58 protein-coding genes and 1 tRNA gene (2 of these 59 cut by a window edge) are annotated in these 57,671 nt (G+C 42.0%); 55 read left to right on the forward strand and 4 right to left on the reverse strand.

Annotated elements, in window-relative coordinates; translation table 11 throughout:
• Both T356_RS19100 and T356_RS21315 read left to right on the forward strand, forming a co-directional pair.
• A protein-coding gene (locus T356_RS19100) for a phosphatase PAP2 family protein (RefSeq protein WP_051563349.1) crosses the window boundary here: on the forward strand, nt 1-573 show its 3' portion. Its footprint begins 84 nt before the window's first position; the window shows 573 of its 657 coding nt (coding positions 85-657); its start codon lies off the left edge, out of view; the stop codon is at nt 571-573.
• Nucleotides 574-701: 128 nt separating this feature from the next.
• On the forward strand, nt 702-1,205 hold the full coding sequence (locus T356_RS21315) for a DUF6465 family protein (RefSeq protein WP_051563350.1): 504 nt from the start codon (nt 702-704) through the stop codon (nt 1,203-1,205).
• 133 nt (nt 1,206-1,338) lie between these two features.
• On the opposite strand, the gene T356_RS0110225 is transcribed toward T356_RS21315, so the two are convergent.
• Entirely contained in the window at nt 1,339-2,136 is a 798-nt protein-coding gene (locus T356_RS0110225) for a hypothetical protein (protein WP_026514395.1), read from the reverse strand.
• Between the two features lie 1,350 nt (nt 2,137-3,486).
• Between T356_RS0110225 and T356_RS0110230 the strand changes: the two genes are divergently transcribed.
• The 13 genes from T356_RS0110230 (at nt 3,487) to thiI (ending at nt 16,357) form a co-directional block, all read left to right on the forward strand.
• Entirely contained in the window at nt 3,487-4,089 is a 603-nt protein-coding gene (locus tag T356_RS0110230; RefSeq protein ID WP_026514396.1) for a hypothetical protein, read from the forward strand.
• Between the two features lie 24 nt (nt 4,090-4,113).
• Complete coding sequence (locus tag T356_RS0110235) at nt 4,114-4,344, forward strand: helix-turn-helix domain-containing protein (RefSeq protein ID WP_026514397.1); 231 nt, start codon at nt 4,114-4,116, stop codon at nt 4,342-4,344.
• An 11-nt stretch (nt 4,345-4,355) separates the two neighbouring features.
• A complete protein-coding gene (locus T356_RS0110240) occupies nt 4,356-5,270 on the forward strand; it encodes an ABC transporter ATP-binding protein (protein ID WP_026514398.1) in 915 nt (304 codons plus the stop codon).
• Nucleotides 5,255-5,980 carry an ABC transporter permease gene (locus T356_RS0110245; protein WP_026514399.1) on the forward strand — a complete coding sequence of 242 codons (726 nt, stop codon included), beginning with the start codon at nt 5,255-5,257 and terminating at the stop codon, nt 5,978-5,980. Before T356_RS0110240 ends, T356_RS0110245 begins: the two co-directional genes overlap by 16 nt.
• Before the next feature lie 8 nt (nt 5,981-5,988).
• On the forward strand, nt 5,989-6,699 hold the full coding sequence (locus T356_RS0110250; protein WP_026514400.1) for an ABC transporter permease: 711 nt from the start codon (nt 5,989-5,991) through the stop codon (nt 6,697-6,699).
• A gap of 330 nt (nt 6,700-7,029) precedes the next feature.
• Nucleotides 7,030-8,064, forward strand: coding sequence for a heat-inducible transcriptional repressor HrcA (gene hrcA / locus T356_RS0110255; protein ID WP_026514401.1), 1,035 nt, complete (start codon nt 7,030-7,032; stop codon nt 8,062-8,064).
• A 41-nt stretch (nt 8,065-8,105) separates the two neighbouring features.
• A complete protein-coding gene (gene grpE / locus T356_RS0110260; RefSeq protein ID WP_051563352.1) occupies nt 8,106-8,786 on the forward strand; it encodes a nucleotide exchange factor GrpE in 681 nt (226 codons plus the stop codon).
• Between the two features lie 80 nt (nt 8,787-8,866).
• The gene (dnaK, locus tag T356_RS0110265; RefSeq protein ID WP_026514403.1) at nt 8,867-10,747 is read left to right on the forward strand and encodes a molecular chaperone DnaK; all 1,881 of its coding nucleotides are present in this window, start codon (nt 8,867-8,869) and stop codon (nt 10,745-10,747) included.
• A gap of 101 nt (nt 10,748-10,848) precedes the next feature.
• Entirely contained in the window at nt 10,849-12,033 is a 1,185-nt protein-coding gene (dnaJ, locus tag T356_RS0110270) for a molecular chaperone DnaJ (RefSeq protein WP_026514404.1), read from the forward strand.
• A gap of 145 nt (nt 12,034-12,178) precedes the next feature.
• Nucleotides 12,179-13,216: a 50S ribosomal protein L11 methyltransferase gene (gene prmA, locus T356_RS0110275; protein ID WP_026514405.1), complete on the forward strand. Its 1,038-nt coding sequence runs from the start codon at nt 12,179-12,181 to the stop codon at nt 13,214-13,216.
• Nucleotides 13,216-13,968 carry an RsmE family RNA methyltransferase gene (locus T356_RS0110280; RefSeq protein ID WP_026514406.1) on the forward strand — a complete coding sequence of 251 codons (753 nt, stop codon included), beginning with the start codon at nt 13,216-13,218 and terminating at the stop codon, nt 13,966-13,968. Before prmA ends, T356_RS0110280 begins: the two co-directional genes overlap by 1 nt.
• A 3-nt stretch (nt 13,969-13,971) precedes the next feature.
• The gene (locus T356_RS0110285; protein ID WP_026514407.1) at nt 13,972-15,129 is read left to right on the forward strand and encodes a cysteine desulfurase family protein; all 1,158 of its coding nucleotides are present in this window, start codon (nt 13,972-13,974) and stop codon (nt 15,127-15,129) included.
• A 25-nt stretch (nt 15,130-15,154) separates the two neighbouring features.
• Nucleotides 15,155-16,357: a tRNA uracil 4-sulfurtransferase ThiI gene (gene thiI / locus T356_RS0110290; RefSeq protein WP_026514408.1), complete on the forward strand. Its 1,203-nt coding sequence runs from the start codon at nt 15,155-15,157 to the stop codon at nt 16,355-16,357.
• 191 nt (nt 16,358-16,548) lie between these two features.
• On the opposite strand, the gene T356_RS0110295 is transcribed toward thiI, so the two are convergent.
• Nucleotides 16,549-16,779 (reverse strand): HPr family phosphocarrier protein, encoded by a 231-nt coding sequence (locus T356_RS0110295; protein ID WP_026514409.1) that lies wholly within the window; start codon nt 16,777-16,779, stop codon nt 16,549-16,551.
• A gap of 53 nt (nt 16,780-16,832) precedes the next feature.
• Here T356_RS0110295 and mtaB point away from each other — a divergent pair, with 53 nt between their 5' ends.
• The 13 genes from mtaB to T356_RS0110360 all read left to right on the forward strand — a co-directional run bounded on the left by mtaB (nt 16,833) and on the right by T356_RS0110360 (nt 28,618).
• Nucleotides 16,833-18,185, forward strand: coding sequence for a tRNA (N(6)-L-threonylcarbamoyladenosine(37)-C(2))-methylthiotransferase MtaB (mtaB, locus tag T356_RS19115; protein ID WP_035780960.1), 1,353 nt, complete (start codon nt 16,833-16,835; stop codon nt 18,183-18,185).
• Between the two features lie 107 nt (nt 18,186-18,292).
• On the forward strand, nt 18,293-18,568 hold the full coding sequence (locus tag T356_RS0110305; protein ID WP_026514410.1) for an IreB family regulatory phosphoprotein: 276 nt from the start codon (nt 18,293-18,295) through the stop codon (nt 18,566-18,568).
• Nucleotides 18,569-18,584: 16 nt separating this feature from the next.
• On the forward strand, nt 18,585-19,007 hold the full coding sequence (gene ruvX / locus T356_RS0110310) for a Holliday junction resolvase RuvX (protein ID WP_026514411.1): 423 nt from the start codon (nt 18,585-18,587) through the stop codon (nt 19,005-19,007).
• A 12-nt stretch (nt 19,008-19,019) separates the two neighbouring features.
• On the forward strand, nt 19,020-19,283 hold the full coding sequence (locus tag T356_RS0110315) for a DUF1292 domain-containing protein (protein ID WP_026514412.1): 264 nt from the start codon (nt 19,020-19,022) through the stop codon (nt 19,281-19,283).
• A gap of 58 nt (nt 19,284-19,341) precedes the next feature.
• Nucleotides 19,342-21,021: a ribonuclease J gene (locus tag T356_RS0110320; protein WP_026514413.1), complete on the forward strand. Its 1,680-nt coding sequence runs from the start codon at nt 19,342-19,344 to the stop codon at nt 21,019-21,021.
• Nucleotides 21,022-21,061: 40 nt separating this feature from the next.
• Nucleotides 21,062-21,601: an endolytic transglycosylase MltG gene (locus T356_RS20405; RefSeq protein WP_051563354.1), complete on the forward strand. Its 540-nt coding sequence runs from the start codon at nt 21,062-21,064 to the stop codon at nt 21,599-21,601.
• Nucleotides 21,598-22,239 carry an O-methyltransferase gene (locus T356_RS0110330; RefSeq protein WP_026514414.1) on the forward strand — a complete coding sequence of 214 codons (642 nt, stop codon included), beginning with the start codon at nt 21,598-21,600 and terminating at the stop codon, nt 22,237-22,239. The genes T356_RS20405 and T356_RS0110330 overlap by 4 nt, the downstream gene beginning before the upstream one ends.
• 87 nt (nt 22,240-22,326) lie before the next feature.
• Complete coding sequence (locus T356_RS0110335; RefSeq protein ID WP_026514415.1) at nt 22,327-23,568, forward strand: peptidase U32 family protein; 1,242 nt, start codon at nt 22,327-22,329, stop codon at nt 23,566-23,568.
• A 79-nt stretch (nt 23,569-23,647) separates the two neighbouring features.
• Complete coding sequence (locus T356_RS0110340) at nt 23,648-25,759, forward strand: glutamine synthetase III family protein (protein WP_026514416.1); 2,112 nt, start codon at nt 23,648-23,650, stop codon at nt 25,757-25,759.
• Between the two features lie 169 nt (nt 25,760-25,928).
• A tRNA-Gln gene (locus T356_RS0110345) sits at nt 25,929-26,001 on the forward strand.
• A 60-nt stretch (nt 26,002-26,061) separates the two neighbouring features.
• Nucleotides 26,062-26,793, forward strand: coding sequence for an acyl-[acyl-carrier-protein] thioesterase (locus T356_RS0110350; RefSeq protein WP_026514417.1), 732 nt, complete (start codon nt 26,062-26,064; stop codon nt 26,791-26,793).
• Nucleotides 26,794-26,827: 34 nt separating this feature from the next.
• Nucleotides 26,828-27,661: a CvfB family protein gene (locus T356_RS0110355; RefSeq protein ID WP_026514418.1), complete on the forward strand. Its 834-nt coding sequence runs from the start codon at nt 26,828-26,830 to the stop codon at nt 27,659-27,661.
• A 3-nt stretch (nt 27,662-27,664) separates the two neighbouring features.
• Nucleotides 27,665-28,618, forward strand: a complete 954-nt coding sequence (locus tag T356_RS0110360) for a CPBP family intramembrane glutamic endopeptidase (protein ID WP_026514419.1) — start codon at nt 27,665-27,667, stop codon at nt 28,616-28,618.
• 62 nt (nt 28,619-28,680) lie between these two features.
• Here the strand turns inward: T356_RS0110360 and T356_RS0110365 are convergent, their stop codons facing one another.
• Entirely contained in the window at nt 28,681-28,869 is a 189-nt protein-coding gene (locus T356_RS0110365) for a YjfB family protein (RefSeq protein ID WP_026514420.1), read from the reverse strand.
• A gap of 249 nt (nt 28,870-29,118) precedes the next feature.
• On the opposite strand from T356_RS0110365, the gene T356_RS0110370 reads away from it, so the two are divergent.
• The 8 genes from T356_RS0110370 (at nt 29,119) to T356_RS0110405 (ending at nt 36,608) form a co-directional block, all read left to right on the forward strand.
• Nucleotides 29,119-30,201 (forward strand): PucR family transcriptional regulator, encoded by a 1,083-nt coding sequence (locus T356_RS0110370; RefSeq protein WP_026514421.1) that lies wholly within the window; start codon nt 29,119-29,121, stop codon nt 30,199-30,201.
• Between the two features lie 102 nt (nt 30,202-30,303).
• Nucleotides 30,304-31,044, forward strand: coding sequence for a cell division ATP-binding protein FtsE (gene ftsE / locus T356_RS0110375; RefSeq protein WP_051563356.1), 741 nt, complete (start codon nt 30,304-30,306; stop codon nt 31,042-31,044).
• The gene (ftsX, locus tag T356_RS0110380) at nt 31,034-31,930 is read left to right on the forward strand and encodes a permease-like cell division protein FtsX (protein ID WP_026514423.1); all 897 of its coding nucleotides are present in this window, start codon (nt 31,034-31,036) and stop codon (nt 31,928-31,930) included. Before ftsE ends, ftsX begins: the two co-directional genes overlap by 11 nt.
• Nucleotides 31,931-31,959: 29 nt before the next feature.
• The gene (locus T356_RS0110385; protein WP_242846592.1) at nt 31,960-33,183 is read left to right on the forward strand and encodes a murein hydrolase activator EnvC family protein; all 1,224 of its coding nucleotides are present in this window, start codon (nt 31,960-31,962) and stop codon (nt 33,181-33,183) included.
• Between the two features lie 23 nt (nt 33,184-33,206).
• Nucleotides 33,207-34,484, forward strand: coding sequence for a S41 family peptidase (locus T356_RS0110390; protein ID WP_051563358.1), 1,278 nt, complete (start codon nt 33,207-33,209; stop codon nt 34,482-34,484).
• 119 nt (nt 34,485-34,603) lie between these two features.
• A complete protein-coding gene (locus tag T356_RS0110395) occupies nt 34,604-35,392 on the forward strand; it encodes a PP2C family protein-serine/threonine phosphatase (protein WP_026514426.1) in 789 nt (262 codons plus the stop codon).
• Nucleotides 35,389-36,375: a serine/threonine protein kinase gene (locus T356_RS19125; protein ID WP_051563360.1), complete on the forward strand. Its 987-nt coding sequence runs from the start codon at nt 35,389-35,391 to the stop codon at nt 36,373-36,375. Before T356_RS0110395 ends, T356_RS19125 begins: the two co-directional genes overlap by 4 nt.
• Complete coding sequence (locus tag T356_RS0110405) at nt 36,372-36,608, forward strand: hypothetical protein (protein ID WP_026514427.1); 237 nt, start codon at nt 36,372-36,374, stop codon at nt 36,606-36,608. The genes T356_RS19125 and T356_RS0110405 overlap by 4 nt, the downstream gene beginning before the upstream one ends.
• Before the next feature lie 62 nt (nt 36,609-36,670).
• Here T356_RS0110405 and T356_RS0110410 read toward each other — a convergent pair whose 3' ends face one another.
• Nucleotides 36,671-36,958 carry a helix-turn-helix domain-containing protein gene (locus T356_RS0110410; RefSeq protein WP_026514428.1) on the reverse strand — a complete coding sequence of 96 codons (288 nt, stop codon included), beginning with the start codon at nt 36,956-36,958 and terminating at the stop codon, nt 36,671-36,673.
• 256 nt (nt 36,959-37,214) lie between these two features.
• Here T356_RS0110410 and uvrB point away from each other — a divergent pair, with 256 nt between their 5' ends.
• The 19 genes from uvrB to T356_RS0110505 form a co-directional block, all read left to right on the forward strand.
• Entirely contained in the window at nt 37,215-39,206 is a 1,992-nt protein-coding gene (gene uvrB / locus T356_RS0110415; RefSeq protein ID WP_026514429.1) for an excinuclease ABC subunit UvrB, read from the forward strand.
• A 52-nt stretch (nt 39,207-39,258) separates the two neighbouring features.
• The gene (gene uvrA, locus T356_RS0110420; protein ID WP_051563414.1) at nt 39,259-42,135 is read left to right on the forward strand and encodes an excinuclease ABC subunit UvrA; all 2,877 of its coding nucleotides are present in this window, start codon (nt 39,259-39,261) and stop codon (nt 42,133-42,135) included.
• Nucleotides 42,136-42,424: 289 nt separating this feature from the next.
• Nucleotides 42,425-43,417: a rod shape-determining protein gene (locus T356_RS0110425; RefSeq protein ID WP_026514431.1), complete on the forward strand. Its 993-nt coding sequence runs from the start codon at nt 42,425-42,427 to the stop codon at nt 43,415-43,417.
• A gap of 68 nt (nt 43,418-43,485) precedes the next feature.
• A complete protein-coding gene (locus tag T356_RS0110430; RefSeq protein ID WP_026514432.1) occupies nt 43,486-44,316 on the forward strand; it encodes a flagellar hook-basal body protein in 831 nt (276 codons plus the stop codon).
• 90 nt (nt 44,317-44,406) lie between these two features.
• Nucleotides 44,407-45,237, forward strand: coding sequence for a flagellar hook-basal body protein (locus T356_RS0110435; protein WP_026514433.1), 831 nt, complete (start codon nt 44,407-44,409; stop codon nt 45,235-45,237).
• 16 nt (nt 45,238-45,253) lie between these two features.
• On the forward strand, nt 45,254-45,688 hold the full coding sequence (locus tag T356_RS20410; protein WP_051563361.1) for a hypothetical protein: 435 nt from the start codon (nt 45,254-45,256) through the stop codon (nt 45,686-45,688).
• A gap of 85 nt (nt 45,689-45,773) precedes the next feature.
• On the forward strand, nt 45,774-48,035 hold the full coding sequence (gene recD2 / locus T356_RS0110445; protein ID WP_026514434.1) for an SF1B family DNA helicase RecD2: 2,262 nt from the start codon (nt 45,774-45,776) through the stop codon (nt 48,033-48,035).
• Nucleotides 48,036-48,057: 22 nt separating this feature from the next.
• Nucleotides 48,058-48,786 (forward strand): ComF family protein, encoded by a 729-nt coding sequence (locus tag T356_RS0110450; RefSeq protein ID WP_197020904.1) that lies wholly within the window; start codon nt 48,058-48,060, stop codon nt 48,784-48,786.
• A gap of 20 nt (nt 48,787-48,806) precedes the next feature.
• Complete coding sequence (locus tag T356_RS0110455; RefSeq protein WP_026514436.1) at nt 48,807-49,214, forward strand: flagellar protein; 408 nt, start codon at nt 48,807-48,809, stop codon at nt 49,212-49,214.
• A 9-nt stretch (nt 49,215-49,223) separates the two neighbouring features.
• Nucleotides 49,224-49,619, forward strand: coding sequence for a hypothetical protein (locus tag T356_RS0110460; protein ID WP_026514437.1), 396 nt, complete (start codon nt 49,224-49,226; stop codon nt 49,617-49,619).
• Nucleotide 49,620: 1 nt separating this feature from the next.
• Nucleotides 49,621-50,562: a hypothetical protein gene (locus tag T356_RS0110465; protein ID WP_026514438.1), complete on the forward strand. Its 942-nt coding sequence runs from the start codon at nt 49,621-49,623 to the stop codon at nt 50,560-50,562.
• Nucleotides 50,563-50,579: 17 nt separating this feature from the next.
• Nucleotides 50,580-51,443 (forward strand): diadenylate cyclase CdaA, encoded by an 864-nt coding sequence (gene cdaA, locus T356_RS19135; RefSeq protein WP_035780965.1) that lies wholly within the window; start codon nt 50,580-50,582, stop codon nt 51,441-51,443.
• Nucleotides 51,440-52,717, forward strand: a complete 1,278-nt coding sequence (locus tag T356_RS0110475; RefSeq protein WP_026514439.1) for a CdaR family protein — start codon at nt 51,440-51,442, stop codon at nt 52,715-52,717. The genes cdaA and T356_RS0110475 overlap by 4 nt, the downstream gene beginning before the upstream one ends.
• Nucleotides 52,718-52,733: 16 nt before the next feature.
• Entirely contained in the window at nt 52,734-54,083 is a 1,350-nt protein-coding gene (gene glmM / locus T356_RS0110480) for a phosphoglucosamine mutase (RefSeq protein ID WP_026514440.1), read from the forward strand.
• A complete protein-coding gene (locus tag T356_RS0110485) occupies nt 54,084-54,347 on the forward strand; it encodes an HPr family phosphocarrier protein (RefSeq protein WP_026514441.1) in 264 nt (87 codons plus the stop codon). It begins immediately after the preceding gene.
• Nucleotides 54,348-54,404: 57 nt separating this feature from the next.
• Complete coding sequence (locus T356_RS0110490) at nt 54,405-55,571, forward strand: DUF3048 domain-containing protein (RefSeq protein ID WP_026514442.1); 1,167 nt, start codon at nt 54,405-54,407, stop codon at nt 55,569-55,571.
• A gap of 88 nt (nt 55,572-55,659) precedes the next feature.
• Nucleotides 55,660-56,535 carry a dTDP-4-dehydrorhamnose reductase gene (rfbD, locus tag T356_RS0110495; RefSeq protein ID WP_026514443.1) on the forward strand — a complete coding sequence of 292 codons (876 nt, stop codon included), beginning with the start codon at nt 55,660-55,662 and terminating at the stop codon, nt 56,533-56,535.
• Between the two features lie 28 nt (nt 56,536-56,563).
• Nucleotides 56,564-57,019, forward strand: coding sequence for a divergent PAP2 family protein (locus T356_RS0110500; RefSeq protein WP_026514444.1), 456 nt, complete (start codon nt 56,564-56,566; stop codon nt 57,017-57,019).
• Nucleotides 57,020-57,060: 41 nt separating this feature from the next.
• Nucleotides 57,061-57,671 carry the beginning of an LIC_10190 family membrane protein gene (locus tag T356_RS0110505; RefSeq protein ID WP_026514445.1) on the forward strand. It continues 1,198 nt past the right edge of the window, so the window shows 611 of its 1,809 coding nt (coding positions 1-611); its start codon is at nt 57,061-57,063; its stop codon lies beyond the right edge, outside the window.

Consider the following 57,671-nt stretch of genomic DNA (forward strand, 5'->3'; position numbering starts at 1 on the left):
AAACAGGCTATCGGTCCCGAGGGAACGAGCGTCGGTTTTTCGGCGATCAACAAAGTGGTGCTTGACCTTATTTCTTATAATCCCATGTGGGATAAAGTTACAGACATAATGCTTATGATAGCGATTCTTACAGCTGCGTATTTTGCCGTAACGGGACTTATGCAGGTTGTAAAAGAGAAAAGACGCATCATGGAAGTCGACAAAGAGATACTTATCATGGGCTTTTTGTATGTGATTCTTGTTATCATGTATGTTGTTTTTGACAAGATTCCGTTCAACTACAGACCGGTTCTTTTGCCCGATGAAACGGAGCTTGAGGCGTCATTTCCTTCTACACATGTACTTATGATCTGCACAATAATGGGAAGTGCGATCGCTGCTTGGAGAGAAAGATTATATGACGACGAGAACCTTGTGGCAATTCTTAGAACCTGCGCCTGTGTTGTAATGGCGATAGGTGTTGTCGGAAGAGTCTTGGCGGGAGTGCATTGGTTCAGTGACATATGCGGTGGTCTGCTTATTTCCGCTACTTTGATATCAGCATACAAAGCTACACTAGATAAAATGGGATGATATAAAGGGTAATAATTCGCAGGTGCGTTGACAACGCTGTTTAATGATAGTAAACTTAATTTCGTAATCACTTTATTGTTTTAACGAGTCACATAGATCGTTTGCGATTTTGAGGAGGATAACGAGAAATGGCAGAGATTAAGAAGGCGGAAGCAGTTGTAAAACCTGTTGCAACTATCAAGAATCCTACTTTTATTACAGAAGTTAAAACACCGGAATTAAAGGATACAACTGCCGAGACAAAGAAAGCACCGGCAAAGAAGACTACAGCTAAGAAAACTACAGCCAAGAAGGCTGCAAGTACAACAAAGAAAGCAACAGCTACAAAGACTGCTGCAAAGAAGACTACTACAAAGGCGACCACAACAAAGAAGGCTGCAACCAAGAAAACAACTGCAAAGAAGACTACAACAAGAAAAGCAGCTGCAAAGCCTAATGTTATGATCGAGATTCAGTATTCATACAAGCACATCTCAAACGACGAGCTTGTTCAGAAATCATTGGATAATTTCCAGTACGACCTCAAGGGCGATCCCACAAAGGTTAAGAAGCTCAGCATCTACGTTAAGCCTCAGGAAGATAAGGCTTACTATGTAGTTGATGACAAGATTTCAGGCGACATCGATATCTGATGAGAAGTGTGTGACAGCTGGGTATATGATAGTTATGTCTATAGCGGTCAAACTTATGAGGGTTGATGTATAGACAGTTCATAAGAAAAAGATTGAGAGGCAATGATCGGAGTGATTCGGTTGTTGCTTCTTTTTATTGCAAAAATTCTTTAATCATATTTTTGATTATATTTGAGCTTATAGCATTTTGAGAGGTTTCAAATGTCATGATCATGTTTTTGCCCGGGAAGAATCCGTTTTGATTGTACGCTTGAATCTTAGCTATATTTTTGTTGGAGTAAGCAATATTATCCATCATTCCGAAATGTTCCCATACTATCTCTTTTCTCTTATTTATATTAAGGCATGTAAAATCAGGGTATACCGTTCCTATACCTTTCAGATATAAAGGATATTCATAGCGATAAGGAACACCACATTGTTCTAAAGTATTGGCTATGATAAGTTCAGATTTGGAACGTACTTTGATACCTTTGCTTGAGTAAAATTCAGAATCATTAATAAATCCTGAGCTCTCGTAGGTAACAGATTCCCATTTTTTTACAAATATTTCTTCTGTATCAATAATAGGTGACACGAGTAGTTGTCTGGCTTTTGACATATGCGTATAGACTTTGTCGATTTCGGAAACATCGTATTTTTCAAGAAAATCAGCAAGTTCCTTTTTTAGATTATTGAGCTTAGTTACAACAGCATGTTCATATCCTTGTTGTGCAACGTTCCTGAGAATATTGAGTTCGTCGGCTTTTGCATATGTTCGTTTTCCTGAAACTCTGTCAACCCAATAATACTGATCATAACCGTTACTCTTGCTGACAGTAATTCCTTTATCGGGGATATTCTTTAGTTTAATTAGATTTTTATTGGATTTCGAGATAAGCTCGTCAAGTTCCTTTAGTTGTGCTTTCATATCTTCTTTTAAATCTTGCATAGTACCACCATTATTCTTTTTTTATTCATGTAAACACTGGTTATAAATTGGAAAATGCGACGATGAAATTATTGCCGCGTTGAAATATTAGAATCGGTTTGATGAAAACCGAAGAAGACTATAACTCGAAATATGACCTTATGTCAATGGGATTTGTTTATTTTAAATTACACTTTACGATTTCGCTATACGTAGGACCATTTTTGTGGGGATTTTTGTTTGCTCATTTTTATGAGTATGGTCTTATGAATATTGATTTGGGGATCCTTACGTGAGGCGAAGGGCAGAACTGAGCTTGTACACGTAGAGATAAGCGATTGTAGGAAAGGCTTTACGGGCATAGAACCCGGTAATTGACATATACACGTAGAGGTAAGCGAATTTAGGAGCCACTTTACGGGTGTAGAATTCCGAAAGGCGGTTCGTACACGTAGAAGTAAGTGATTTAGGAGCTGCTCTACGGGTATAGAATCTCGAAAAATGTTACGTACACGTAGAAGTGAGTGCATTTAGGAGCTGCTCTACGGGTACAGAATCCCGAAAAATGTTACGTACACGTAGAAGAGAGTGAATTTAGGAGCAGCTCTACGGGTATAGAATCTCGAAAAATGTCACGTACACGTAGAAGAGAGTGAATTTAGGAGCAGCTCTACGGTCACAGAATCCCGAAAAACGGCATGTACACGTAGAAGTAAATGAATGTGAGATGGATTTTACGGGTATAAAGTGTGTAAGAGAATCTGAGTAACGTAGGGGAGGTCGAAAGAGCCTATTTGTATCACAAAGCTTTTTCTTCGAAGATAAAGATATAACACGCTTTGTAATTGAACCACTTGAAACAGCGTGCTTTGCAATTGGGATTTGCCACAAATATCACAAATTCAACATTACCGCAAATTTTAGCTCTTGGATTTTAATTCATTAATTCATTATTAAGGCATATATTTTCAAGCTCATAATGGAGCGTTGCTTTTACCGTTACTTTTTTGCTGCTTTTTTCGATAAAAAATAAAACAAACAAGATAAATATTTAATGTTTATCATTAAAAAGTTATTGACAGGTATAAAACAGGATGCTATATTATACTCATGAACAGGAAATAACCGGACGCGGTGATGGAAAGTTCATAAATTCTCGAGAAAATGCAATCAAGATAATTTGAAGTTAGATACAAACGTGAACGCACATGAAGTTGTCAAAAGAGGTTAAAGAAAAAAGTTGCTTTCACAAACGAAATGAGAAAAATAAGTATGAACAAACAACAAGAATGAAAAACGGCCATGCGCTGGAATAAGACAACAAATAATAATTGAGCGCGAACATAGGGATTCGCAGATGGGAGATTAAAAATGAGAGAACAGGAAATTAAACTTGCTAATGTAAAGAAGAGCTGCAGTACAACAGGAAAAGTTGCAAAAGTACTTGGTGTTCTTATGGCTGTGATTGCTGTAGTGATGCTTGTTGGCGGTATAGTGATGCTTGCTTGTAAGAGCAATATCAATAGTAGTATAAAAACTGAAGAAGTGAGCGGAAAAGTAGTAGCACATGTATTCAGTGAGAACGGAACTGAACTTTTTAGTCTTGAGCAGGTTGAAGATATGGGAAAACATGGCATCTTAGGAATGTTTAACGTTGTGGGAATTCTTATGTATAAGGGTATGGCTGCGGAAGCATTTGCGGTAACTTTCTTTTCTACAGCTGTTACAATTGCTATCCTTGCCGGAATCTTCATCATAATAATGAAAGTATTTAAGCTCATTGAAAACAGTGATTCACCCTTCAATGGAGACGTTATGAAGAAACTCAAGACAGCATTTATCATAATTACCGTTTACACATTCTTTGCAGTAGGTCTCGGAGCTGCAGCCCTTGCAGGAGTTGTATTCTGGAGCATGTATTGCATCCTTGATTACGGCTATGTACTTCAGAAAGAATCAGATGAAACCTTATAATTTCGGGAATGCGAGGTGAACGATATGGGTAAAATTATACTTAGATTAGACCGCGTCATGGCTGACAGAAAAATGTCTCTAAACGAACTGTCCGCAAAAGTTGGCGTATCAAATGTAAATCTATCCAAGATAAAAACAGGAAAGATCAGCGCTATCAGATTTTCAACACTCGAAGCAATATGCGAAACCCTAAACTGCCAGCCGGGAGACATACTTGAGTATGATCCAAACGCGGCATCAGATGATAATGAATAAAAAGGAAAAATATGGAAATCACTATAGAGAACCTAACTAAAAGATTTGGAGATCAAATTGCGGTAAAAGATTTGTCTCTTAAGATTCCGGCAGGTAAGATATATGGTTTCATAGGCGCGAATGGTGCCGGTAAAACAACGACCATGAAGATGATGGTTGGACTTTTAAAGCCTGATTCAGGCGTCGTCAGATACAACGGAAAAGAAATGAAACATCTGGATAGCAGTATAATGCAGGATGTAGGCGTGTTTATCAGTAAACCCAATTATTATCCCAATCTGACGGCAAGAGAAAATCTTGCATATCTTCAGCGAATACTTGGAAAACCTGTTGAAGAGGCGGACAGAGTTCTTAAGCTTGTTGGGCTTGACGCTGTTGGTGACAAAAAAGTTTCTAAGTTTTCTTTTGGAATGAAGCAAAGACTTGGGCTTGCCATTTCCTTTCTGAATAATCCCAAGGTACTTATTCTTGATGAACCAACTAACGGACTTGATCCAAGAGGAATATTTGAGATAAGAGAGATGCTTGGAAATTTGGCGCATCAAAGCGGATGTACGATTTTTATCTCGAGCCACAATATTGCAGAGATTGAGAAGCTTTCAGATAGAATATGCATTATCGACAGAGGTAAAAAGATATTTGAAGGAAGCGTTGATGAACTTTATGAAACTGAAGGACTGGAATATTGTATAAGGACAAATGATTCTGAAAAAGCAGCGAAGCTTTTTGGCAAGATTGGACTGACATATGTAAGAAAAAATGATGCATTCTTTATGGAGATGGCAAAAGAAAAAATACCTGCATTGTTAAAACTTCTTATTGATGCAAATGTTGAAGTATATGAGGTGTCGCCAAACAACAGCCTTGAAAACATATATCTGGCGCTTACCGGAAAAGAAAGAGGTGGCGTATGCAGTGTCTTATAAGAGAAGAAATAAAAAAGATACAGGCTGACAAGTGCGTGCCATATGTGATAATCAGCTTTGCGGTGTTATGTAACTTGATGGTAGCGGTCTTATGTAAGTTTGATGTGACTAACGAGGATGTACTTGCATTATACGGAAAAAACGGAGTGAATCTATATTTTTTCATCGGTATAAATACGCTTGTCGGGCTCTTTTGCGCGATGTTTGTCGGATACATGATTTTGACAAAAGAATATATAAATGATACTTGGGATCTTCTGATGACAAAACTGTTTGACGGCAAGAAACTTGTTGTGGCCAAATTCATCGTATTTATGCTGTATCAGAGCATATACATACTTTTTTCTATTGTTTTATACATTCCGATTTCAAAGCTCTTAATTCGCGCAGATATAGATTTCAGAATGCTTGGAAGTGTTCTGGTCATAGTTTTCTTCATAAATGCATTCTGTTATATACTTCAATACTGTATTCAACTATATGTCAAAAATTTCCCCATAGCCGTTGTGTCAGGACTTCTGCTTGTCTACATTCTCGGACCGATCAGAGAAATCGTACATATTGCAAATTACATCGGAACGGTTGCCGGAACGTACGCATTTGAATCCGGAAATGTATATAATGCAAAGTTCCTTGCTACATCCGCATTACTGAATATTGCAATCGGCGCTTCTTTTGTATATATAAGCGGGAAAAAGTTCTACTCATAGGAGGGAACATGGATTATTTAAGATTTGAACTAAGAAAAATTAAAGGTTCCGGGATACTCGTAATCGGGGCGGTTCTGACAATCTTGTCTGTTTTGTTTCAAGGATATTTGGGACTCATGGTAAAAGAAATAACATGCGATATCATACATGTTACTGCGATGGATCTTTTTTCGACCCTTATTTTCCCTATATTTATATCAGTTGTGGTTTCGGAGAGCTTCTCTATAGAAGAGACAAATTGTGGAATCGCAAATTCTTATTTCACTAATATTTCAATAAATAAGATCTATACGATGAAACTTTTGACTGTCAGACTTATAAATCTTTTCTTTTTTACATTGGCAACTGCGATAACCATGATATTTGTTGCCCTAAAAGGCGGAAATCCCTTGCTTACACTGTTAAAAGAGTGGAAGTGGATTGTTCTCTCGGTGCTGACTATTTTTGCACTGATAAATATCGTCGGCTTGATAATAATATTGTTCAAAAGCCGCCTCTGCTCAATGCTGATATCAGTCATAGCGACCATCTTTGCCAGCAGCCTTAACCCGCTGGGAATTTCCTGGCTCAACCCTTGGTATGGTTTCGAACACGCCCTTTTCTACAGAGGACTTAGCCCTATTGCCATAACCTACATGATAATCCTTTTTGTACTAAGTGAATTTCTTATAAAAAAGAAAATCCAAGTAATTCCCAACCTTCTGGAAAACATGGTCTGATCATTATTTCAAATTATGTCCTTCAGGAATCTATACATTCTTGAACATGAAGTTCAAGAATGCATCAACCAAGCCAATTAAAATCGACTTCGTCGATGGGGCTTGGTTGACTCTTGAATCACTTTCTCACGAAATCCGCAGCAAGTCCCGGCGTCATGTAAGCCACCACTTTATACACTTTTTAGAAAAGGTATGTTGACATTAATGGCCCAGAGTGATAATTTATGATACAGAAGATGTTAGCACTCGAGTTAAGTGAGTGCTAATACATAAGAAAAACAGTTACCGTCCAATGAATTTAACCGGTGAATACATAGGAAGGTGGACACTTTGGAACTAGACGAAAGAAAAAGAAAAATACTTCATGCGATAGTCAGAAATTACCTTGAGACAGGCGAACCTGTAGGAAGCCGTACGATTTCCAAGTACACGGATCTTAATCTTAGCTCCGCTACAATAAGAAATGAAATGGCAGACCTTGAAGAGATGGGACTCATCATTCAGCCGCATACCTCGGCGGGACGTATTCCTTCAGATCAGGGTTACCGTGTCTATGTAGACGAGATGCTTCGTGACAAAGAGCAGGAAGTAGAGAATATGAAGGAGATGCTTCTTGATAAAGAAGAGAAGCTTGAGACACTCCTTAAGAAAGTTGCCAAGACACTTGCCGTTGATACCAACTACGCAACGATGATCTCGGCACCGCAGATCAGAAAGAACAAACTTAAATTCATACAGATATCAAAGGTCGATGAGGAACACCTTCTTGCGACCATAGTAATAGAAGGCAACGTTATCAAGAACAAGATAATAAACGTTGAGGAAATGCTTGATGACACCACGATGCTTAAGCTCAACATCTTGTTGAACACAAGATTGGACGGACTTGCGGTTGAGGATATCAACCTCGGACTTATAGCAGCCGTCAAACAGGAAGCAGGCATACACAGCGAGATTATTGGAAATGTCATCGATGCTGCGGCAGAGTCGATCACGGCTGACGATGACCTTCAGATATATACAAGCGGAACGATGAACATCTTCAAGTATCCCGAGCTTACCGACAGTGCGAAGGCGAGCGAGCTTATAAGCACATTTGAGGATGCCAAGGATCTTAACAGCATCGTTGAGAACACACTCTCGGCTGATGAAGAAGAGACAGGCATTCAGGTATATATAGGAAATGAAACTCCTGTACAGGCTATGAAGGATTGCAGCGTTGTTACCGCAACTTACGAACTTGGAGACGGAATGAAGGGCACGGTAGGAATAATCGGTCCCAAGCGAATGGACTACGACAAAGTTATTTCGACTCTTAAGAATATGAGATACGCTCTTGATGAGCTATATAAGAAAAAGAGTTAGTCCTGATGAGAATTATGAATATTTGAGGAGGCAAAGTTAAATTGAGCAGTACAGATAAGAAAAAAGTTCACGATAAACCTGCTAAGGAAGTAAACGAGCAGGAGAAGGAAGTTCTCGAAGAAATCATTGAAGAGCTTGAAGAGGAAGCTAAAGAGAAGAAGGAAGAAGCTACCAAAGAGGAAGCTGAAGCCGAGGTTGAAGATGCTTCCGGAGAGAATGACGAAGAAACTTCCGGGGAAAAGGCTGAAGATAAGAAGAAAGGTCTTTTCAAAAAAGATAAAAAGGATCCTCTTAAGGAAAAGATAGATGAACTCAACGACAGACTTATAAGACAGGTTGCAGAGTTCGACAACTTCAGAAAGAGAACTGACAAAGAGAAAGCTCAGATGTTTGAGCAGGGACAGGGAAGCATCCTTGAGAAACTTCTTCCTGTAATTGACAATTTTGAGCGAGGACTTCAGGCAGTTCCCGAAGCTGAGAAAGATGGAGCCTTTGCAGATGGTATGAACAAGATCTACAAACAGCTTATGAAGCAGATGGAAGATCTTGGAGTAACCCCAATTGAAGCTGTGGGAAAAGAATTCGATCCCAACTTCCACAACGCGGTTATGCAGGTGGAAAGCGAGGAATATGAATCCGGAATTGTTGCACAGGAACTTCAAAAGGGATATATGTTCCACGACACCGTGCTCAGACACAGCATGGTTGGTGTTACCCAGTGAGTGGTATAGATTTCAAATATCGACATCACTGATTTTTAAGACGTAAATGATTCAATTTTTATAACGGAGGAAAAGTAGAAATGAGTAAAATTATCGGTATCGACTTAGGTACAACAAATAGCTGCGTAGCAGTTATGGAAGGCGGAAAGCCTACTGTTATCGCTAATGCAGAGGGAGCCAGAACAACACCTTCAATCGTTGCTTTCACAAAGAACGGCGAGAGAATCGTAGGTGAGCCCGCTAAGCGTCAGGCAGTTACAAATGCAGACAATACAATCTCTTCAATCAAGAGAGATATGGGTACAGACAACGGTCGTACCATTGATGGAAAAAAGTACTCTCCTCAGCAGATTTCAGCTATGATCCTTCAGAAGCTTAAGGCTGATGCAGAGCAGTACCTCGGCGAAAAAGTATCAGAGGCGGTAATCACAGTTCCCGCATATTTCAATGACGCACAGCGTCAGGCTACAAAGGATGCAGGTAAGATCGCAGGTCTTGAGGTTAAGAGAATCATCAACGAGCCTACAGCAGCTGCACTTGCTTACGGACTTGATAATGAAAAAGAGCAGAAGATCATGGTTTATGACCTTGGTGGTGGTACATTCGACGTATCAATCATCGAGATCGGTGACGGTGTCATCGAAGTTCTTTCAACAAACGGTGATACACACCTTGGTGGTGATGACTTCGACCAGGCTATCATCAACTGGATGGTTCAGGACTTCAAGAGCAAAGAGGGCGTTGACCTTTCAGGCGACAAGATGGCTATGCAGAGACTTAAAGAAGCTGCAGAGAAGGCTAAGAAAGAGCTTTCTTCATCAACAACAACAAATATCAACCTTCCTTTCATTTCAGCAGGCGCTGATGGCCCTAAGCACTTCGATGTAGACCTTACAAGAGCTAAATTTGAAGAGCTTATCCATGACCTTGTTGAGAGAACAGCTATCCCTGTTCAGAACGCTATGAAAGATGCAGGTCTTACAAATTCAGATATCGGAAAAGTTCTCCTTGTAGGTGGATCAACTCGTGTTCCTTGCGTAGTTGAGAAAGTTAAACAGCTTACAGGCCAGGAGCCTTCAAAGAACCTTAACCCTGATGAGTGCGTAGCTATCGGTGCTTCTATCCAGGGTGGTAAGCTCGCAGGAGATGCAGGCGCAGGCGATATCCTTCTTCTTGACGTAACACCTCTTTCACTTTCAATCGAGACAATGGGTGGTGTTGCTACAAGACTTATCGAGCGTAACACAACTATTCCTACAAAGAAGAGCCAGGTATTCTCAACAGCAGCTGATAACCAGACAGCCGTTGATATCAACGTTCTTCAGGGTGAGAGACAGTTCGCTAAGGACAATAAGTCACTCGGACAGTTCAGACTTGACGGAATCCCTCCGGCAATGAGAGGTGTTCCTCAGATCGAAGTAACATTCGATATCGATGCAAACGGTATCGTTAACGTATCCGCTAAGGATCTTGGAACAGGAAAAGAGCAGCACATCACAATTACAGCAGGATCAAATATGTCTGATGAGGACATCGATAAGGCTGTTAAGGAGGCTCAGGAATATGAAGCACAGGACAAGAAGCGTAAAGAAGGAATTGATGCGCGTAACGATGCTGATTCATTTGTGTTCCAGACTGAGAAAGCTCTTCAGGAAGTTGGCGACAAGATAGATGCATCTCAGAAGCAGGTAGTTGAGGATGACATCAAGACTCTTAAGGAGACACTTGAGAGCACAAAGGATAAAGAGCTTTCAGACAGCGAGATCGATGCTCTTAAGAGCCAGAAAGAGAAGCTTATGACTGATGCTCAGGCACTCTTTGCTAAGATGTACGAAGGTGCTCAGGCAGCCGGTGCAGGCCCAGATATGGGTGCAGCAGGAGCAGGCCCTGACATGAGCGGTGCTTCAAACGCAGCTGATAACAATGATAACGTTGTAGACGGCGATTACAGAGAAGTATAATAAGGTTTACGATAAAGATTCTGATAGCCAGACGAATTCTCGCCTGGCTATTCGGAGCATTTTGAACCAGAGAGAAAATTTGATGATATTTGAGGAGTGTTATGGCAGAGCAAAAGCGTGACTATTATGAGGTTCTCGGAGTAAGTAAGAGTGCCTCTGATGAAGAGATTAAAAAAGCATATCGAGTACTTGCTAAAAAATATCATCCTGATATGAACCCCGGAGATTCAGCTGCTGCAGAGAAGTTCAAAGAAGCTTCCGAAGCGTATGCTGTACTCAGCGATCCCGAGAAGAAGAGACAGTACGATCAGTTTGGTCATGCTGCTTTTGAAGGTGGCGGATCCGGCGGATTTGGTGGATTTGATTTTAACGGTGCTGACTTCGGAGATATATTCGGAGACATATTCGGAGATTTCTTCGGAGGCGGAAGGTCACGCGGTGGCGCAAGAAGTGGTCCTTCTAAGGGAGCCAATCTGCGTGCCAGCGTAAGGATTACTTTCCTTGAAGCTGTATTTGGCTGTGAGAAAGAGCTTGAGCTTACAATAAAAGATCCCTGCCCGACTTGTCACGGAACAGGTGCCAAGCCCGGAACCACAGCACAGACATGTTCTAAGTGCGGAGGAAAAGGACAGATTGTATATACACAGCAGTCTTTCTTCGGCACGGTAAGAAATGTTCAGACATGTCCCGAGTGCGGCGGAACAGGTAAGGTTATCAAGGATAAGTGTACCGATTGCCACGGAACAGGATATATTGCAAGCAGGAAGAAGATTCAGGTTACTATTCCCGCAGGTATAGATAACGGACAGAGCGTAAGAATCCGCGATAAGGGTGAGCCAGGCGTGAACGGCGGACCGAGAGGAGATCTTCTTGTTGAAGTTATCGTCTCAGATCATCCTATCTTCCAGAGAGAGGGATACGACATCTATTCAATGGTGCCTGTATCATTTGCAATCGCAACTCTCGGAGGAACGGTTCTTATCGATACCGTAGACGGAAAAGTTGCTTATGATGTAAAGGCCGGAACTCAGACTGATACAAGAGTAAGACTTCGCGGCAAGGGTGTTCCTTCACTCAGAGATAAGTCAATTCGCGGTGACCACTATGTGACACTTGTTGTCCAGGTTCCCGAGAAGATCTCAAAAGAAGCGAAAGACATTCTTAAGAAATTTGATGAGCTCACAGGTGATTCACTTACAGCAGCCGAGCGAATGATGGATTCCAAGGACAAGGATCCCGGTGGAGACAATCCCGGCGGCAAGAAAAAGAAATCATTCTGGAAATAAATTTTGCTTATAAATTTTCCTTATGTTTTAAAGTATGGTATACTTCCGTAGTTAGAGATGGCTACGGAAGTATTTTTGTGATATAGGCGTATGCCATGAAGCAATTCGTATATCGCAAAATGTTTACAATAATAGGTGAAACAATATGAAATGGATGCGTTTTAGAGTCCGTACAAACGAAGAAGCGGAAGATATCATAATAAGTTACCTTGAGGATATAGGCCTTGAGGGAGCACAGATTGAAGACAATGTGCCTTTGACAGCTGCAGATAAAGAGCAGATGTTTATTGATGCACCGGAACTTGAGCCTGATAATGCGCAGACAGGTATTGAAGCGGGCGTTGCATATCTCAATTTCTTTTTGGAGATTGATGACGAAGATATGCTTACTGTTGAATGTCCCGATGAAAACGGAGAGTATGTCAAAGTTAAGAAAACTCCCGATGAGATGCTCGCAGAGCTCAAGGACAAACTTGCAGAGCTCAGATCTTTTTCAAATATCGGAGACGGAACTGTATCGGTTGATGTCACTGAAGATATTGACTGGATCAACAATTGGAAACAGTACTTCCATAAGTTTTATATAGATGATGTTCTTGTTATTCCTTCATGGGAGAAGGAGACCGATGAGGATAAAGAGAAAGCCGAGATGGTTCTTCATATCGATCCCGGAACGGCTTTCGGAACAGGAATGCATGAGACGACTCAGCTCTGTATCAGAATGCTGAGAAAATATATAACTCCTGAGACCGAACTTCTCGATGTCGGAACGGGAAGCGGAGTACTCTCAATTCTTTCTCTCATGTTCGGCGCTAAGCACGCTGTCGGAACAGACCTTGATAAATGTGCTGTACCAGCGGTAAAAGAGAATATGGAGAATAACAACATCAGTCCCGACAAGTTCGACATGATGATCGGAAATATCATAGACGATAAGGAAATACAGGATAAAGTCGGCTATGATAAGTATGATATCGTTGTTGCAAATATACTTGCAAACGTACTTGTTCCTCTTACACCCGTTATACTGAACCAGCTTAAGAGCGGCGGAATATATATTACATCGGGAATAATCAATACCAAAGAGGAAGAGGTCAAGAAAGCACATCTTGATGCGGGTCTTGAGATACTTGAGATTCACCATCAGGGAGACTGGGTTTCTATCACATCGAGGAAAAACTGATGTATCATTTTTTTGTTGAAAGCGCGCAGGTAAGTCCTGATCTTAAACGCGTTGACATAGTCGGAGCCGATTACAACCACATCGCGAATGTACTTAGGATGAAAGTGGGCGAGCAGTTTTCGGTAAGTATCAGAGAGGAAAACGACGGGCGCGAGCTTTTTTACGAGATCGAAGAGATCAATAAGACAAGTGTTGTCGGAAAGCTTTGCTTTGTCGAGGAAGTTGGAAATGAACTTCCGTCGAAGATCTATCTTTTCCAGGGGCTACCGAAGGTTGATAAAATGGAGCTCATCATTCAGAAGGCTGTTGAACTCGGAGCTTTTGAGATTATACCCATGTCTACAAAAAGGTGTATAGTTAAGCTTGATGCAAAAAAGGCTGAGTCAAAGGTAAAGAGATGGCGGGCAATCGCGGAGGCGGCAGCCAAGCAGAGTAAGAGAGCGGTCATCCCTGTTGTAAAAGAACCGATGACAATGAAGCAGGCAATAGAGTATGCAAAAGAGCTTGAAGTTAAGCTCATACCCTATGAACTTGCGGAGCATATAGACGAAACCAAGAAGATAATAGAGGGCATAAAACCCGGAGAGAACATTGCTGTGTTTATCGGACCTGAAGGCGGCTTTTCTGAAGAGGAAGTTGCGCTTGCCAAGGAAAACGGGGTTCTTCCGATAACACTCGGAAAGAGAATCTTAAGGACAGAAACAGCAGGTTTTACCATCATTTCATGGCTTATGTATCATTTAGAAGGATGAGAAATGGAAGCATATTTGGATAATTCGGCTACAACGAGAGCGTTTGATGAAGTTGCGGATCTTGTGGCCAAAGTAATGAAAGAAGAATACGGAAATCCCTCAAGTGTTCATCATATGGGACTTGTTTCGGGAGAGAGACTTGCACAGGCAAGGGAAACTATCGCGACAACGCTTAAAGTTGACAGCAACGAGATAGTTTTTACATCAGGCGGAACCGAGTCTGATAACTTCGCTATAATCGGTGCTGCGAGAGCCAATAAATGGCGCGGCAAGCACATCATAACAACATCAATCGAGCATCCTGCGGTACTTGTTACAATGGAGTACTTGCAGAAAGAGGGCTTTGAGATAACATATCTTCCCGTCGATCACGAGGGCAAGGTGAGCCTTGATGATCTTAAGAATGCGATGAGAGAAGATACCATTCTTGTTTCCATGATGTTTGTAAATAACGAGATTGGGACCATTGAGCCGGTTGCCAAAGCGGGAGAACTTATTAAAGCCATAAACAAAGATATTGTTTTCCATGTGGATGCGGTTCAGGCATACGGCAAGGTTCAGATTCGCCCGAGAGCAATGAACATAGACCTTATGTCCGTGAGTGGTCACAAGATACACGGGCCAAAGGGAGTAGGTTTTTTATATATCAAAAAAGGAACCAAGATCGTGCCGATATGCTACGGCGGAGGCCAGCAGAAGGGCATGAGATCCGGAACGGAGAATGTTCCCGGAATCGCAGGACTTGCCCTTGCAGCCAAGATGTGCCATGATGATTTTAAAAATCGCATCGAAAAGCTTTATGAACTTAAGAAATATCTCATTGACTCGCTTAATGAGAGAATTACGGATATAAAGATAAACGGACCTTCATGTGAGGAGGGAGCGCCGCACATCGTGAGCCTTTCGATAAAAGGTCTTGCGGCAGAGACGGTTCTTAATATGCTCAGCAGCAAAAAGATCTATGTCTCTGCGGGAAGTGCATGTTCATCAAACAATCCGCATGTGTCAGATACACTTGTTGCCGTCGGAGTAGAAAGAGAACTTCTCGAATCTACGATAAGGATAAGTATGTCACTTATGACAACCAAGGAGGAGATTGACTTCTTCCTTGATACATTGTGTTCTCAGGTTGAGAATATGAGAATGTTCTATCGTCACTGATGTCTATAGAAAAAGAGGAAAAGAAATGCAATATCATGCTTTTGTAATTAAATATGCCGAGATCGGGGTTAAAGGAAAAAACAGATATATCTTTGAGGAAGCGCTTGTTAAGCAGATTGAGAGAGTTCTTTCAAAATGTGACGGTGAGTTTGAGGTTTCAAGAGTTGCGGGAAGAATGTACATTGAGGCCAGGGACTTTGATTTTGATGAGACAGTCGGACAGCTCAAGACTGTATTCGGTGTTACGGGAATCTGCCCCGCAGTTTCGATTGAAAGAGACGGAGAGAACAATCTTCCCGATGTTGACGGAGTTGCAAAGGCAGTAATAGATTTCGTTGACGGAGTTTATCCTGTAAAGAACAAGACATTCAAAGTTAAAGTAAGAAGAGTGGATAAGAGCTATCCCATGGATTCAATGGAACTTGCGGCAGAACTCGGTGCAAGAATCCTTGATGCATACAGCGAGATGAAGGTTGATGTGCATAATCCTGAGATCCTTATCAACGTGGAGCTCAGAGAGAAACTCAACATCTTCTCCGAAGTTATCCCGGGCCCCGGCGGAATGCCGATCGGAACTGCAGGAAAGGCAATGCTTCTTTTGTCGGGAGGAATTGACTCACCTGTTGCGGGATATATGATCGCAAAAAGAGGTGTTGATATCGAGGCTGTTTACTTCAACGCTCCGCCTTATACAAGTGAGAAGGCTAAGCAGAAAGTTATCGATCTTGCCGGCGTTATCGCAAAGTACACAGGTAAGGTAAAGCTTCATGTCATCAATTTTACAGATATACAGATGTACATTTACAAGCAGTGTCCTCATGACGAACTTACAATAATCATGAGAAGATATATGATGAGAATCGCTGATACACTTGCTCAGAATTCAGGATGCATGGGACTTGTAACAGGTGAGAGTATCGGACAGGTTGCTTCACAGACTATGCAGAGCCTTATGTGCACGGGCGAAGTTGTAACCGACATCCCCGTATACAGACCGCTTATTGCATTTGATAAACAGGATATTGTGGACATTTCTTACAAGATAGATGCTTACGAGACATCAATTCTTCCATACGAAGACTGCTGTACGATTTTTGTTGCAAAGCACCCGGTTACAAAGCCGAGAGCCGATATTATCAGAAAGCATGAAGAGAATCTCAGTGAGAAGATTGATGAACTTGTGAAGACTGCGCTTGAGACAGATGAAGTTATTGTGATTGAGAAATAAAGGTAAGTGCTCTGCACATGGGAGATGTGATAATGAGGTTCTGATTTCGGCATATATGCCTCAACAGAACTAAGTTCGATTACAGAAATCATAGATTTCTGTAATCGAACTTATCGCTAAGTGCTCTGCACATAAAAAGGTCATCCCTTGCGGGATGACCTGAATAATCTTTTTTGGGGATCTGATTTTTATCAGATCATGTAAGGCTTTAAAACGTCGAGAATTTCATCTGCGCCGTCTTCAGCGTGGATATTAAGATCGATCGGTTTAGAAAGATCCAGTGAAAAAATACCCATAATAGATTTTGCATCGATAACATATCTTCCCGAAACGAGATCGAAGTCATAATCGAACTTTGTGATGTCGTTTACGAAGGATTTAACTTTGTCGATAGAATTAAGTGAAATCTTAACGGTCTTCATTGTGTAATACCTCCTTCTTTTCTTTATAGTAAACGTAGAAAGTGTAAAAGTCAATGCCAAAAAACATCAGAAATTTAAAGATTGCGTTGCACAATCTGGGGTGTAAAGTAAATAATTATGAGATGGATGTTATGAGCCAGAAAATCAAGGAATCAGGCGGCATAATCGTGCCATTCGGAGAGAAGGCTGACATCTATATAATCAATACATGTACGGTTACGAACATAGCCGACAGGAAGTCAAGACAGATGCTTCATAAAGCCAAGAAAGAGAATCCCGATTCAGTCGTGGTTGCGGTTGGATGTTACGTTGAGACGGGAATCGAAGGCGTTAAAAAAGATGAGTGCATCGATCTTGCGATAGGTAACAACAAAAAATCAGAGATAGTCGAGATCCTGGATGAGTTTCTTGAAATCAAGAATGAGACTGATGACAAGACGCTCGGCGGAACATCAATAATAGATATAAACAAGACTTCCGAGTATGAAAACATGACTCTCAGCGAGTTGCCCGGAAGAACAAGAGCGTATATCAAGATCCAGGACGGTTGTAACCAGTTCTGTACATACTGCGTCATTCCCTATGCCAGAGGCAGGATCCGCAGCAGAGACATGGAAGATATTCTTTCCGAGATCAAAGGCCTAGTGAATAAGGGATGCAAAGAAGTTGTTCTTACCGGAATTCATATAAGTTCATACGGAGTTGATAAGGGAGAGTCCGCGATCATAGATCTTGTGGAAAAGATAAATGACATAGAGGGACTTGAGCGTGTAAGACTCAGCTCCTTGGAACCGAGAATCATAACAAAAGAAAATGCACAGAGACTCGGAGCATTGAAAAAACTCTGTCCTCACTTCCATCTTTCACTTCAGAGCGGCTGTGATTCTGTGCTTAAGAGAATGAACAGACATTATACCGCCGCTGATTTTAAAGCGGGAGTTGAGTATCTTCGCGAAGTATTCGGAGATCCTGCGATAACAACTGATATCATTGTGGGCTTCCCCGGTGAGACGGAAGAGGAATTTGAAGAGTGCAGGAAATTTGTGGAAGACATAAATTTCTATGAAATACATGTCTTTAAATATTCGCCGAGGAAAGGTACGGTTGCCGCCGGAATGAAGGAGCAACTTACCGACAGACAGAAGACCGAGAGAAGTGAAGTCCTTTTGAATTTGACAAAAGCACAGTCAAAGTGTTATCGTGAAGGCTTCATTGGAAAAGAACTTTCGGTTCTTTGGGAAGACACTGAAGAGATAAATAAGATTACATATGTTATCGGCCATACTGACAGATATGTCAGAGTTGCGGTGCCGGAGAATGCAGTTAACGCACATGGTGCGGTGAGTGGCGAGATTTCCAAGGCGATTCCGAGAATATTTCTAAATGACGATACATTGCTTATTTGAAAACAGTAGTGTAATATTAAGATATATAGTGCTGATTTAGAATTTAAGCGGTCAGTTTATGATTGCTTCAAAAATACAAAAATAATATAAACGATTGGAGAAAAAATATGGCAGAACAGAATTTGGGTAACACTCAGTTTTTTAAAGTCGAAGCAGATCCCGAGACTGGTGTTAAAAAAGTTCTTTCGGTTGTTTACGACGCCCTGCTTGAGAAAGGATACAATCCGGTAAATCAGATTGTCGGCTATATTATGTCAGGCGATCCGACTTATATCACAAGCCACAAGGGAGCAAGAAGCCTTATCATGAAAGTAGAGCGTGATGAGCTTGTGGAGGAGATGCTTACCGAGTATATCAAGAGCAACGAGTGGGCAAGAAAGTGATAAGAGAGCAGCACTAATGCGGATAATGGGACTTGACTACGGTTCCCGTACGGTAGGCGTGGCTTTGAGTGATGAGCTGCTTCTTACCGCACAAGGGAAGGAAATAATCCGTAGAAAAGAAGAGAATAAACTTAGAAGAACACTGGCACGCATAGAAGAACTCATAACCACTTACGGAGTCGAGAAGATAGTTCTGGGACTCCCCGTAAATATGGACATGACGCCTTCTGAGCGTTCACAGTTGTGCCTTGAATTCAAGGATAGAATAGAAAGACGTACCGAAATCCCTGTAATAATGTGGGATGAAAGACTTACAACAGTAGCAGCCGATGAGATTATGGATGAACTCGGAATAAAAGGTCGTGAACGAAAAGAGTATGTCGATATGATCGCTGCGCAGGTTATCCTTCAGGATTATCTGGATAACAGAAAAGAATAATGGTGAATAATTTTGGAAAAGATTATATTTAGTCCCGACGGTGGTGAAGCTGTAGAGTTTTACTGCCTCGAGCAGACAGTGATAGGTGCAAAGACCTATCTGCTTGTCACAGATGAAGAAGATGGTGACGGAGAAGCGCTGATATTGCGCGACGACTCCGATATAAAAGATGAAGAAGCGGTTTATGTAATTGTAGACGACGACTTGGAACTGGATGCGGTTGCAGGTGTATTTCGTAAGCTGCTTTCTGAGGATGGCATAGATCTCGATATTTAACGGGCAAAAGGTTAATATTGGGTTCTATGTGTCCGCCATAGAAGTGGAGGAACAATTATTGAGCAAGAAAAAAACTGAAAATGAGTCCAAGCTGCAGATCATACCTTTGGGTGGTCTTGAGCAGATTGGAATGAACATCACTGCCTTCAGATACGAAGACAGTATTATTGTAGTGGATTGCGGTCTCTCATTCCCTGATGACGACATGCTTGGAATAGATCTTGTAATCCCCGATGTTACCTTCTTGCAGGAGAACATCGATAAGGTAAAGGGATTCGTGATCACGCACGGCCATGAGGATCACATCGGAGCCCTTCCTTATATTTTGCATGAGCTCAACGTTCCCGTATATGCCACAAGGCTTACTATGGGAATTATCGAGCATAAGCTCGAGGAGCACAATTTACTTAAGAACACCAGAAGAAAAGTTGTAAAATTCGGACAGTCAATCAATCTCGGCCAGTTTAGAGTCGAGTTTATCAGAACAAATCATTCTATAGTAGATGCGGCTGCGCTTGCAATCTACTCACCTGCCGGTACCGTTGTTCATACCGGAGATTTCAAGGTTGATTACACACCTGTTTATGGAGATCCCATAGACCTCCAGAGATTTGCTGAGATTGGTAAAAAAGGTGTTTTGGCGATTATGTGTGATTCCACAAATGCCGAAAGACCGGGATTTACAGCTTCTGAAAAGACCGTTGGACGAACTCTCGACAACCTTTTTGAAGAACATGAGAATTCAAGAATCATAATTGCGACATTTGCGTCAAATGTAGACAGAGTTCAGCAGATAATAAATACTGCGCATAAGTGCGGAAGAAAAGTTGTTATCGAAGGACGAAGTATGGTGAGCATTATCGATATCGCTCAGAGACTGGAATGCATTCAGGTTCCGGATGACACACTTGTCGATATTGATAATATCAAGAATTATCCCGATAACAAAACTGTTATCATCACAACGGGAAGCCAGGGAGAGAGTATGGCTGCTCTCAGCCGAATGGCAAACGGACAGCACAGAAAGATCACAATAAGCGCAGGAGATACGGTTATCTTTTCATCTCATCCGATTCCCGGAAATGAGAAGGCTGTCACCAATATCATCAATGAACTTCAGATGAAGGGCGCGGACGTTATCTTCCAGGATGTACACGTTTCCGGACACGCATGTCAGGAAGATATCAAGCTTATCTATACTCTCGTTAAACCTAAGTATTCAATTCCTGTTCACGGAGAGTACAGACATCTTATCGCACAGAGAAAGATTGCAAAGGAACTCGGAATACCCAAAGAAAATATATTTATTTTGCATTCGGGTGATATACTTGAACTTGATGAAAATAGTGCTAAAGTAAAAGGAAAGGTTTCCGCAGGAGCAATTCTTGTTGACGGACTTGGAGTAGGCGATGTTGGAAATGTTGTATTAAGAGACAGACAGCATCTTGCCGAAGACGGTATAGTAATAGTAGTATTCGGCCTTGATAAGGCCAGTGGACAGCTTGTTTCCGGACCAAGCATAGTTTCAAGGGGATTTGTATATGTAAGAGAGTCGGACAAACTTATCGATGATGCAACTGACCTTGTATTGGATGAGGTGACGGAAGCTCTTGAAAAGGGAGTGACCGACTGGGGCAAACTCAAGAATATTGTGAAAGAAGTCCTGAGCGATTACATATGGAAGAAGACTAAGAGAAGGCCGATGATTATGCCGATAATCATGGACACAAATTACTGATAAAGTCGGTGTCTCTGTAACACTTAAGGGGAATAGCTTTATGAATTCAAGAAAATTGGGATATGGAATATTTGATTCCGCAACAAAGATTATTTTTATTGTCGTAGTTGTTTTGATCATAGTCGGTGGTGCTAAGACCGCTTACTATTACGGTTATCATCTTTTCAATCAGACTGCGGTCGATGAAGGAGAAGGTGAAGGCAAAACAGTCAGCGTGACCATCGAAGACGGAGATTCCGCAGAGACCATAGCAGAAAAACTTGCTGATGAAGGGCTTATAAAAGACAAGAAGCTCTTTAAGATGCAGGAGAAGTTTTCTGAATATAAGGGAAAAGAAAAAGCCGGAACATACGAACTTACAACTAAGATGACTCCGGAAGAAATGCTTGCTACAATAGCCGGATATGTAAAGGATGAAGACGGCAAATATGTTGAAGCAGCATCCGATGCTTCACTTGATCCTGATGGGAATATCAAGGATGTAGACGGTGCTTATGAAGATCTTGCTCCTGAAGATGAAGGCGGCGGTGAAGAGGAAGCAGAAGTAGTAGAAGCAGAAGGAGAAGAAAAAGAAGAGTGATTGATCAGGATAGGATGACAGCGTTTATCAATTCGCTGGACAGAGGAAACACTCCATTTCTTGATGAACTTGAGAGAGAAGCTAAGGCCGGCGATGTCCCGATAATAAGGAAGGACACGCAGGCGCTTCTTAAGTTTCTTATGGCGCACGCCAGGCCGAAGAATATTCTTGAGGTTGGGTGTGCAGTCGGCTTCTCGGCGCTGTTGATGGCGGAATATTCAGGTGATGACACCAGGATAACTACCATAGAGAAGTACGAAAAAAGAATTCCGATAGCAAAAGAGAATTTTCAAAAATATGATTCACACAATAAAATCACACTTTTGGAGGGTGATGCGACAGAAATTTTGAAGACGCTTTCCCAAGGGTATGATTTTATTTTTATGGATGCGGCAAAAGCGCAGTATATAAATTTTTTGCCCGAGTGCCTCAGGATACTTGATAAAGGAGGTCTGCTCGTTTCGGACAATGTACTGCAGGACGGAGATGTTATAGAATCACGTTTTGCTGTTACCAGAAGAGACAGGACCATTCACTCAAGAATGAGAGAGTATCTCTATGAACTCAAGCATAATGACGCTTTAAATACCGTTATCCTTACAGTTGGTGACGGGATGACACTTTCTGTTAAGCTTTAAAAGTATTTTTTGAACAGATAATCAGAAATCCGCATTAGCTGCGGATTTCGTGAGAACATGAAGTTCAAGAATGTATGGAGATTTAGAATGAGAAAACCAGAATTATTGATTCCGGCAAGCAGTTTGGAAGTACTTAAGACTGCGGTTATATTTGGCGCAGATGCTGTCTATATAGGCGGCGATGCATTCGGACTCAGGGCAAAAGCCAAGAATTTCAGCCCTGAAGAGATGAAAGAAGGAATATCATTTGCTCATGAACATGGGGTAAAGGTTCATGTTACCGTGAATATTTTGGCACATAACTACGACCTTGACGGTGTTGACGCATACCTCCATGAGTTAAAAGAGCTTAAGCCGGATGCCCTTATAATCGCCGATCCGGGAATATTTATGAAGGCCAGAAAGATCTGTCCAGAGATAGATATTCACGTTTCAACTCAGGCTAACAACACAAATTACGAGACATATAATTTCTGGTACGACCTTGGCGCGAAGAGAGTTGTTGCGGCAAGAGAGCTTTCACTCAATGAGATAAAAGAGATAAAGGAAAAGATTCCCGAGGATCTTGAGATGGAGTGCTTCATTCACGGAGCTATGTGCATTTCATATTCCGGAAGATGTCTTTTGTCCAACTATTTCACCGGAAGGGATGCCAATCACGGCGCCTGCACTCATCCTTGCAGATGGAAATATGCCGTTGTCGAGGAGAAAAGACCGGGTGAATACCTTCCCGTTTATGAGAATGACAGAGGAACTTATATCTTCAACTCAAAGGATCTGTGCATGATAGAGCATATTCCTGAGCTCGTAAATGCCGGCGTCGACAGCTGCAAGATCGAGGGAAGAATGAAGACGGCCCTCTATGTTGCGACAGTCGCAAGAACATACAGAAAAGCAATAGATGATTTCTTTGAATCAGAAGAAAAGTACAGGGAGAACATGCCCTGGTACAAAGAGCAGATATCGAAGTGCACATACAGACAGTTTACGACAGGCTTCTATTTCGGAAAGCCCAGTGATGAGACGCAGATTTATGACGTCAATACATATGTAAACGAGTACATCTACCTTGGAATCGTAAATGAGATAGATAACAGAGGGTATGCTAAGATCGAGCAGAGGAACAAGTTTTCTGTGGGAGATGAGATTGAGATCATGAAGCCTGACGGAACGGATGTGAAAGTTACGGTGAAGGCTATGTACACCGAAGACGGTGAGAGAGTTGAATCTTGTCCTCATCCCAAGCAGGTTTTGTATGTGGAACTTTCTGAGGCTGCAGAAAAATATGACATACTCAGAGTCCCTTCAAAAGAAAATGAGAAAAAATAATAATATTTTGGTAGTAGTTTTTTGAAAGTTGATGTAAACTTTTAAACAGTTGAATTTTGCATTATAGAAAGGGGCACTGATGAGCAATAGGGTGAACGTAGAAGAGATATTCGGACAGAACGTTTTTACTCTTGCAAAGATGAGAGAAAGACTTCCCAAGAATGTGTACAAAGAAGTTGTAAGCGTTACGGAGCACGGCGGAGAATTATCCAAGGAATCTGCTGATGTTGTCGCAAATGCTATGAAAGAGTGGGCTGTTGAGAACGGAGCAACACATTATACACACTGGTTCCAGCCACTTACAGGTATTACAGCCGAGAAACATGATTCTTTTGTGGGAAGTGCAGATAAAGACGGAAGGATGCTTACTTCTTTTTCAGGAAAAGAGCTGATAAAGGGTGAGCCTGATGCTTCATCTTTCCCATCTGGTGGACTTAGAGCCACATTTGAGGCAAGAGGATATACAACATGGGATATTACTTCTCCCGCATTCCTTAAGGAGTCCGGAGCAGGCGTTACACTTTGCATTCCCACTGCCTTTTGTTCATATACAGGAGATGCGCTTGATAAGAAGACTCCTCTTCTCAGATCTATGGAGGCTATTAACAAGCAGGCACTTAGAATAGTAAGACTTTTCGGTAATACAGCAGCTACAAGAGTTAATGTATCTGTAGGACCCGAGCAGGAATATTTTCTTGTTGACTGGGACAAAGCTATGAAGAGAGAGGATCTTCTTTTCACAGGAAGAACTCTTTTCGGTGCTATGCCTCCCAAGGGACAGGAGATGGAAGATCATTACTTCGGTGTTATCAGAGAAAGAGTCGGTGAGTTCATGAATGACCTCAACGTTGAGCTCTGGAAACTCGGAGTTCCCGATAAGACACAGCACAACGAGGTTGCTCCCGGACAGCACGAGCTTGCTCCCGTTTACGAGACAGCCAATATCGCTGTAGATCACAATCAGATCATTATGGAGACTATGAAGCGTGTTGCTGAGCATCATCACATGAGATGCCTTCTTCACGAGAAGCCTTTTGCAGGTGTTAACGGCTCAGGTAAGCATGACAACTGGTCTCTTTGCACAGATGACGGTGTAAACCTTCTCGATCCCGGTGATACACCCAACAAAAATGTACAGTTCCTTTTTGTGCTCGCATGTGTCTTAAAGGCTGTTGATACACACGCAGATCTTCTCAGACAGAGCGCTTCAGACGTTGGTAACGATCACAGACTCGGTGCTGACGAGGCTCCTCCGGCTATCATTTCCGTATTCCTCGGAGAGCAGCTTGAGGACGTTGTAAGACAGCTGATCGAGACAGGTGTTGCCAAGTCCAGCAAGAAGGGCGGCAAGCTCAAGACCGGTGTTTCAACACTTCCTCAGTTTGAGAAAGATGCTACAGATAGAAACCGTACATCACCTTTTGCATTTACAGGAAACAAATTTGAGTTCAGAATGGTTGGATCTTCAGATTCAATGGCAAGCTCAAATACTACACTTAATACAATCGTTGCAGAGACATTCTGCGAGGCTGCCGATATCCTCGAGAAAGCTGAAGATTTCGATATGGCAGTACATGATCTTATCAAGGAATATCTCACAGATCACCAGAGAATCATCTTCAACGGTGACGGGTATTCTGACGAATGGGTAAAAGAGGCTGAGAGACGCGGACTTCCCAATATCAAGTCCACAATCGAGGCTGCAGATACACTTACAACTAAGAAGGCTATTGACCTCTTCAACAGATTCGGCGTATATACCAAGACAGAGCTTGAATCAAGAAGAGAGATCATCTTCGAATCATATGCCAAGACAATCAACATCGAGGCTCTTACAATGATCGACATGGCTTCAAAGCAGATTATTCCTGCTGTTATGAAGTATGCCGGAAGAGTTGCTACAGATGTTAACCAGATCAAGGCAGCAGGTGTAGATGCATCCGTTGAAGTTGCTGAGCTCAAGGAGATCCAGGAGCAGCTTGGCAAGATGAAGGATGCTCTCGACAAGCTTAAAGCAAGCGAAGAGAAAGCACGCAAGATCAAAGATCAGCGCGAACTTGCTTTCTTCTACAAGGATAAGGTTCTTCCCATAATGGAAGCACTCAGAACTCCTGCCGATAAGCTCGAGATGCTCGTTGACAAGAAAGACTGGCCTATTCCTACATATGCAGATCTTCTCTTTGAGGGCTGATTGTGTAATATAGCGGCCAAAGATTTCTATTTTGAATAATATAGGCAGACAGCATACGCATTTGCGTGGTTGTCTGCTTTTTATTAAAGATGCTATACAAATTTTTTAAAATAATTTAAAAAACCTATTGCTTTTTTTAAAAACATCCCGTATAATCATTTCTTGTCGGTGGGCTATCGCCAAGCGGTAAGGCAACGGACTCTGACTCCGTCATTACGTAGGTTCGAATCCTACTAGCCCAGCTATATTGAGAAGCGAGATTGGAGACAATCTCGCTTTTTACATTATATCGGGAGAAACGTATGTATACATTTGATTCCAGAATAAGATACAGCGAAATAGACAGAAGCGGAGAGCTTACGCTTGAGTCCCTGATAGATTATTTTCAGGATTGCTCGACATTCCAGACGCAGGATGGACCGGCATCAATGGAATATCTCAGGGATAAGGGGATTGTATGGGTTCTTTCATCATGGCAGATTGTTGTGAACAGATATCCCAAGCTGTGCGAAGACGTTGTGATAGGTACGGTTCCTTATGATATGAGAGGAGCTATCGGCTACAGGAATTTCTTCATGGATACCAAGGATGGGGAGAGACTTGCGGTAGCCAATTCGATATGGACCCTTGTGGATATCGAGAAAGGCTTTCCCAGTAGGATAACAGATGAAATCTTAAAGGCATATCCTCTTGAGCCTAAGCTTGATATGAAGTATGAAGGCAGGAAGATTGAGATTTCTGAGGAAGACGAGAGATTCTGGGGCGAAGAGATACAGGTCAGGCAGCACAATCTCGATACAAATAACCATGTAAACAACGGCCAGTACGTAAGGATAGCCATGGACTGCCTTCCCAAGCGTGATATTAAGGTTGTCGCCATGCGCGCTGAGTACAAAAAGCAGTCAAGGCTTGGAGATATACTTTGCCCTGTTGTTATTATGAGCAAAAAAGACGATAATGATAAGTATACAGTGAGTCTTAACGGAGAAGACGGCAAACCTGTATGCATAGTTGAACTTATTACGCAGGCTTGAGTACTGCATATACTGAGAGGACGGAGGAACTATAATGATTAAACTTGGTGAGAAACAGGAACTGGAAGTAATTAAGAAAGTTGATTTTGGTGTATACCTTGCGGAAAAGAGCGGAAGTGATGAGAAAGTTCTTTTGCCCGGGAAACAGGTACCTGAAGGATGCGACATCGGAAGCAGATTGGAAGTGTTTATATACAAAGATTCCGATGACAGGCTGATCGCGACCACTAAGACACCAAAGATAATGCTCGGCGATGTTCGAATGCTCAGGGTAAAAGAGACCGGAAAGATCGGAGCATTTATGGACTGGGGCCTTGAGAAGGACGTGCTCCTTCCGTTTAAGGAGCAGACGAGAAAAGTCAGAGCGGGCGAAGAAGTTCTTTGCGCTATGTATATTGATAAGAGTAGCAGACTTTGTGTTACCATGAATGTATATAAGTATCTTTTGGATAAGAGCCCGTATTCCAAGGATGATAAGGTTATAGGAACGGTTTATGAACTGAGTGATAATTTCGGAGCGTTTGTTGCGGTCGATGATATCTATTCGGGGCTTATTCCGAAGAAAGAACTGTACGGAAATATTCAGATCGGAAACAGTGTAAATGCCCGCGTAATGTCTGTTAGAGAAGACGGCAGACTTAACTTAAGTCTTAGAGAAAAGGCTTATCTTCAGATGGACAGTGACGCCGAGAAGCTTATGAAAATGCTTGAAGAAGGCGGCGGAAGACTTCCGTTTAACGATAAGGCGGCGCCTGAGCTCATACGTGAAAAGACCGATATGAGTAAGAATGAGTTTAAACGTGCAGTCGGAAGGCTACTTAAAGAAGGAAAGATTGAAATTAAACCGGATTCAATTGTGAGGAAATAACATATGGGTATGGATTACAAGAAAGCAAATCTGGCATTTCTTTTTATGATACTATCTACACTTGCTCTGGTAATTTGCTGTTCATATTGGGCTTTGATGACAGGAAAAGAACTGCCGTTGCCGGTGAACAATATGTTATGTGAATTTATGGTACTTATTCCTGCGGTGGCGATGACTTTGTATAGCGGAGATTCGCTTTCCTCAGTCATACCGCTTAAGAAGATCAAGATTAGCTCGGCATTATTATCTGTGCTGTATGTTGTGACGTTGTTTCCGCTTGTTACATTTGTTAATTCGATTTCTATGTTGTTTGTTGACAACGCGGTTGCATCAATAAGCGACCAGCTTGTTGAACTTCCTATGGAAGTGATGCTCTTATCTATCGGTTTGTTCGGACCGTTTGTGGAGGAAATAGTTTTCAGAGGCGTTCTTTTTCAAAGCTACAAGAGGAGCGGCAGGATAATAGCGTCGATGGTATTGTCCGCTGTCCTTTTTGGAATGATGCACCTTAACTTTAATCAGTTTGCATACGGTGCGGTCATGGGGGTTATGTTCTGCCTGATAGTGGAAGCTACGGGAAGCGTCCTTTCTTCGTTTATAGCTCACGCGGTCTTTAATTCGTTTGAAGTTATTACGATGTACAATATAGATCTTGGCGGTGCTGAAGATATTGCGACTGAAACAAGTGATCTTGTGCTGTATATCGGAGTGTACTTTGTGCTTTCCGTGATATTTACTGCCATTGCACTTTGTATTGTTTATAAGATGGCTGATATAGAGGGCAGAAAGAACTACATCGATAAGCTGTTTGCAAGAGAGGAAAAAGAACTCTCGGCTATGTTTGATATGGAGGATGCAGAAAAAAAGCAGACACTTATCACGATTCCTCTTATCATCGTTATGATTATTTCTGTAAGTTTTATGATTTATAGCGCAATTGCTTTGCGAGGAATGTAATAAAGAACAAAAACATGCCCGTAGCATAAGCTGCGGGCATGTTTTGATGGCATAAAATGTGTTCAGACACTTATATCGATATTTGAACCGATATTAGGGTTAACTGATGTTTCCGATACGGACTGGATTCCTGCGATCATATTTTCGCCGGCTTCTTCCATTATGTCCAGATTTTTGGAAAGCATTGCTACGCCTACATCTGAGAGAATTCGATTTTGTGATAAAGCCATCGATAAGGAAGGTATATCCATAAAGCACCTCCTGTTTTTAGTGTATAAAACACTGTTTCTCATCTTATATATCGATAATATTACATCAATTTATTAGCAATATTTCAAATAATATAATACCAAAAAGAACTGTTTTTTTTGGTAATATTGACGGGCAAAACAAAAAAATGTACAAAAAATGACAGGTTACAGGTAGATTTTATTGTACATATATATTAAAATGGCTATGTATATTATTCAGCGGCCATGTGGTTGCGGAAAGAGTGGCAAATGATTTCAAATCAGATTCTCCAAAACACAATTGACGGACTTAAGAACATCGCACATGTTGAGTTGTATGTTCTGGATATTGATGGTAAGGAAGTTGCAGCGACATCACAGGAGATTGGTAATGTGGCATCTGTTGCCAGAGACTTTGTGAAGTCTCCGGCTGATTCTCAGGAAATCCAGGGATATCAATATTTTAAGATATATGACGAGCAGCAGCTCGAGTATATTCTGATCTGTACGGGAACAGGCGATAATGTATACATGCTTGGAAAAATGATCGCGTATCAGATCCAGAGCCTGCTTGTTGCTTATAAAGAGCGTTTTGACAAGGATAACTTTATCAAGAATCTTTTGCTTGATAACCTTCTTCTTGTTGATATATACAGTAGGGCAAAGAAGCTTCATATTCAGTCGGATGCGAAGCGAATTGCTATGATCGTTGAGACATCAAGCGGAAGAGACAGCAATGCTCTCGAACTTGCGAGAACTCATTTCGGAAACGCAAATGATTTTGTTACCGAGGTTGATGAGGACAACATTATCATCGTTAAGGATGTGAACGATTACACTAAGCCTTCTGACATTTCTAAGATCGCAGAGGAAATGATCGCGGCTCTTACAAAAGACGGGCTTACAGGTGTAAGGATTGCTTACGGAACAGTGGTAGGTGAGATCAAAGAAGTCAGCCGTTCCTACAAGGAAGCGAAGATGGCTCTCGATGTCGGCAAGATCTTCTTTGACGAGAGAAAGGTTATCTGTTACAGCGAACTTGGTATCGGAAGACTTATTTATCAGCTTCCCATTCCGCTTTGTAAGATGTTTATCAAAGAGATCTTCGGAGGAAGAAATCCTGATGACTTCGATCAGGAGACTCTTACCACCATTGATAAGTTTTTTGAGAACAGTCTCAATGTTTCAGAGACTTCAAGACAGCTCTTCATCCACAGAAATACACTTGTATATAGACTGGATAAGTTGCAGAAGAGCACAGGACTTGATCTTAGAGTATTTGACGATGCGATCACATTTAAGATCGCGCTTATGGTTGTCAGATACATGAAGTACATGGATAGAATTTCATGATATAAAACAGATACAGCTGTTGGGCGAGTCATATAATATGCAGATGTCTTTTTTGACATCTGCTACATCTAAATATATAAACACAAATTTCGGGGAGATGCTATGGAAAAAGGATTTAGAAAGAAGAAATCGGGTAGGCAGATACCCGAAGGCGAGGTTATTACCCTCGAACATGTGACGAAGTCATATTCATCAGGTGCACCGGCACTTAACGATGTATCACTTCATGTAAAAAAAGGTGAATTCGTATTTATTGTGGGAGACAGCGGATCGGGTAAGTCTACTCTCATTAAGCTTCTCTTAAGGGAGCTTGTTCCGACAAACGGTGAGATTACCGTTTTAGGTTATAACCTGAATAAGATCAAACACAATAAGATTCCGAAGTTTAGACGTAATCTTGGTATAGTGTTCCAGGATTTCAGACTTCTCAAGGACAGGAATGTATACGAGAATGTAGCATTTGCCCAGCGAATTGTTCAGACCCCTACAAGGGAAATAAAGAGAAATGTTCCTTCTATACTTGCTACGGTTAATCTTGCAGGCAAGTACAAGAGTAAGATTAATCAGTTGTCCGGTGGAGAGCAGCAGAGAGTTGCTCTTGCAAGAGCACTCATTAATAAGCCTACTATTCTTTTGGCAGATGAGCCTACCGGAAATCTTGACCCCAATAATTCATGGGAAATAATGAAGCTTATGGAAAAAATCAATGAGAATGGCACTACTGTTATTGTGGTAACTCATAACAGAGAAATAGTAAATGCCATGAAGAAGCGAGTTGTGACCATGAAAAAAGGCGTTATCATAGAGGACGAGGAAGAAGGTACATACATCGATGAGGATTAATAGTTTCTTTTATACCATTGGACAGGGATTCAAGAACTTGGGGAGAAATAAATGGTATACCCTTGCTTCTATTGCAACAATAGGTGCATGTCTTTTCCTGTTTGGTCTATTTTTTTCAATAATAAATAATATTCAACACTTTGTTCATACGGCTGAGGAAGGCGTTTCGGTTACGGTTTTCTTTGACGAGGGAACTTCTGAAGATCAGATGCTTGCGGTTAAGAGCGAGATCGAGAAGCGCCCGGAAGTAAAAGAGATTCACTATGAAAGTGCCGACGCTGCTTGGGAAGGCTACAAAGAGGAGTATCTCGGAGGTTATACAGACGGATTCACAGAGAACCCGCTTGCTGATTCAGCAAACCTGCAGATATACCTTAAGGACGTTTCAATGCAGGCAGCTCTTGTTACATACATTGAGAGCATAGATACCGTAAGAGACGTTAAGAGATCGGAAGTTACAGCCGATACATTGAGCGGACTCAATAAGCTTATGGCTTATGTTTCAATGGGCATCATCATTATTCTTTTGTGCGTATCGATTTTCCTGATCAGCAATACTGTTACTATGGGTATTGCAGTCAGAAAAGATGAGATAAACATTATGAAGTACATCGGAGCAACGGACTTTTTTGTAAGGGCGCCGTTCGTGGTAGAGGGTATTCTCATTGGAATAATAGGATCTGCAATACCGCTTGTTATTATTTACTATATTTACAAGAATGCTATTTCTTACGTTAACACCAAGTTTGCCATGCTTTCGACCATTTTGCCGTTTTTACCGGTTGAACAGATATACAACGATCTTGTGCCTATTTCTATGGCTATCGGAATCGGTATTGGCTTTTTGGGAAGTTTCACAACAGTAAGAAAGCATTTGCATGTATAATCAAATAATTAAAAGGAAGATCAGGAAATTTGAACAGATTAAGAAAAGGCACGTTAAATAGGCTGTTTCGTGCGTTGGCTTGTGTCATGATTCTGATATTTACCTTTGATGCCGGGAATATCATGGTGTCTGCGGAAGTTACAGAAGACAGCATTAAAGCCAAAGAAGCTCAGATTTCTAAGCAGAAAGAGGAAAGAGATAGCCTAAAGAACGCTAAGACCAATCTTGAAAATGTAAAAAAAGAGCTTGAAAAAGATAAGTCTAATCTAAATAAATATATTGCTGAACTTGATGCTTCCTTGACAGAAATACAGAGTAAGATAGACGAACTCAGTGGTAATATTGAGAAAAAAGAAACTGAGATCAAAGAGACTACGGATGATCTGAATGAGGCGGAGCGCACGCAGAAGGCCCAGTATGAGGCTATGAAGCAGCGAATCAAGTTCATGTATGAACGCGGAAATACGATTTATTTAGAACTCTTGTTAGGTGCCGGCAGTTATGCGGACATGCTCAATAAAGCCGAGTATACCGAGATGCTTTCTGCCTATGACAGGAAGAAGCTTAACGAGTATATAGCTACTACGGAACTTATTGCGCTCAATAAGAAGGCACTTGAAGAAGAAAAAGAAACCCTCAACCTTGCCAAGGCAAGTAAACAGGAAGAAGAGGGCAACATGCAGAATCTTCTTGATGCCAAAGGTGCGGAGCTTCAGTCTGTTAAAGCTGATATAGGCGATAAGGAAGCGGCTATCGCTGAATATGAAGCGGAGATAAAGGCTGAGAATGAAGCTATCGCTGCACTTGAAAAAGAAGTTGCCGCAGATAAGGCTTCTTTATACAATAAATACAAGTATGACGGCGGAATGTTTACATTTCCTTGTCCCAACTATAGCAGAGTATCCGATCAATTCGGTATGAGAATTCACCCTACATTGGGAATACAAAAGATGCACAATGGTGTTGATTTTGCTGCTCCGGCCGGATCGGCTATCCTGGCGGCATATAACGGAACCGTAGTTGCAGCCGATTATAACGGAACAATGGGAAATTATGTGATGATCAATCACGGAGCCGGGTTGTATACTATATATATGCACTGTTCGGCTTTGTATGTTTCCAAAGGGCAGGATGTCACTGCGGGAACAAAGATAGCGGCAGTCGGTTCTACCGGAAGATCCACCGGTAATCATCTTCATTTTGGAGTCAGACTTAACGGAGCTTATGTTAGTCCATGGAATTATCTAAAATAAAATTGGACAGGAGATAAAGAACATTGGAAAACGAAATTATTGAGAACAACGAGTTGACAGAGAAACAGGCCGTAAGTGATGCTGAGACGGAGAAGAAGCTCAAAAGAAGATTTATAAGCGGCATCATCATCGGAGCATTTTGTGCAATGTTCGTATTTGTTGCAGGTACGATCTGTTTTATTCTGGTAACCGGTGCCCGTGCAGGCAGTCGTGATGAACAGGGAATCCTAAACAGCAATACGATCAGAAAGGTCAAGCTGCTTGAGGGACTTGTTGACACAAACTATTACAAGGATGATGTGGATAAGACTGCTGAAGTGGAGGGAATGTACAAGGGACTCATTGATTCTCTGGGAGATCCGTATTCAGTCTATTACACAGAAGATGAGCTTAAAGAACTCAAGGCTGTTACAAAGGGCGTTTACTACGGAATCGGCGCATATGTCGGAATGGACAAAGAGAGAAATATTCCAATGATAACCGGCGTTATGGAAGGCGGCCCCGCCGATGAAGCCGGACTTATGGAAGGCGATGTGATCTATGAGGTCAACAAAGAGAGCACTCAGGGACTTAGTCTTGATGAGGTTGTTGCCAAGATAAAGGGAGAAAAAGGAACTTCCGTACATCTTACTCTTATAAGAGAAGGTCAGGCAGACAATGTTGAAGTTGATGTGACAAGAAATGAGATACAGGTTCCTACTGTTTCGACAGAACTTCTTAAGGATGGAATCGGATATCTTAAGATCACTGAATTTGATGAGATTACTACAGATCAGTTTACCGAAGGTCTTGCAGAACTTCGTGCAAGCAACATAAAGGGACTTATTATAGATCTTAGAAATAATCCCGGTGGAAATCTTATGACAGTATGCGATATCGCAAGGCAGATTCTTCCTAAAGGAAAAATCGTATACACTGTCGACAGGGATGGAAACAAGCAGGATTACACCTGCGACGGAAGTCATCAGATAGATATTCCTGTTGTTGTTCTTATTAATCAGTACTCTGCAAGTGCATCAGAAATACTTGCGGGAGCAATCAAGGATTATGGTATCGGTAAGCTTGTAGGCGTGACTACTTTCGGAAAAGGAATCGTGCAGAGCGTATTCGATCTTAACGACGGAACTGCAGTTAAACTTACAGTAAGTGATTACTACACTCCTAAGGGATTCAATATCCACAAGATAGGTATCGAGCCGGATGTTGAGATCGAGCTTGATGTAGACAAGGCCCAGAATGAAAAGATCGACACGCAGAAAGATAAGGCAGTCGAGGTCATGAAGGAGCTTCTTGACAAGTAAAACAATAAATAGTATTATCAGAAACTGTGTTTCGCAGATTTATATCTACATACGCAGTTTCTTTTTATTAATCTTATGCCCAAATCGGGCGATTTTCCGGTTGTTTTGAAAGGTAAGTTATGAAAGTTAAAGCATGTATTTATACTGATGCAGGTAAAAGCCGCAAGATCAATCAGGATTCGGTTCTTGTTAAGGTGGCAAATTCGGAAAAGCTTGGGAGAATCTCTTTTGTTGCCGTATGCGACGGAATGGGAGGACTTCCCAAGGGAGAGATAGCAAGCTGCAAGGTTGTCAGGTCTTTAGAGAACTGGTTTCATGAGGAACTGACTCTTATGCAGGATCTTGAATCCGACAGAATGTGGGATGTAATAGAAATGTCCTGGCGAAGGCTCGTTTCCGGGATTGGCGGAGAACTTAGAAGATATGCAAGACACAGAAAGATAGACCTTGGTACGACTCTAACGGCTCTTTTGCAGATAGGTGACAGATATATGATCATGAATGTCGGCGATTCCAGGATATATATAATTTCAAAGGGTGAGGTAAAAAAGCTTACGAAGGATCACAGTATGCTTCAAAAGAAGCTTGATGAAGGTCTTATCACAGAGAAAGAAGCAGTAAGTGACAGGGAAAAGAGCGTGCTTCTTAGATGCGTGGGCTCGATGAAAACGCCGGAACCTGACATAACACGCGGGATCATCGGAAGCGATTCGACCGTGATCGCATGCTCTGATGGATTTTGGCGGACTTTGGACAAGGAAGAACTATATAACAAACTTTGCCCGCAGATGTGCGTGACTTCGGAGGATATGCTTGAAGCGTGCAGGAAACTCGCAGAAAAAGCCTATGACAGAAAAGAAACCGACAATATCTCTGTTGCGGCGTTGTGTATGGAGCTCGGAGCATGAGAGGGTTAAGCAGATATAAGATATTAAAGAAAATAGGCGAAGGCGGAACGAGTGCAGTTTATCTGGCGTATGACAAACGCACGGGCAAAAAAGTTACCGTAAAAGTCTTGAAGGAAATCAAAGGAGCTCTCGGTAGGGCATCGATGTCCATGGAAGAAGAGGCATCTGTCTTAAAAAGGTTAAAGCATCCAAGAATCCAGCGGCTCGTGGATTACGGAGACGGTTACATGGTCACCAGGCACATTTCAGGAATCAGCCTTGCGGAAAAGCTGCATGCTAACGGAATACTTTCTGAAAAAGAGGCTGTCGGCATAGCGATAGAGCTTGCGGGAATACTTAAGTATTTGCACGGACTTCGTGAACCTGTGATATACAGAGACTTAAAGCCTGCCAATATCATTATCGGGAATGATAAAAAGGTGTATCTTATAGATTTCGGAGCTGCCAGGATCTACAGAAGAGGCGAAAAATCCGATACCTCTTTTCTCGGGACGGTAGGATTCGCAGCGCCCGAGCAGTACGGTACGCTTGGACAGACGAGCCCAAAGACTGATATATATTGCTTTGGCATGACGCTGTTGCAGATGACAACCGGAATAGACGTTAAGAATGAGAACGCGCTAGAAAACTTCAAGCTAAACGGCTCACCCAAACTTTCGGACGATCTTGTAAAGATAATAAACAAGTGCATAAAGCCGGAGCGCGATGACAGATTTAAGTCGTGCGGTGAGATAGAGAAAGCTCTTTTGGACAGCATTGTAAAAAGAAAACGTAGCGGAATAGTAAGATATCTGAAAAGGAGTATAGCGGCAGCAGGCCTTGCAGCTGCAATCTCGGGAACAATACTGTACGCAGAGCCTGTCAAAAAGTATGTCGTTTGCGATGCGGAAACCAGAATGCCCGCGTTCAAGGGAAGACTTTATAACGCCAAAGAAAGAATCGCAGAGTTTATCGGCAGAGAGCTTTTTAAGGAGGAGAAATGATAATATTCATATATACTTTTGGAGTGGCTTTTATAGGAATAATGCTGATATTGGGAGTGGTGAGCCTACTTACAAACGGCAGTACAAAACCGCAAATCCCTGAAGGCGAGGCAACTGCCGCAATGTGCACGACACAGCTTCTTGACCATATCGACGCAAAGAGAGTATCAACTTGCGAGGACTTCGTGATTGAGCAGGATATGGTGTATACGTATGATTCGTTTAATCTGTGAAATAAAGGAAAAATAGAAAGGCCGGAGATTATAACAATCTCCGGCTTTTTGGGTGCTTATTCTTAAACTTTATTCGGTTTAATGAACTCTACTTTTAGCTGCAAGCCGAGACCATGAGCCAATCTTTTAAGCATTTCGAGGCTGGGATTGCGGGTGCCTTTCTCGATTCGGCTGATATCGGCCTGTGTAATGCCGGTGCGTTCAGATAAATCTTTTTGGGTGAGATTTTGGCTTTTTCGAGCATCAATCATTGCCTGAATAATGTCGTATTCCGGAGCAAGGGCTTCATATTCTTTCTTTACTTCCGGGTTTTGAAGTGCTTTATTTTTATAATCTTTATAACTACTCATTTGGATACCTCCTTAAATGGTCGGTATTGTTCCGCTCTTGGGGTTGTAATAAATATATATTGTTATCTAAAATATATGTCGGATACGACATATTGTCAATTCTCCATTAGTATAACAAAATAAAAGAAAATTACGAACATGTGTTCAATTTTTGTAGACGCATAATTTATGAAATGATATACTGAAACGGCAGTATATCATTTCTTGCTTATAAAAATATTTTTGTATGACACAATTAGGAACAAGGGAAAAGAGAATGGAATTCAAATTACACTCTGAATTTAAACCAACCGGTGATCAGCCGCAGGCAATAAAGGAATTGGTTGAGGGATTTAAGCAAGGTAATCAATTCCAAACGCTTTTAGGTGTTACGGGAAGTGGTAAGACATTTACTATGGCGAACGTAATTGCAGCGTTAAACAAGCCTACGCTTATAATCAGCCATAATAAGACTCTTGCCGGCCAGCTCTACGGCGAGATGAAGGAATTTTTTCCTGAAAACGCAGTTGAATACTTCGTCTCCTACTACGATTACTATCAGCCGGAGGCGTACGTTCCTCAGACAGATACATATATTGCAAAAGATTCGTCGATAAATGATGAGATTGATAAGCTTAGACTTTCGGCAACGGCGTCGCTTTCGGAGAGGAAGGATGTAATCGTTGTTGCCAGTGTGTCTTGCATATACGGACTGGGAAGTCCTGATGAATTTAAGGGAATGTCGATTTCGCTTCGTCCCGGAATGCAGAAGGACAGAGACAAGACAATAGAAGAGCTTGTAGCTATTCAGTATACGAGAAACGATCTTGAACTTGGAAGATGTAACTTCAGGGTAAGAGGAGATACGATAGAGGTTTTCCCTGCCAATGCAGATGATTATCTGATCAGAATAGAGTTTTTTGGCGATGAGATAGACAGGATCACCGAGATTGAGCCTGTGACTGCCAAGGTCAGAAGCGAGCTTTCACATGTGATGATATATCCTGCATCGCACTATGTTGTTCCTCAGGAGAATATCAACATGGCGTGTGTTGAGATTGAGAAGGAACTTGAGGAACAGATCAAGTTCTTTAAGGGAGAAGACAGACTTATTGAAGCTCAGAGAATATCTGAGCGAACCAATTTTGATATAGAGATGCTCAAAGAAACAGGATTCTGTTCCGGAATTGAGAACTACTCAAGGCATCTTAACTTTATGGCGCCGGGAGAGCCTCCGCTTACGCTTTTGGACTTCTTTGACAGGGATTTCCTGATAATAGTGGATGAGTCGCACATGACGATACCGCAGGTTGGAGCCATGTATCACGGAGACAGGAGCAGGAAACTTACACTTGTTGACTATGGATTCAGATTGCCGTCGGCGCTTGATAACAGGCCTCTTAATTTTGAGGAATTTGAATCGCACATCGATCAGATGCTCTTTTGCTCCGCTACGCCCGGTAAATATGAGGAAGAGCATGAACTACTGCGAACGGAGCAGGTAATAAGACCTACGGGACTTCTCGATCCTGAGATCTCCGTAAGACCTGTTGAGGGGCAGATTGATGACCTTATAGGTGAGATACGAACAGAGATAGATAAGAAGAATAAGGTCCTCGTAACGACACTCACCAAGAGAATGGCTGAAGACCTCACCGAGTATCTTGCTGAGTCGGGAATAAGGGTAAAATATCTTCATTCCGATATTGATACTCTTGAAAGAGCAGAAATCATCAGGGATATGAGACTTGATGTATTTGATGTTCTGGTTGGTATCAATCTTTTGAGAGAGGGACTTGATATCCCGGAGATCTCGCTTGTTGCGATAATCGATGCGGACAAGGAGGGATTCCTTCGTTCGGAGACATCGCTTATTCAGACAATCGGCCGTGCTGCGCGTAATGCGGAAGGTCGCGTTATCATGTATGCCGATAATATGACGGATTCTATGCAGAAAGCCATAGATGAAACGGCAAGAAGACGCAAGATACAGGAAGAGTATAATAAGGAACACGGAATAACTCCGCAGACCATAAAGAAGGCGGTAAGAGAGCTTATTGCCGTAACAAAGGCCATTGCCAAGGAAGAAGTTAAATTTGAAAAAGATCCTGAGGCAATGGATAAGGATGAACTTGAGAAACTCATCGGAGAGGTTCAGAAGAAGATGAAGCGTGCAGCTACAGAGCTCGACTTTGAGACTGCGGCGACACTCAGAGATCGAATGATAGAACTTAAGAAAATCTATAATGACCTGACAGAGGGTAAATAACCCGGACAACGGACAGGTGACAGGAGATAAACATATGCCTGATAACAGCAGAATGACAAAAAAGAATACGACAGCAAAGAGAATACTTCCCACGGATATTCATGATTACATCAGAGTCCGCGGGGCGGATGAACATAATCTGAAACATGTGAGCGTCAAGATACCCAGGGAGACTCTGACAGTTTTTACGGGACTTTCGGGATCCGGTAAGTCCTCGCTTGCTTTTGATACCATTTTTGCGGAAGGCCAGAGAAGATACATGGAATCACTCTCATCTTACGCGAGAATGTTCCTTGGTCAGATGGATAAGCCGAATGTTGAGAGGATTGAAGGACTTTCTCCAACAATTTCAATCGATCAGAAATCAACCAATAAGAATCCCAGATCGACTGTGGGAACGGTTACCGAGATATACGATCACTTCAGATTGTTGTACGCCAGAATTGGTATACCGCATTGTCCGAACTGCGGACGTGAGATCAGAAGGCAGACTGTTGACGAGATGTGCGATCAGATCATGGCTCTCGGCGATGGAACCAAGCTTCAGATACTCGCACCTGTTGTAAGGGGCAAAAAAGGTGAACATGCCAAGACTCTCGACAGGGCAAAAAGAGCAGGTTACGTCAGAGTAAGAATAGACGGAAGCCAGTATGAGCTTTCTGAAGAGATCAAGCTTGATAAGAATATTAAGCACAGTATTGAAGTTATAGTTGACAGAATTGTCATAAGAGATGATAACGAGAATCTTAGGAAGAGACTTACGGATTCTGTGGAGACAGCGTTGCAGCTCGCGGAGGGACTTCTTACCGTTGATGTTATTGATGGCAAAGAACTTAATTTCAGTCAGAACTTTGCCTGCCCCGATTGCGGAATCAGTATTCCCGAGATCGAGCCAAGAAGTTTTTCGTTCAACAATCCCTTCGGCGCCTGCCCTGATTGTGCGGGACTTGGATATAAGATGGAATTTGACGAGGATCTTATGATTCCGGATAAGACTCTTTCCATAAATGACGGATGTATCGTTGTTATGGGATGGCAGTCTGCAAATAAAGAGGGAAGCTTTAGCAATGCGACATTGAAAGCGCTTGCCAAAGCTTATAAGTTCAGCCTTGATACTCCGTTCTGCGACCTTCCTGAGAAGGTAAGACATATGCTTATACACGGAGCTGACAAGACTGTCAATGTTCATTACAAGGGATCGAGAGGAGAAGGTGATTATCCTATTCTTTTCGACGGTCTTATTAAGAATGTTGAACAGAGATACAGAGAGACTTTTTCTGAAACGGCAAAGGCTGAATATCAGGAGTTTATGAGAATTACACCTTGTCAGCTTTGCGGCGGACAGAGGCTTAAGAAAGAATCGCTGGCGGTTACTGTAGATAATAAGAATATCTATGAGATTACATCGATGTCGGTTGATGAACTTCAGAACTACCTTGAGAATCTCAAACTTAGTGAGCATCAGGAGCTTGTCGGCGCGCAGGTTCTGAAAGAGATAAGGGCAAGAGTAGGATTTCTTGTTGATGTTGGACTAGGATATCTGTCTCTTTCGAGAGCTACAGGTACGCTTTCGGGCGGAGAGGCGCAGCGTATAAGGCTTGCCACGCAGATCGGCTCAGGACTGTGCGGAGTGTGCTATATCCTCGATGAGCCGAGTATCGGACTCCATCAGAGGGATAATGACAAACTTCTCAATACGCTCAAGAATCTGAGAGATCTTGGAAATACTCTTATCGTTGTAGAGCACGATGAAGACACGATGAGAGAAGCTGATTATATTGTAGATGTCGGACCGGGTGCAGGTTCCAGGGGCGGTAAGATTGTTGCTACAGGAACTGCCGAAGAGATCATGAAGGTCGAGGAGTCCATAACGGGTCAGTATCTTGCGGGTAAGCTCAAGATCGAAGTTCCGGAAGTCAGAAGAGAGCCAAAAGGATGGCTTAAGGTACTTGGTGCCTGCGAGAATAACTTAAAGAATGTGGATATAGATGTTCCGCTCGGTGTACTTACCATAGTTACCGGTGTTTCAGGTTCGGGAAAGAGTTCTTTTGTCAATGAGATACTCTACAAGCACCTTGCAAGAGACCTTAACAGGGCGAGATGCATTCCCGGCAAACATAAGGGAATTGAAGGTCTTGAACAGGTTGATAAGGTTATCGCGATCGATCAGTCGCCTATCGGAAGAACCCCGAGGTCAAATCCCGCGACATATACAGGCGTGTTTGATATGATAAGGGATCTTTTTGCCGGAACTCCGGATGCAAAAGCAAGAGGATACAAGAAGGGAAGATTCTCGTTTAACGTAAAGGGCGGCAGATGCGAAGCTTGCGGCGGTGACGGAATCATCAAGATTGAGATGCACTTTTTGCCGGATGTATATGTTCCATGTGAGGTCTGCGGTGGAAAGAGATATAATCATGAAACTTTGGAAGTTAAGTACAAGGGAAAAAGTATCTATGATGTCCTCAATATGACGGTTGAAGAGGCGCTTACTTTCTTTGAGAATGTCAGAACGATCAAGAGAAAGATACAGACGCTTTATGATGTAGGACTGGGATACGTCAAGCTTGGCCAGCCCAGCACGGAACTTTCGGGCGGAGAGGCGCAGAGAATAAAGCTTGCGACTGAGCTTAGTAAGGTCAGTACAGGAAAGACGGTATATATCCTCGATGAGCCTACGACGGGCCTTCATTTTGCCGATGTTCAGAAGCTTGTGAAGATCATGCATGAACTGGTTGAACAGGGCAATACGGTTGTGGTGATCGAGCACAATCTTGATGTGATAAAGACAGGCGATTATATCATCGACATGGGCCCCGAGGGCGGATCCGGAGGTGGAACTGTGGTTGCATGCGGTACGCCGGAAGAAGTTGCCAAGTGCAAAAAGTCATATACGGGAGCATACATTAAACGGATGCTAAAGAAATAATCATTATCGGTTTTTTCCTAAAGAAAAATTGATTAATTTTAACACATCCTTAAAAAACGCATGGTTAGGGCGTTTTGCTGGAAATTTTTAAAAATCTTCCCGAAAATACGTAAAAAAATGATTTGAAAGTTAAGTTTTATTAGGAAATGTCCGATATAAATAAAGGTAGCCCCTTTTAAATCTCAATAAGATGGTTTATAATGGCAATGTATTATTAACATTTTATTATCCGCAATTATGCGCTGAAATAAATGAATGACACACAGTTTTGAAAGGGGTACCTTTAATTATGCAGTACGCAGACATCGGAATTGATTTAGGAACGGCATCTGTTCTTGTTTACATAAGGGGCAAGGGAGTAGTTCTTAAGGAACCTTCTGTAGTTGCTTATGACAGAGATACAGAGGAAATCAAGGCAATCGGTGAGGATGCAAGGCTTATGCTGGGACGTACACCCGGCAATATTGTCGCCGTAAGACCTCTGAGACAGGGAGTTATCTCTAATTACAAAATTACTGAGCAGATGATGAGATACTTCATTAGGAAGGCTATCGGTAAAAAATTTCATAGGAAACCTTTTATAGCTGTATGTGTTCCCAGTGGAGCTACGGAAGTTGAGAAGAAAGCCGTAGAAGATGCTACAAGACTTTGCGGTGCAAGAGATGTTAAGACTATCGAAGAGCCTATCGCAGCAGCGATCGGAGCAGGAATTGATATAACAAAGCCCTGCGGAAACATGATCGTTGATATAGGCGGTGGTACATCTGATATTGCAGTTATTTCTCTTGGCGGAACGGTTGTAAGTACATCCGTTAAGGTTGCCGGAGATGACTTTGATGAAGCTATCGTTCGTTACATGAGAAAGAAGCACAATCTTCTTATCGGTGACAGAACTGCTGAGGATATAAAGATTAAGATCGGTTCGGCTTATCCAAGACCGGAAGACGATTTCCTCGATGTAAGGGGACGTAACCTTGTTACAGGTCTTCCGAAGACTGTAAGAGTATCTTCTGAAGAGACAGAGGAAGCACTAAGAGAACCTACATCACAGATTATTGAAGCTATTCACAGTGTTCTTGAGAACACACCTCCGGAACTTGCGGCAGATATCGCCGACAGAGGAATTGTTCTTACAGGTGGCGGAGCACTTCTTCGCGGACTTGAAGATCTTATCTATTCAAAGACCGGAATCAATACTATGACAGCAGAGGATCCTATGACGGCAGTTGCCATCGGAACAGGCCGCTATGTAGAGTTTATTGTCGGTTACCATCAGGATTGATGATCCGCAATAAGATATATCAAGGATTGAACTATAAGGAATGACCAGGACGGTATGAGGGAAAGAGAATGGTAAAAGGTCTTTATACTGCTTACACAGGAATGATCAATGAGCAGCACAGAATGGATGTGCTGACAAACAATCTCGCCAATGCCAACACCAACGGTTATAAGAAGGAAGGCGCAACATCACAGTCTTTCAGTGATCAGCTTGCGCTCAAAATTAAAGATTATACTGATGCCCCGTTCACTGCGCGTGGACTGGGCATTATTAATCCCGGTGTAAAGATTGGTGAAGGCTATGTTGATTGGTCCGAAGGCCCTATGAAGGAGACAGGACACAAATATGACATGGCTATCGGCGGATACGGATTTTTTGGAATTGAATATACCAATAAAGCCGTGAATATTGAGAGAGATGTTCCGAATCAGACTAATATAATGTATACCAGAGACGGTAATTTCACAGTGACTGAAGAGGGAGAGCTTGTTACTCAGGATGGTGACTTTGTTCTTTCACAGGACGGAGGACATATCCAGCTTGATCCTTCACTTCCGGTTGAAGTCAGCATGAACGGTAATATCATACAGGACGGCGAGATAGTATCAACTATCGGAGTCTTTGATTTTGAGAAGACAACATACGCTGACGGACGTATCACATACGATAATCTTGAGCATTACGGTGAAAACATGTATATTCCCGTCAACGGAGCCAATCCTATAGAGGGAACCGGACGTGTGTATTCTGGATTTTTGGAGCAGTCCAATGTATCTGTTGTTGATGAGATGGTCAATATGATCGCAGTACAGAGAAATTATGATACGAACCAGAGAATGATAACGACTATCGATGATACGCTTGATATTGCTGCAAATCAGCTTGGAAGACTTCAGTAATAAAATTGGTTTGATATAAAAATTTATACTTTTTTTATAAAGTATTACGGACATTGTGCCGATACATACCAAAGAGAGGGAGGTATGTCTATGGTTAGAAGTTTATGGTCAGCGGCAACAGGAATGAATGCCCAGCAGACAAACGTAGATACTATATCGAACAACCTTGCAAATGTTAATACAGTCGGATATAAGGCACAGGGAGCACAGTTTAAGTCTCTTTTGTACCAGGAGCTTCAGACAGTTACAACTACAGCAAACGGCGAACCTAAGCCAACCAATTCACAGGTGGGACTTGGTGTTCGTACATCTACTATAAATCAGTATTTTTCACAGGGATCTTACCAGAGCAGTGACAACCCGGCAGCTATTGCAATAAGCGGAGACGGCTTCTTTGCTTATACCGCTGCGGACGGAGAGACTGTTCAGTACACCAGAAACGGTAATTTTACATGGGCTCTTCAGGAAACGGGAGGAACAACTCTTGAGCTTACAACAGCTGAAGGAAATCCTGTTCTTGGAATAGACGGCAATCCTATCGTGGTTGATGGAAATGCTATTGCCAGCAGAATTACTATCGGCGGAGATGGAAAGATCTACTATCCGAATGAAGAAGGCGTTCCTCAGGAGCTTGGACCTCAGATCGGTTTGTGGCAGTTCCGCAACAGAGAGGGACTTGAGAGAGTCGGCGGTGCGGCTTGGCAGGAGACTGCTGCGAGCGGAGAGCCTATTCTTGAGGTTGAAGCAAACGGAGAGATCAAGCGCAGCACACTTGAGCAGGGCTATCTTGAGGGATCCAACGTTAATGTGGCAACTGAGATGGTAAATCTTATCGTTGCTCAGAGAGCTTATGAAATGAACTCAACCGCAATCCAGACAACAGACGAGATGATGCAGACAGCAAACGGTCTTAAGAGATAATTGATGGAGAATAATCATGGCGGGATTTGATATTAAAGGTTTAAATGCAACCGGCATAACTGAATATGCGATGCAGGAGAGCAAGAATGCCGCTACCGATGCTCTTAAAAACAAGCTCGAGCAGACTAACGAGAAGACTTCCGATGATGAACTCTGGGCTGCATGCAAGGGCTTCGAGTCTTATTTCCTTGAGCAGATATTCAAGGAGATGCAGAAGTCTGTTGATTCGCTTAAACCTGAAAAGTCAGATAGTTCAACTTCCACATTGGTGGATTATTTCAAGGATCAGACACTTCAGGATGTATGTGCGACATCTGTAGATAAGCAGAGTAACGGCTTTGCACAGATGCTCTATGAGAATCTGAAGAGAAATTACAATATTCCCGAAGCTCCCGCTGAGGAGAAGACGGAACAGAACACGGATGGAAATTCGGAAACAAGCAAACTGTGATCTGAATAAAATATGATTGAAGAAAGACTCAATTCTTAAGAAATCTTAAGAATCGGGTCTTATTTATTATGCTATACTATTCACTATGGAAAAAGAAAACGTCAAAGGTTATATTGAGCATTTTATTTACAGAAATTCGGAAAACGGTTATTCGGTGGTCAATCTTGTTACGGAAGATGATGAGATTACCTGCATCGGAAATTTCAGAGATGCGGATGTAGGCGATACATTGGAGATGGAGGGTGTATATGTTGAACATCCCGTGTACGGCCATCAGCTCAAAGTAGAATCCTATAAGATAGTAGTTCCCGATGATGCCGTTTCTATGCAAAGATATCTTGGATCCGGAGCAATTAAGGGTGTAGGAGAAGCCCTTGCTGCCAGGATCGTCAAAAAATTCGGAGCAGATACTTTCAGAATAATTGAAGATGAGCCTGAAAGACTTGCTGAGATCAAAGGAATCAGTGAGAAGAAAGCTATAGATATTTCCATCCAGATGGCGGACAAAAGAGAAATGCGCGATGCGATGATCTTTTTGCAGCAATATGGAATAACAAATGCTATGGCTGTCAAAATATACAACAGGTACGGTGCGGGGATTTACGGAATACTTAAAGAGAATCCGTATAAACTTGCGGATGACATAGCGGGAATCGGATTTAAGATAGCAGATGATATTGCCGGAAAAGTAGGTATTTGTGTCGATTCGGAGTACAGGATCAGAAGCGGTATCATGTACACCCTGCTTCAGGGATCCATGGATGGAAATACATACCTGCCCATGAACGAACTTGCGGGTAAGACAGCGACTCTTTTGCAGAACAGTCCACAGGATGTTATCGATAAAGACGATATAATGACGCAGATCCAGAACCTTATTATGGATCAGAAACTTGTATGTAAGGGAGAGGGCAATGTATATGCAGCCTCTTATTATTACGAGGAGCAGGGATGCGCAGCGATGCTGCACGACCTTAATATTTCGGAAAAGATAGGTCCCAAAGAGGAAGAGCTGTTCAGAAAACGTATTCTTGATATAGAGCGCAGGAAGGGAATAGAACTTGACGACCTCCAGAGAGACGCTGTTATAAAGAGCATCGCAAACGGAGTTGTAATAATTACCGGTGGTCCGGGAACAGGTAAGACCACAACTATCAATACGATAATAAATTATTACGCCTCGGAAGGGCTTGATATCATGCTTGCAGCTCCCACGGGACGCGCGGCCAAGCGAATGACGGAAGCTACAGGTTATGAGGCTAAGACTATCCACAGACTTTTGGAAGTTACAGGTCAGGTGGAAGATGACAATGACAGACGCCAAGGCGTTAAGTTTGAGAGAAATCGTGACAATCCGCTCGAAACGGACGCTCTGATAATTGATGAGATGTCCATGGTGGATACTCACCTTTTTAACGCTCTGCTAAGAGCACTTGTGCCGGGAGTCCATCTGATACTTGTAGGTGACAGTTCGCAGCTTCCGAGCGTAGGACCGGGGCAGGTTCTTGGAGATATAATCGCAAGCGGCAAGTTTCCTACGATTTTCCTTAAAAAGATATTCAGGCAGGCGGAAGAAAGCGATATTGTAATGAACGCGCACAGGATTCACAGAGGAGAGAAGCCTGTCCTTGATAATAAGAGTAAGGATTTCTTTTTCCTGGAAAGAAATGACGCGGATGTCATATATAAGCACATGATCCAACTTATAAGAGACAAGCTTCCGGGCTATGTCAATGCTTCGCCTTATGACATACAGGTGCTTACTCCTATGAAGAAGGGCCCGCTCGGTGCGGTACAGCTCAATCTTGTGTTGCAGAAGTATCTTAACCCGCCGGATCCTTCCAAGAAAGAGCACGCTTACGGCGACCTCATCCTCAGAGAGGGCGACAAGGTAATGCAGATAAGGAATAATTACCAGGCCAAATGGGAGGTTGTCGGCAAATACAATATTTCCGTTGATTCAGGAATGGGTGTATATAACGGAGATATGGGAATTGTAAAAGAAATAAATGAATACTCCCAGGATGTTGTAGTTGAGTTCGATGAACACAGAAGGGTGAGATATCCTTTTTCCGAACTCGATGAGATAGAGCTGTCATATGCGATAACGATACATAAGTCCCAGGGCAGTGAGTATCCGGCAGTGATCCTGCCGATTCTGGGTGGACCGAGAATGCTTCTTAACAGGAATCTCCTTTACACAGCCGTTACAAGAGCCAAGAGTACGGTATGTGTTCTCGGAAGCAGCAATACACTGTATGAGATGACTGAGAATGAAGAGCAGCTCAAGAGATACACGGGACTTGCAGATAGGATAAAAGAGATATTTGATGCAGACGGTAACTAAAGATTTACGGGATGTTTTTTGCGTGGTAAAAGAAATTATATACCCCGGAAGATGTCCTGTTTGCGACGGCATTTTGAATACCTTTGAGATAAAGGACGGAAAGCTGCAAAGGGGCGGTCTTATTCACAGGGAATGTGCCAAAAAGATCAGGTATGTCAAACCGCCGACATGCATAAAATGTGGAAAAAGCCTTAAAGGAGTTTACGCTGACGGAGAGTTCTGCGAAGATTGCGCAAAGATAAAACATGCATACGACAGAGGCTTTTCTGTATTTGAATACAGAAGCGTTTCGGGATCGATCTACAGGTTCAAATATATGGGAAGACAGGAGTATGCAGATTTTTATGCAAATGCGACGAAAAAAGTCCTTGGAAAGAAACTTAAAGAGCTTGGAATAGACCTTATAATGCCTGTTCCCATGTATTCACGTAAGGCTGCGGAACGAGGTTATAACCAGGCTGAAGTATATGCGGGAAGGTTGTCGAAACTTCTTGATATACCCATGCGAAGCGACCTGGTCGTTAGGACAAGAAATACGCTTCCCATGAAGAATCTGGATGTCCGCGGACGACGCAATAATTTGAAAAAGGCTTTTAATATACAACGAAATGATGTAAAATTTAAGTGCGTACTTATTATCGACGATATTTATACAACGGGAAGCACGATTGATGAGATTTCCCGTTTGTTAAGAATGGCCGGAGTTAAGAAAGTTTATTTTTTAACACTCGCCATCGGGCAAACTACATAAATATAACGGAGGTCATGTTTATGAACTTACGGAATTGCGCCAGATGTGGCAAAATGTTTAATCATATCGGAGGTCCTGCGATATGTGATCAGTGCAAGAGAGCAATCGAAGAGGATTTTCAGAAGGTTAAGCAGTACATTTTGGATAATCCGCGTGCCAGTCTAAAGCAGATTTCGGAAGATAATGAGGTTTCCACTAAGCAGATTCAGCAGTGGATACGTGATGAGAGACTTATGTTTTCAGAGGGGTCACCGATTCAGATACAGTGTGAGAATTGCGGTGCGCCGATTTTAACAGGAAGATTCTGCGCTAAATGCAAGACATCAATGGCAAATAATCTTAATACAAGCTTTGCAAAGCAGAGACCGGTCATGCAAGATCCGGTCAAGAAGGATAACAAGGCCGGAATGCGTTTCCTGGATACTTAAGGAGCTAAGATGTTAAATGAAGAAAAAGTCATTTTGATGACCAAGATGGCTGCGTTTATTGATCGTGAAGGGAAAAATAATGATGCGATAAACTCTTACTTTAAGAGTGATTATGTCGCTTTTAACATTATTAAGTCGGTTATCAGTGCTACGATTGTTTTTGCGGTATTCATCGCGGCGTATGTTTTATATGATTTTGAAAACGTGTTATCCGATTTATACAATACAGAAAATCTGATCGCAACCGGCAGGAGGTGGCTAGTATACTACCTCCTGCTTGTTGGCGTGTATTCGCTTGCTTCATATATAATTTATTCATATCGATATTCCAGGATGCGCAGGAGTATGAGAGCGTATTATGAGAATTTAAAGAAACTGGCAAGAATGTACGAAAAGGAACAATAACATGACTTCATTATTGGAATTAAAAATTTATATCAAAAAATTTTATATCAAAAACGAGGTTTATATTACCTATGCGTGGAAATTCCTTCTGGCACTGATCACAATTTCCACGATAAACGGCAAATTGGGATACATGGACAGCCTTAAGAATTTTGTGATTGTTCTGATGGCATCTCTTCTTTGCTCCATCCTTTCACCTAATTTTATAGTTTTTATCTCGGCTATATTTATTACAGGGCATCTTTTTTCACTATCATCCGAATGTGCGCTTTTTGCATTGATAGTGTTTATTCTTATGTTCTTGTTATACTTTAGATTTTCACCGAAGGATACACTTGCGGTTCTTTTGACTCCGCTGTTTTTCTTTATGCATATTCCGTATGCGATTCCGTTGGCTATGGGACTTCTCGGAGGACCTTCATCAATGGTTTCCGTATCATTCGGATTGATCATTTCGTATATGCTTTCTTTCTTCTCCAAGAATTCACAGTCCTTTGGAAGTGAAGGAGTGGAAGAAGCTGCCAATGCATTCCAGACGGTAATAAAAGGTCTTATGGGAGATAAGGCTATGCTCGTTTCCATAGTGGCTTTTTCGATAACTATCGCTATTGTTTATGCTATTCGCAGATCGTCTGTGGATAAATCATGGAAGATTGCTATAATCGCAGGTGCGGTTTCGCTTATCATGTGCATTATGATCGGAGACCTTATTTACGATACACAGATGTCACTCGGCGGAGTTGTTATCGGAACAATCATTTCCGCACTTCTTATGTTTGGTGTCGAATTCTTTGCGTTCAATCTGGATTACAGCAGGACGGAAAAAGTCCAGTTTGAAGATGATGAATATTATTACTATGTCAAGGCGGTTCCAAAGGTAACGGTTTCTGCGCCGGAAAGGAAGGTTAAGAAGATCAACCGTGCCATGGATCAGCACAGATGATTCTCTAAGGGATAGGTATGAAAACAGTTCAGGATCTTTTCGATTACAATAGAGCGTTTCGTATACCCTCCATGAGGATATCTGATATTCTGGAAATCGTTATTATTGCATTTCTGGTTTATCATGTTTTGTTGTGGGCAAAAAAGACCAGATTGTGGTCTATGCTTAAGGGAATAATAGTAATTATTATTTTCATTTTGCTCGCGGTACTCTTCAACATGAATACGATATTGTGGATTGTTGAGAGATTTTTGAGTATAACCATTATTGCGGTTGTCGTAATCCTGCAACCGGAGTTACGAAGGGCATTGGAAGAACTTGGAAGAAAGAATATTTTCTCCAATCTGTTTTCGATTGGAGACGTGAAATTCCAGGAACGTTTTTCTGACAAGACGCTCAATGAGATAGTAAGGGCTTGTGTTGAAATGTCCAAGGTTCGCACAGGTGCACTTATTGTTATTCAGCAGAACTATCCGCTGACAGAGTATGAAAGAACGGGAATTGATGTTGACGGTATTGTTACCAGTCAGCTTCTCATAAATATTTTTGAACACAACACACCTCTTCATGACGGTGCTGTAATAATTCGCGGAGACAGAGTTACTTCTGCGACATGTTATCTGCCATTGTCAGACAATATGGGAATAGGTAAGGAACTCGGAACCAGACACCGTGCAGGTATCGGTGTGTCTGAGGCTACGGATTCACTGACTATAATCGTATCGGAAGAGACTGGAAAAATAAGCATTGCATATGACGGAGAGCTCGATAAATCCGTTGATAGTGAGAGATTGAGAGCGAGACTTAAGAGTTTACAAAACAAGCATACGGAAGAAGCGCCTATCAAGCACTTTGCCAGAAAGGCCAGGGTGAGAAAATGAAGAAAATGATGGCTAACTGGGGGCTTAAGCTTGCTTCTTTAGTATTTGCGGCTATTATATGGCTTCTGGTAACGAATATTACAGATCAGCCGAGTTGGTTCAAGATTACCGACGTTACGGTTCAATTACAGAATAAAGACAAGTTGGAAAAAGAGGGACTGGTTGTCGAAGTACTCGACAATTCAACTGTTCTTGAGTCCGTGTCTGTTTATGCGCCGAGATCTGTTCAGGATTCTATGACCAAATCAGATCTGGTGGCAACAGCCGATCTAAAGAACATAGCCGGTCTGGATACAGAGAAAACGGTAAAGATCGATATAACCTCGAGATACAATGTGAGTCAGATAATTCCCGATCACAACGAGGTTAAACTGAAAGTTGAAAAGAGGAGCAAGAAGGGCGTCAATATCGAGGCACGTACAACAGGTAAGCCCTCTGATGATTATATTGCTGGCAAACCCAAGATTGACAAGACACAGGTTCAGATAAGCGGGGCTAAGTCAGACATAGACAAGGTTGCAAAGGCAGAGGTCAGCGTTGACGTAAGCGGACTTGCAGATGATTTCAGTACTGTTGAAGAAATAAAGCTCTATGATGTAGATGGCGAACTTATCGATAATTCAAATATCGATATGAATATAAAAGAAGTTCTTGTGAATATCGATATATTGCAGACAAAGTTTGTGCCTATCGTATATACGGTAACGGGAGAACCTGCGTCAGGTTATGAGCGTGTCGGAGAAGTTGAGAGTAAACCCAACCGCATTCAGATCGCAGGAAAGCCCAAAGCTTTATCAAAGATAAAGGCAATTACCGTAAACGATCCGGATCTTAATATTACCGGACGCACGCAGGATCTTATTTATCCGGTTGAACTGGATAATTATCTTCCGGACGGAATTACTTTTGCGGACAAAGATGAAAAAGGAAAAGCATCCGTAGTTGTTCATATCGGTGCTCTTCAGGAAAATACCTTTGATATTGATACTAAGAATATTTCTCTTACGAACACGATCGAAGGATATGATGTCAAATTGGATGACAGTGAGCATAAAACAGTATCGATAACTCTTCAGGGCACGGAAAGTGCACTTGCGGCTGTGAATCCCAATACAATAACGGGTGTTGTGGATCTTGGACAGTTAGTTGCAGCCGATGACGAAGAAGAGCTCAGAGACGGTACGTATAATGCTAAAGTAGAATGGACTCTCCCGAACGGATTAAAGGCAAAGGGTTCGACTGAAGTTCGTCTTCATGTTAGAAAAAATAATTAAAAATGAGGTTATTGTAATGGGTAGATTATTTGGAACAGATGGTGTAAGAGGCGTAGCAAATGATGAGTTGACACCGCTTCTTGCGATGCAGCTTGGACAGGCAGGAGCCTATGTTCTTTCAAAAGAAGTAAATCACAGACCGACTATCATGGTAGGTTGCGATACGAGATTATCAGGAGATATGCTTGCAAGTGCACTTATGGCGGGTGCATGCTCGGTAGGAGCAGATGTTGTTAATGTCGGAGTTATTCCTACTCCCGCGGTTGCATATCTTACAAGAAAATACAGAGTTGATGCCGGAGTAGTTATTTCGGCTTCACACAATCCTATGGAATTCAACGGGATAAAGTTTTTTGACGCAAACGGATACAAACTTCCCGATGAACTTGAGGATGAGATCGAGGCACTTATCAAGAACAATATGGAAGGCGTTAAGATGCCTACAGGTGCCGGAATCGGTAAGATCAAGAACAGAAGTGATGCAAAAGAAGAGTATATAAATCATAATCTTAGAGCGGTTGATATCAGTCTTGCAGGAATGAAGATCGTAATGGACTGCGCAGAGGGTGCTTCTTATTATACATCTGTTGAGGCAATAAAGCAGTTAGGGGCAGATGTTGTAGTTATTCACAACAATCCCGACGGAACAAATATCAATGCAGGTTGCGGCTCAACACATATGGAAGAACTCAGAGGAAGAGTTGTTACCGAGAATGCAAACATCGGTCTGGCCTTCGACGGTGATGCAGACAGATTCCTTGCAGTAGATGAAAAAGGCAAGATGGTTGACGGTGACGAGATTATGGCGATTATCGGTAAGTTCATGAAGGACAACGGTAAGCTCGCAAAAGATACTATTGTTGCCACTGTAATGAGTAACCTTGGATTCTTTAAGATGGCTGAGAGAGAAGGTATACAGGTTGATAAGACAAAGGTCGGAGACAGGTATGTTCTTGAGCATATGAAAGAAATCGGTGCAAATCTTGGCGGTGAACAGTCCGGACATATCATATTCCTTGATGACAATACTACAGGAGACGGTCTGTTATCTGCATTACATCTCCTTGAAGTTATGGTAGTTACAGGCAAGCCGCTTTCAGAGCTTTCCAAAGTTATGGAAGTAATGCCGCAGGCACTTGTAAATGCGCATGTTCCTACACACAAGAAGGAAGCTTTCATGGAGTATCCTGAGATTGCAGGAGCTATCGCTGAACTTGAAAAAGAATTTGCCGGAGACGGAAGAGTGCTTATCAGACCTTCAGGAACTGAGCCGCTTGTGCGTGTAATGATCGAAGGCAAAGATCAGGCTAAGATTGATGAAGAGGCTAAAAAGCTTGCGAAGTTGATCGAGGAGGTTATGTTATAAATGGTTAGCAAGAAGGTAGTCATTACAAATCCTACAGGTTTGCACTTAAGACCTGCGGGAAATCTTTGTAAAGTGGCTATGAATTTTAAATCACATATAACTTTTGCATATGGCGACAATATCGCCAATGCAAAAAGTGTGTTAAGTGTTCTCGGCGCTTGCGTAAAATGTGGCGACGAACTTGAGTTTAAATGTGAAGGGCCTGATGAAGAAGAAGCTATGAGCGCTATGGTTGAAGCTATTGAAGGAGGACTTGGCGAATAAGCAATAGATGTGATAAACTTGGCAAGTGAAATTTCGGAGAGGGATAGATTTTTTGCTATGAGCAAGTTCAGAGCAATATTGCCGGCATTAATGGCAGCGTCAATGATATCCGGATGTTCGGCATCAGATAGTGCGGTTGTCGGAATCAGTATTGATAAGCTTGATGAATTACAGCAGGATGACTTATCTGCTACAGAAGCATCAACAGAAGAAAATGATGATGACCTTCCTCCAAAAGAGGGCATGGTAAGAAGCTTTTTTACCAATGAATGGGTCAATGAAGAAGTAAACAACAAACGACCGCTTGCGGTCATGTATCCGATAAATAAAGAGGCACAGCCTCAATATGGTTTAAGCAATGTTGCTGTATTTTATGAAATAATGGAAGAAGGCAGCATGAGCAGACAGATGGGAATACTTGAGGATTGGGAAAAACTTTCAAGGATTGGAAATATCCGAAGCATCCGCGATTATTTTGTACAAGCGGCACTCGAGTACGACCCGATCATAGTTCATTACGGTGGACCTGAGCTTTATGTAAAGACAATCCTTAGACGTGAGGATGTCGATAATCTCAACGGTGTAGGCGGTGTGATGGGTTCAGACTACAGGGCTTTTTACAGAGTACCTGCCGGAAGCACATCAGAACATACTGCATTTACTGATGGTGAGCATGTTTCGGCGGCAGTAGACAGAGCGGGTTTTTCGCGTGAGCACCGTGATCTGTTTGAGAGAACAGCACATTTCAATTTTACGGGAGTAAAGAATCCCAATACATTGGATGATTATTCTGATGCTGCCACGGCCACGGAGATCAATATGGCGGGGTGCTTTCCCGTTACCAAGTCTTCGCTTAGATATGACAAAGACAAGGAATTATATTTAAAGAGCATTTACGGGATGGCGCAGAAGGATGCGATTACCGGAGAACAGCTTGCTTTTTCAAATGTGATAATCCAGAGGGCGTATCACCAGGTGCGTGACGACAACGGCTACCTTGCATATCAGATGCAGGATACGACACAGGATGGTTATTACATCACAAAAGGGAAAATGATCCATATTACGTGGGAGAAAAAAGATGATTATCTTCCCACAACATATTTTGATGATAGAGGGAACGAGATAACACTGAATACCGGAAAGACAATGATCTTTGTAATTCAGGAGAAAGGTGGATCGTTCTCGAAATTTCAGGTCGACGGTATTACATACGCAGATTGACAAATTATATGGCGGACGGCATTGATGCCGTCCTTTTTCAGAAAAGATATAAAAAGATTCATTTTAGTAGGAGTCAGAAGGAGTACATATGGACAAGATTATTGTAACGGGTTGTAATGGTCAGCTTGGAAGAGCAATCAACAAGGAGCTAGGTGCAACCGGAAAATTTGAGATAGTTAATACAGACGTGTTTGAGGGAGAAGGAATTATTCCTTTGGACATAACAAATGTTGATTCTGTGTTAAAGCTTGTTAGGGATGTTAAACCCAAGACTATCATTAACTGTGCGGCATATACTGCAGTAGATAAGCAGGAGAGTGATATTGATCTTTCATACAAGATAAATGCTATAGGACCCAGAAATCTGTCTATAGCATCTTCTGAAGTAGGAGCAAAGCTTGTTCATGTATCTACTGACTATGTATTTGCAGGAAATGCAGATAAGCCATACACAGAGTTTGATGCAACCGGCCCTGTCAGTGTATACGGCAAGACAAAGCTTGCAGGAGAAGAGTTTGTAAAGCAGTTTGCGAGAAACTATTTTATAATCAGAACAGCATGGTTATATGGTGATGGCAAGAACTTCGTAAAGACAATGCTTAAGCTTTCTGAGAATCATGACGAAGTAAGCGTTGTAAACGATCAGCTCGGAAATCCCACAAGTACAACAGAACTTGCAAAGGCTATTCATTATCTTATGAATACAGAAAATTACGGTATTTTCCACGGAACTTGCGAGGGAGATACAAACTGGGCTGATTTCACTGAGGAAATTTTCAGGATCGCAGGAAAGAAAACTAAAGTTAATCACGTTTCAACAGCAGAGTATCAGGCTAAGAACCCACAGTCTGCACCCAGACCGGCATATAGCATTTTGGAGAACTACATGTTGAAACTTACTACTGACTTTATGTTTGCTGACTGGCATGATGCGATCGAGCAGTATCTTAAGGAACTTGTTTAATCATTTGGTTTTAGTTGTAGAGGTTTAAATGCATTTTTGGAATGAATTACTTGGTAATAAAGTTTTGATCGCCGCATGTAGCGGATGGTTTGTTGCACAGGTTCTAAAGACAATTATATATGTTATCGTAAATAAGAGTTTTAATCCTGAAAGACTTATGGGTGACGGGGGGATGCCAAGTTCGCATTCTGCGACTGTTATGGCTGTTGTGTCATCTACATGCGTTATATACGGAGTAAGTTCTTTTGAGTTTGCCATATCGGCGGTTCTTGCACTTATCGTAATGCATGACGCTATGGGCGTAAGATGGGAGACCGGTATTCAGGCCAAAGTCATTAACAATATGATGGACTGGTTTCTTCAGCTTGATAAGGATATACCGGTAGAAGAGAAACTTAAAGAGTTTGTAGGACATACTCCTATGCAGGTTCTCTTTGGAGCGATACTTGGAACATTTATCGGTTATTTCATGGCCGGAATGTAATATGATACATATTTTCTAATGGAACGGGGGCTAGTTGCAGCATGTTATCAGTTATTCTTATTTGGTTGTATGTAATTCTAACAACATACCTGATAGGATACGGTTTCATAAGTGTTGTATTATCTTTTTCCAAATACGGAAATAAAGGTAAAAAGAGCAGTGACAAAGCCTACCGTTTTCATTCTCATACCGGATATATAATGGCCGGTGTTTTAATCTCCACTGTATATGCGCAGATCTGGAGTATCTTTGACAGAGTTGAGTTAAATTGTCAAATCTTTCTAATGTTCTTTGCTTGTGTCTCAGGCGTTGTTTACAGAGATAAGATGAGCGAAGAACTCAGGATGCTTCTTCGAATTCTCCGTTCTTACAAAAGCAGAATATTGTACCTGATAGTTTTCTTTTTGATGGCTTACGGAACTTCAAACGGAATCATGCACTATGATTCCGACCTTTATCATGCGCAGGCAATCAGATGGATAGAAGAGTATGGAGTAATAAAGGGACTAGGTAATCTTCATGTCAGACTCGCGTACAACAGTGCGGCGTTTCCGCTTTCTGCTCTTTTTAGCATGAACTTCCTGCAACTCGACAGGTCTTATCACGTTATGGCGGGATTCTTTGCGCTTATTCTTGCATGGGAATGCGTTGA

It is taken from the genome of Butyrivibrio sp. LB2008 (assembly GCF_000621565.1).
Taxonomy (GTDB): domain Bacteria; phylum Bacillota; class Clostridia; order Lachnospirales; family Lachnospiraceae; genus Butyrivibrio.

Bases quoted from the DNA above. Each gene is read 5' to 3' on its own strand.
- T356_RS0110475 (WP_026514439.1), top strand. From the start codon at position 51,440: ATGAAGAAAATGATGGCTAACTGGGGGCTTAAGCTTGCTTCTTTAGTA.
- T356_RS0110405 (WP_026514427.1), top strand. From the start codon at position 36,372: ATGATAATATTCATATATACTTTTGGAGTGGCTTTTATAGGAATAATG.
- T356_RS20405 (WP_051563354.1), top strand. From the start codon at position 21,062: ATGAATTCAAGAAAATTGGGATATGGAATATTTGATTCCGCAACAAAG.
- T356_RS0110230 (WP_026514396.1), top strand. From the start codon at position 3,487: ATGAGAGAACAGGAAATTAAACTTGCTAATGTAAAGAAGAGCTGCAGT.
- dnaK (WP_026514403.1), top strand. From the start codon at position 8,867: ATGAGTAAAATTATCGGTATCGACTTAGGTACAACAAATAGCTGCGTA.
- uvrA (WP_051563414.1), top strand. From the start codon at position 39,259: ATGACAAAAAAGAATACGACAGCAAAGAGAATACTTCCCACGGATATT.
- T356_RS19125 (WP_051563360.1), top strand. From the start codon at position 35,389: ATGAGAGGGTTAAGCAGATATAAGATATTAAAGAAAATAGGCGAAGGC.
- recD2 (WP_026514434.1), top strand. From the start codon at position 45,774: ATGGAAAAAGAAAACGTCAAAGGTTATATTGAGCATTTTATTTACAGA.
- uvrB (WP_026514429.1), top strand. From the start codon at position 37,215: ATGGAATTCAAATTACACTCTGAATTTAAACCAACCGGTGATCAGCCG.
- T356_RS0110240 (WP_026514398.1), top strand. From the start codon at position 4,356: ATGGAAATCACTATAGAGAACCTAACTAAAAGATTTGGAGATCAAATT.
- T356_RS0110245 (WP_026514399.1), top strand. From the start codon at position 5,255: ATGCAGTGTCTTATAAGAGAAGAAATAAAAAAGATACAGGCTGACAAG.
- T356_RS20410 (WP_051563361.1), top strand. From the start codon at position 45,254: ATGGCGGGATTTGATATTAAAGGTTTAAATGCAACCGGCATAACTGAA.
- ftsX (WP_026514423.1), top strand. From the start codon at position 31,034: ATGAGGATTAATAGTTTCTTTTATACCATTGGACAGGGATTCAAGAAC.
- T356_RS0110455 (WP_026514436.1), top strand. From the start codon at position 48,807: ATGAACTTACGGAATTGCGCCAGATGTGGCAAAATGTTTAATCATATC.
- T356_RS0110360 (WP_026514419.1), top strand. From the start codon at position 27,665: ATGGGTATGGATTACAAGAAAGCAAATCTGGCATTTCTTTTTATGATA.
- T356_RS0110285 (WP_026514407.1), top strand. From the start codon at position 13,972: ATGGAAGCATATTTGGATAATTCGGCTACAACGAGAGCGTTTGATGAA.
- T356_RS0110250 (WP_026514400.1), top strand. From the start codon at position 5,989: ATGGATTATTTAAGATTTGAACTAAGAAAAATTAAAGGTTCCGGGATA.
- T356_RS0110340 (WP_026514416.1), top strand. From the start codon at position 23,648: ATGAGCAATAGGGTGAACGTAGAAGAGATATTCGGACAGAACGTTTTT.
- T356_RS21315 (WP_051563350.1), top strand. From the start codon at position 702: ATGGCAGAGATTAAGAAGGCGGAAGCAGTTGTAAAACCTGTTGCAACT.
- T356_RS0110225 (WP_026514395.1), bottom strand. From the start codon at position 2,136: ATGCAAGATTTAAAAGAAGATATGAAAGCACAACTAAAGGAACTTGAC.
- T356_RS0110335 (WP_026514415.1), top strand. From the start codon at position 22,327: ATGAGAAAACCAGAATTATTGATTCCGGCAAGCAGTTTGGAAGTACTT.
- mtaB (WP_035780960.1), top strand. From the start codon at position 16,833: ATGCCAAAAAACATCAGAAATTTAAAGATTGCGTTGCACAATCTGGGG.
- prmA (WP_026514405.1), top strand. From the start codon at position 12,179: ATGAAATGGATGCGTTTTAGAGTCCGTACAAACGAAGAAGCGGAAGAT.
- T356_RS0110410 (WP_026514428.1), bottom strand. From the start codon at position 36,958: ATGAGTAGTTATAAAGATTATAAAAATAAAGCACTTCAAAACCCGGAA.
- T356_RS0110280 (WP_026514406.1), top strand. From the start codon at position 13,216: ATGTATCATTTTTTTGTTGAAAGCGCGCAGGTAAGTCCTGATCTTAAA.
- T356_RS0110370 (WP_026514421.1), top strand. From the start codon at position 29,119: ATGATTTCAAATCAGATTCTCCAAAACACAATTGACGGACTTAAGAAC.
- ruvX (WP_026514411.1), top strand. From the start codon at position 18,585: ATGCGGATAATGGGACTTGACTACGGTTCCCGTACGGTAGGCGTGGCT.
- cdaA (WP_035780965.1), top strand. From the start codon at position 50,580: ATGAAAACAGTTCAGGATCTTTTCGATTACAATAGAGCGTTTCGTATA.
- T356_RS0110485 (WP_026514441.1), top strand. From the start codon at position 54,084: ATGGTTAGCAAGAAGGTAGTCATTACAAATCCTACAGGTTTGCACTTA.
- T356_RS0110465 (WP_026514438.1), top strand. From the start codon at position 49,621: ATGACTTCATTATTGGAATTAAAAATTTATATCAAAAAATTTTATATC.
- T356_RS0110435 (WP_026514433.1), top strand. From the start codon at position 44,407: ATGGTTAGAAGTTTATGGTCAGCGGCAACAGGAATGAATGCCCAGCAG.
- dnaJ (WP_026514404.1), top strand. From the start codon at position 10,849: ATGGCAGAGCAAAAGCGTGACTATTATGAGGTTCTCGGAGTAAGTAAG.
- T356_RS0110350 (WP_026514417.1), top strand. From the start codon at position 26,062: ATGTATACATTTGATTCCAGAATAAGATACAGCGAAATAGACAGAAGC.
- T356_RS0110430 (WP_026514432.1), top strand. From the start codon at position 43,486: ATGGTAAAAGGTCTTTATACTGCTTACACAGGAATGATCAATGAGCAG.
- rfbD (WP_026514443.1), top strand. From the start codon at position 55,660: ATGGACAAGATTATTGTAACGGGTTGTAATGGTCAGCTTGGAAGAGCA.
- ftsE (WP_051563356.1), top strand. From the start codon at position 30,304: ATGGAAAAAGGATTTAGAAAGAAGAAATCGGGTAGGCAGATACCCGAA.
- T356_RS0110500 (WP_026514444.1), top strand. From the start codon at position 56,564: ATGCATTTTTGGAATGAATTACTTGGTAATAAAGTTTTGATCGCCGCA.
- T356_RS0110490 (WP_026514442.1), top strand. From the start codon at position 54,405: ATGAGCAAGTTCAGAGCAATATTGCCGGCATTAATGGCAGCGTCAATG.
- T356_RS0110305 (WP_026514410.1), top strand. From the start codon at position 18,293: ATGGCAGAACAGAATTTGGGTAACACTCAGTTTTTTAAAGTCGAAGCA.
- T356_RS0110365 (WP_026514420.1), bottom strand. From the start codon at position 28,869: ATGGATATACCTTCCTTATCGATGGCTTTATCACAAAATCGAATTCTC.
- thiI (WP_026514408.1), top strand. From the start codon at position 15,155: ATGCAATATCATGCTTTTGTAATTAAATATGCCGAGATCGGGGTTAAA.
- T356_RS0110295 (WP_026514409.1), bottom strand. From the start codon at position 16,779: ATGAAGACCGTTAAGATTTCACTTAATTCTATCGACAAAGTTAAATCC.
- T356_RS0110460 (WP_026514437.1), top strand. From the start codon at position 49,224: ATGTTAAATGAAGAAAAAGTCATTTTGATGACCAAGATGGCTGCGTTT.
- T356_RS0110235 (WP_026514397.1), top strand. From the start codon at position 4,114: ATGGGTAAAATTATACTTAGATTAGACCGCGTCATGGCTGACAGAAAA.
- T356_RS0110425 (WP_026514431.1), top strand. From the start codon at position 42,425: ATGCAGTACGCAGACATCGGAATTGATTTAGGAACGGCATCTGTTCTT.
- glmM (WP_026514440.1), top strand. From the start codon at position 52,734: ATGGGTAGATTATTTGGAACAGATGGTGTAAGAGGCGTAGCAAATGAT.
- T356_RS0110395 (WP_026514426.1), top strand. From the start codon at position 34,604: ATGAAAGTTAAAGCATGTATTTATACTGATGCAGGTAAAAGCCGCAAG.
- T356_RS0110355 (WP_026514418.1), top strand. From the start codon at position 26,828: ATGATTAAACTTGGTGAGAAACAGGAACTGGAAGTAATTAAGAAAGTT.